Raw genomic sequence first — 55,483 nt, forward strand, 5'->3', positions numbered from 1 at the left:
GGTATTGGTTCCACGACTCCTGCAGGTCGGCGAGGAACTTCTCGGGCGTCGTCTTGCGGCTCAGCAGCCCCTGCACGCCGGCCGTCAGCCGGTCGATCATGTTGGGGGACGCGAAGTCCGGGAACGGGACGATGCCGTTGTCGTCGACGACCGTCTTGAAGCCGCCGGCGATGTCGGCGAGCACGCCGGTCGCCGTCGGCTGCACGGTGTTGTTGACCGGCATGAAGCCCGTGTCGAACTGGATCGTCGCCGCCTTCTCCGAGCGCATGAAGTCCAGGAAAGCGGCGGCTTCGTTCGGATGCTTGGTCTTTGCCGAAATGGAGTAGGCGACACTGGCCCCGGAGGCCACGGCCGACGCCCCGGGCAGCAGGAAGAAGCCCACCTTGTCGCCCATCTCCTTGGCGATCGCGCCGGCGGCCCAGTTGCCGGTGATGAGGTAGGCGCTCTTGCCCTGCACGAAGTTCGCCTGGGCGTCGCTGTCGGCCGTGGCGTTGGCCGACGCCGGCACGTACCCGGCGGCGGACCAGTCGGCGAGCTTCTGCGCGGCCTTCTTGGCGCCGTCCGTCACGATGGTCGCGCCGGGCTTGCCGTAGACCCAGTCGCGGTACTGCTGCTCGTCGCCGAGGACGTTGGTCAGGGCGTTCCACACCTGGAAGCCGCCCACCTGCAGGGCGCCGACGCTCAGCGGGGTGGTGCCGGCGCGCTTCGCCGCGGCCAGGCTCTGCTCGAACTGGCCGAGCGTGGTGGGCGGCTGGGCGACGAGAGACTTGTTGTAGTAGACGCCGAGCACCGAGAGGGCGCCGGGCACGGCGTACAGGCCGCCGGTGCCGTACTGCTTCGCCGACGCGTCGGATTTGAGCACCTCGAGGCTCGACGCCGGGAACCCGCTGCTCCAGCCATAGGCCTTCTCGTACGGGCTGAGGTCGTAGACGAGTCCGGCCGGCACCAGCGAGCGCATGGCGCCGGGGTTGTACTCGGCGATGTCGGGCGGGGTCGGAGAGGCCATCGACAGCTTGATCGACTTGACGTAGTCGGAGAACGGCGTCTGCTGGCCGGTGATGGTGATGTTGGGGTGCTCGGCGTGGAACGCGTCGATGAGCGCCTTGGTGGGCGGGTCGTCGGTGTAGGCCAGGGTCAGCGTCACCTGGTCGGCGGTCAGCGAGGTCGAGACGTCGGTCGGGGCGGCGGGCTTGCCGCCGCTGGTGTCGGCGCAGGCCGCGAGCGCCGCGATGGCGACCGCGGCGGTGAGCGGACGGAAAAACGTGCCTCTCATCTGTTCTCCTGTGACAGCAGGGATGGTGTTTCGAGTCGCTCGCGTTCGACCCACGACAGCGAGTGGTGGATCGCCCCGTGGACGATGGCGTCCGGGCCGAGGGCGGAGATCTCCAGGCGCGGCTGGCCGAGCCGCTCGGAGCGCAGCGCGCCGGCGAGCGCATCGAGCAGCGCCGCGCCGAGCACCGCCAGGTCGCCGCCGATGACGATGACCTCGGGATCGAGCAGCGCCCGGATGGCGGCGATGCCCTTGGCGAACCGGCCGCTGATCTCGTGGACCGCGGCCAGCGCCCAGGCGGCGCCGGCCTCCGTCGCGGCGGCCAGCTCGGGCAGCGTCGGCGGGCCGCTCAGCCCGCCCTCGCGCGCCGCGATCCGCAGCAGCTCGCGGCTGCCGACCCAGCGCTCGAACGGGCCGAGGTCCTCGTCGTCGGAGGGGGAGCCGGGCTCGGCAACCGCGCCCGGCCCGGCGACGTCGAGGTAGCCGAGGTCGCCGGCGTCGTTGGAGGCGCCGCGCCAGAGCTCGCCGCGCAGGACGATGCCGGCGCCGATCCGCTCGCCCCAGTCGACGAAGACCAGCGCCTGCTCGGCGTGCGGGGTGCCGCGCCACCGCTCACCCGTGGTGGCGAGCTTGATGTCGTTGTCCACGGCGACCGGGGCGTCGACCGCGGCCCGGACGCCGTCGAGGATCGCGTCGCCGACCGCCTCGGGCAGGCTCACGCTGAGGGTGACCCGGCCGGTGGCGTGGTCGACGATGCCCGGGGCGGCGGCGGTCGCGTGCCAGACGCCGTCGCGGCCGATGCCGGCCCGCTCGAGCAGGCCCGCCACGGCCGTGCCGATCGACTCGGCCAGCGCCGGGCCGCTCGAGCGCCGCAGCGGGCCGGTGGTCTCGGCGGTGACGTCGCCGGCGAGGTCGGCGAGAACCAGCCGGACCTGCCGGGGCTGCACGTCGACGGCCAGGACGTGGCCGGCCTCGGCGCGGAAGCGGACCATCTGCGGCGGGCGGCCGGCCGGGCTGGCGGCGCGGTCGGGCGCGGAGATCTCGACCAGGCCGGTCGACTCGAGCACCGCGAGCGAGCGGGTGACCGCCTGACGGGAGAGCCCGGTCTGCTTGGCGAGCTCGGAGACGCTCGCCCGGCGCGCGTCGCGCAGCCGCCGCAGGATCGCGGACGCGTTCACCTCCAGCATGAACTTCGTGCCGACGGCGACGTCCTTGTCCATACCCGTTCTCCTTTCCTGTGGCCGGTACCGTAACATACTTACGTACCGTACAGAAGTAATAGGATGTCGCCATGTCACCTCCGTGGAATTCGGCCGTTCAAGGCCTCTGGGCTCGGGTTACGGGCGGCGCGCGGCCCCTGCGGGTCGCCGGGCTCAAGGGCGTGCGGCGGTTCGCCGTCCACGCCGACGGTGGCGTGCTGCACGTCGCCGCGAGCGATGCGCTGTCGGCGTGCGTGGCCGTGCACCGCTATCTGATCGAGGCCTGCGGTGTCCGGGTCACCTGGGACACCGCGCTGCCGCTGGGCCTGACCGAGCTGCCCGGCTCACCGGTGATCACCGGGCAGGCGCGGGTGGCGGAGTTCTACTACCTCAACTTCTGCACGTTCGGCTACTCGACCCCGTACTGGGACTGGGCCGACTGGGAGCGGGAGATCGACTGGATGGCGCTGCACGGCGTGACGATGCCGCTGAGTCTGACCGGGCACGAGGCGGTGCTGACGAAGGCGTACGGGAGACTCGGTCTTTCCGATGGGGAGATCCGCGCGTTCCTGGGCGGTCCCGGGTATCTGCCGTGGCTCTACATGGGTTGCCTGGACAGCTTCGCCGGGCCGATGCCCGCCGCCTGGGCCGATCGTCAGCTCGACCTCGGCCGGCGGATCCTCGACCGGGAGCGCTCGTTCGGCATGACGCCCGTGCTGCCCGCGTTCACCGGGCACCTGCCCGCGGGACTGGCACCGGCCGGCGCCCGGACGCGGCAATGGCAGGGCCTGCCGACGACCGTGCTGGACCCCGGGGATCCGCTCTTCCGGCGCCTCACCACCGAGATCGTCACCGCGCAGCGGGAGCTGCTCGGCACCGACCACCTCTACGCAGCCGACCCGTTCATCGAGATGATCCCGGCCGACGCCGACTCCCCGGCCGCGGTGGCCGACGCGATCGTCGGCGGCCTGCGCGCGGCGGATCCGGCCGCCACCTGGGTCTTGCAGTCGTGGCCGTTCTCCTACCAGGAACACTACTGGAGCCGGGAACGGGCCGACCGGTTCCTGGCCGGCCTGCCGGACGACTCCGTGCTCATCCTCGACCTCTGGGCCGAGGCCGAGCCGCAATGGCCCCGGCTGGACGGCTACGCGGGCCGTCCCTGGATCTGGAACGGCCTGCTGAACTTCGGCGGCCGCACCGAGCCGGTCGCCGACCTGCCGTCGGCCGCCCGCAACATCGAACAGGCCCTGGCCGCCCACCGCCCGCCGGACGGCCTGGGCCTCACCATGGAGGCGATCCACACCAATCCCGCCTTCTTCGAGCTGATCGCCGACCGCGCGTGGACCACCTCGCCATCCGCCCTCTCGGATTGGCTGCAAACCTTCGGCCAGCAGAGGTACGCGACCACGAGCGCCACGGCCGCGGCGGCATGGCGTCACCTTGGCGCGTCGGTCCTGGCCGCCGACGCCCGAGCGATCTTCCCCGAGCGCTTCATCTCGATTCTGGTCGCGCGCCCCGGCTACGACGCTTCGCCTTCCGTGGCCGAGGCCCTCTTCTACGATCCGGCGGACCTGCTCGACGCCTGCCGCGCGCTGCTCGACCTGGACCTGCCCGGCCCGGCCGAGGACGACCTCGTGCTGTCCTGCGCGGCAATGCTGGTGCGGATCATCGATTTCCGGTACGCCGCCCTGGTCGCGGCCGCGTCGTCCACCGGCCGCGTCGACCCGGACCTTTCCGCCCGCTTCCTGACCGCCTTCGACGACATCGACGACCTGGTGGCGACCCGGCCCTCCCTGCGCCTGGACACCTGGGTCGACCGCGCGCGGCGCCGGGCCGACGACCCGGAGAGCCGCCGGGTGCTCGAGGACAACGCCCGCCGCATCCTGACCGTGTGGACGACGGCGGACGACCCGCACCTCGACAACTACGCCGCCCGGATCTGGAGCGGCCTGGTCGCCGGCTACTACAAGACCCGCTGGGAGAGCTGGCTCCGGCATCTGCCCCGGGCGCTCGCGCCGGGCGGCCGGGCCGCGGCGCAGGCGGCCCTCGACGCCGACCTCGTGCGGCTGGCCGACACCTTCATCACGGCCGGGCCACCCCCGGCTCAACCGGCCGGCGACGCCCGCCAGGTCGCCCGCCACGTGCTGGACCGCTACGGCGACGAGTTCCAGGCCATCGAGAGGAGCATCCCGCAGTGACCCACATCAGAGCGACCGAGCAGCGGAATCCCAGCACCGTCGACATCGACCGGTGGCCGAGCGACCGCGTCGTCGAGGCGCTGCTCGCCGCGGACACCGCCGCCCTCGCCGCCGCGACGGCCGCCGCGCCCCTGCTGGCCGCCGCCGTCGACCGGACGCTGGAACGCCTCGGCCGGGGCGGCCGGGTGCACTACTTCGGCGCGGGCGCCTCGGGCCGGCTCGCGGTGCTCGACGCCACCGAGGCGACCCCGACGTTCGGCACGCCACCGGGGTTCTTCACCGCGCACTTCCCCGGCGGGGCACCCGCCCTGATCGACTCCACTCTGGACTATGAGGACGCTCAGCCGGTCGGGTACGACGACGCCGGGGGAGTCCGGGCCGCCGACGTCGCGGTCGGCGTCACCGCTTCGGGGACCACGCGGTACGTCGCCGGCGCACTCGCCCGGGCACGCGAGGTGGGCGCCCTCACGGTGCTCATCACGTGCGTCCCGGACTCGCCGCTGGACGCGGACCTCACAGTCGTGGCGCGGACCGGGCCGGAGGCCATCACCGGGTCCACCCGGCTCGGCGCCGGAACGGCCACGAAGGCGCTGCTGAACGCGTTTTCCACGGCCCTGATGGTGCGGTCCGGCCGGACGTACTCGAACCTGATGGTCCACCTCGTGGCGACGAACGCGAAGCTGACCGACCGCGCGGCCGGCATCATCGCGATGGCCACCGGCCTGGAGGCCGAGCAAGCCGCCGCGGTCCTGGCCCGCAGCGGCGGCGACCTGCCGCTGGCCCTGGTGCACACCCTTTCCGGCCGTCCGCTCGACGAGTGCCGCCGGGCCCTCGGCGGAGGACGCGGCGTCCGCGCGGCGCTCGAGTCCCTGGCTGTCGTCGATGGGGCCTGACGGCGTGGCGTACGTCGGGATCGACGTCGGCGGCGGCGGTATCCGGATCCGGGCCCAGGTGCACGGCCAGCGGGTGGGCGTACACGATCAAGGTCCGGTGCCGCGCACGGGTGGCCGGATCGACGCGCCCGCCCTCGGCGCCCGGATCGGCGGGCTGGTCGCCGGCATGTACCCCGGCCTCACCGCCGATCGCGTCGCCGTCGGCCTCACCGGCATGCCCGGACTCCTCGAACATCCCGCCGAGCTGGCCGGTCACGTCCACCGGAGAATCGCGTCGAGGACCGTCATCATCGCCGGCGACAGCCTCACCACGCACCTCGGCGCGCTGCGGGGGCGGGCCGGCTGCGTGGTGGCCGCCGGCACCGGCGTGATCGTGCTGGGCACCGACCACGCGACGACGTGGAACCGCGTCGACGGCTGGGGCCACCTCCTCGGCGACGAGGGCAGCGGGGCGTGGATCGGCGCGCGAGGGCTGCGCGCCGCGCTGCGGCATCACGACGGCCGGGATGAGGCATCCGCTGCGCTGCACCACCGCCTCCGTCAGCGTTTCGGCACGGTCGACGACGCCCTGCACGCGATCTACGGATCGGCCTCCCCGGCTCACGAGCTCGCCGCGTTCGCTCCCGACGTGGCGGCCGCTGCCCACGACGGCGACCCCGCAGCCCGGCAGATCTGGCGCCGGGCCGGCGCGCACCTCGCGGCGGCCGCGCACGCCGCGGGACGCGGCCTGCCACCGGAGTACTCCTGGGGCGGGCGGCTGTTCGACGCCGGCGAGCTCTTGTTGGACGCCTTCCGCGACGACCTGGTCCGACGCGTGCCGGGCGCGCGCCTGTCGCCGCCGTCCGGCCAGGCCGCGGACGGCGCGCTGCTGCTGGCGCAACGCGGTCTGCCGCCGGACCGGCCCACCAGCGCCCCGTACGCGGTGGAGTTCCCCTCGTCCTCGTCGGCCGGATGACTGAAGCGACCGGACCGGATGTGCAGGTCGCGGCCGCCCGCCTTCCAATGTTACGAGACTCATATTGTACGAACCCCAGATCAACGATAGTTTGACTCTCGTATGATACGAGAGCGAGAGGGGTTCCATCATGATCCTGATCACCGGCGCCACCGGGGTCGTCGGCGAACGACCACAGCGCAGCCTTCACCGCCGGGGCGTCCCGATGAAGCGGATCGCCGGAGTCACCAGCCTCGTGTTCGCCGGACTGTTCGCCGGATTCCTCACTGCGGTCCTCGTCCTCGAGCTCTCGCTGCGACGGTTCGACGGCACCGTGTACACCCAAGTCCGGCTGGCCGAGCTCGACTCCCTCGACAAGCTCGCCGTCGCGACGCTCCTGCCGGCGTTGATCTCCACGGCGGTGCTGGCTTACCGCAGCTTCCGCACGCAGGCGCGTTGGCCGTCCGTGGCCGCGTTCGTCCTGCTGGTCTTCGTCTTCGGTCTCACCCTCGCGGTCAACCTGCCGATCAATGCCGACCAGGCGCATTGGACCGTCCAGTCCCCGCCACCCGACTGGGCCGGCCTGCGAGACCGTTGGCAGATAGCCCATGCCGTTCGCACAGCGGCCGCGGTCATCTCGTTCGTGGTCCTCGCCCTCGCCGTGCCGCCGCGCGCGCAAAGCTCCGCGGTGCCGCCGCGTGCGCGGAGCCAAGCGGAGCCGTCGCCTGCCCGGAGCCGATAGCAGGCACACGCCCAGCCCACCGCAAGAGCGGGCTGGGCGATGCCGGTTGACGCCGCTACTGGCTCTTGTCGCGGAGGAGTTCGAGCAGGCCGAGCGCGTGTGCGGTGGCCAGCGCCCCGGCCCGGTTCCTCGCGCCCAGCTTGCGGAACAACCTCGCCTGCGTGTTCTCCACCGTCTTCTCGGCGATGCCGAGCGACCGCGCCGTCTGCCGCACGGTGTCGCCGCGCGCGATGGACCGCAGGATGTCCGCCTCGCGGACCGTGAGTTCCGGCAGCGGCTCGGCGGTCGTCACCGGCGGCCGCGCGACGAGGCCGAGAGCGGCGGCCCGGGCAGCCAGGTGGCCCTGGCTGGAGACGGCCAGCTTCTGGTAGATCCGCCGTTTGTGGTTCTCCACCACCCGAGTGTCCAGGCCGAGCAGGCCCGCGATCCGGACGACCGGATGCCCGGCCGCGAGCAGGTCCACGATGTCCTGCTCGCGCTCGGTGAGCTCGGCGGCCGTGACGTGCTCCGGGCCGCCGGCGTGCTGCTGGCCGAGCACCCTCAGCAGCGCGTCGAGACCGTGCGTGCAGGGGATCACCGTGTCGACTCCGGCCTGCCGGGCGGTGGCCAGGTCGGCGCCGGAGAGCTCCCGGTAGATCAGCACGAGTCGGGCCCGGCTGCACTGCCGGCGTACGGCGGCGAGCGCCGAGACGCACTCTCCCAGCGCCTCGCCGGCGTAGCACAACACCAGCTCGGGCGCCCGCAGCCGGCACAGCGACGGCAGGTCGGCCGGGTCGCCGACGTCACCGACGACGGCGAACTCCGGGCGGGCGGACAGGGCGGCGACGAGCACGTCCCGGAACAGTCGGTGACCGCAGCAGATCGCGACGGGCACCCGCACGGTGGTCGACGTCTGCACGGCGACCTCCCAACCGGAAGCGCCTGGTTAACAAAGAATTTACATTGACACTTGTGATTGTTCGCGGTTCCGGCCGATTGACAAGCCACTAGGGGGTTTTACTGCCCCCGGCTCGCCGGGTCGACTCGTGCAAATCGCAGCAGATCGGTCATGTGGAAGGAGCCGGCGGTGGCGGCCGGGAGCGTCGGCCGCCAGCCGGGATTGACGCTCAGGTACGAACGAGGGTCCAGCTCGAGGAGGCCGTTGAAGACCTCGCCGACGATCCTTCCGCCGACCGGGCCGAGGTGCAGGCCGGAGGCGAGCAGCTCGGCCTCGGCCAGCACGTAGTACCAGAGGGGCGTCTGGTTCTCCAGTGCCACGCCGTACCCGGCCAGCTCCTGGAGGTGCAGCATCTCGGCACCGATCGTCTGGGCGATCCGCTGTCCGGCCGGCAGCGACCAGGTCACCTGCCGCAGGAGGTTCCGCTGGGGCAGCGAGATCGGCGGGGCGCCGTCGGGGATCGTGCCGAGCGGCAGCCGGAACAGCGGGGTGGAGATCTTGCGGTCGATGCGCTTGTTCGTACGTACGTTGCCGTCGCCGAAGTCGAAGAATGTCTGCCAGCCTATGAAGCGCCGCCGCGCCCGCCGCCCGCCGCGCAGGTCGACCGGGTCCGCCTGGCCCTCGCCGGCCGGGTCGAAGATCATGCCGAAGAACGGCGACCCGTCGGCGTTCCCGGCCAGGTTGGCCCGGTACGACGGCCGGACCTGGCTGTGCCCGAAGCGGTATGCCGCGCCCTGGAACTCGACCGGGATGTACGCCGGCCCCGGCTCCGGCTTGTACCACTTCCGGCCGTTGGTGAAGATGTCCTGCGTGGCGGCGGTGCCGATGGTCTGCGGCAGGAAGTCGTGCACGATGATCCACTGGTAGTGCCAGGTGACCAGCTGCCGGGCCTGCGCGAAACGTTGCGCGGCCGGTACGCCCTGGGCGGTGAGCTGGTCCACGACCCGGTTGTGGAACAGGATGAAGGCGGCCTGCAGGCCCGAGATCATCAGGTTCTCGTCGTTGCGCGGGTCCCCGATGATCGCCGTGCCGTTGGCGGACCTCGGCACGTCCTCGAAGAGCCCGCCGGACTCGATGCGCAGGTGGATCCGGTCCGACTCGTAGAGGTTCGGGTTCGTGGTCGGACCGCCGCCGTAGACCGTGTCGAGGTCGAGGGCGGGCGTACGGGCGTTCGGGGACTGCTCGGGCGGGGTCGGCACGCCGAGCCGCGACGTTCCGTCGAAGGTCATGTCGTGGTCGAGGAACTGGCCGAGGAACGTGACCCCGGCCGTCATCGTGGGGTTGTCCTGGTTGTTCGCGCTTAGCGCCGGATCGGTGATCAGCAGGATCGGGCCGGCGGCCAGGTCGTCCTTGGCGTCCAGCAGCCCGCCGGCCTTGCCGATGTCGAGCAGTGCGTCGTGCCGGCGCTGGTCGACCTCGGTCAGGAACGGCGGCAGGTTGGGAAAGATCCGGCCGAACCGGTCGGCGGGGACCGGCGCTGCCGCGTGCGCCGCCGTTGCGGGGCCGGCCATGGCGCACATCGGTCCCACCGCGAGTGCGCCCGCGGTGCCGGCTCCGACGCTGGTGAGGAATCTGCGGCGGCTGACAGTCGGGCGCTCGGTCTCGTTCTGCGGTGCCATCGTCCACCTCCGCGCTCGCCGGCGTCTGGGGTTGACGCCGTGCGGCGCGAGGGAAGTCTGGAACCTTTCAAGCAGGCGGGAATAGATCCCAAGGGGTTCCTGCATAGACATGTGCCAAATTAGAAGATCGTTTTCACGGCGACATCGGCCGGCGGTTTCCCTCGCCGGCCGTCACCGCCGGCGGTCGCCGCGAACGCGGATCCGGCGATCAGAACCTGTCGGCGTCTCATGAGGCGGCGTTGAACCGCGGTCCGAGTCCGATATTGACCGGAATTTACCTGCGGCCCGAAGTCACCTGGCGGCATCATCCGCCGCGGATGGCGCGTTTACAGCGGGCGGGCCGCACGATCGTGGGATGTCCCGACCGACTGGCTACGCCGCCGAACAGCCCTCCTCGGCGGACACCGAGCCGCCGATGACCGGCTGGGTCGGCGTCCTCGTGTTCGGCGGGTTGATGCTGTTCCTGCTGGGCGTCTTTCATCTGATCCAGGGCGTCGTGGCCCTCACCAAGGACACCTTCTACATCGCGCGCAAGGGCGACCTGGTGGTGAGCCTGGACTACACGGCCTGGGGCTGGCTGCACATCGTGCTCGGGGTGGTCGCCGTCGCCGCCGGCGCCGGGATCTTCGTGGGCGCGCTCTGGGCCCGGGTGGCCGGCGTGGCCGTCGCCCTGGTCAGCGCGCTGTCCAGCATGGTTTTCATGCCGGCCTACCCGGTCTGGGGAATCATCGCGATCACCTTCGACGTCGTGGTGATCTATGCGCTCGTGGCGCACGGGCGCGAGGTGCGCGGGGCGAAGCTGTAACTCGTGCCGCCGAGGCTGGAGGATCCGTCCGATGACCGGCAACCGCGCAAGGACCCTGCTGGCCGCCGGGACGGTGGCGCTCGTCGTCCTCACCGGATGCGGCGACGGGAACGACTCGCCGTCCACGGTGGCCACCCCGCTGGCGTCTCTTCCGCCGGCGGAGGTCGTGGATCGCGCGCTGAGCGACATCGAACGGTTCTGGACCGCCACCTATCCCTCGATCAGCGACGGCAAGGCGTTCCAGCCGTTGCAGGGCGGCTACCACCCGTACACGCAGGGCTCCCCGCCGCCGGCCTGCGGTGGCGAGGAGGGCGTCTACCAGCCCAACGCGTTCTACTGCCCGGTCGGCGACTTCATCGCCTGGGACGCCGAGCAGCTGATCCCGCAGCTGCAGAGCAACTTCGGCCAGCTGCTGGTCGCGCTGGTCATGGCTCACGAGTACGGGCACGCCGTACAGCACCGCCTGGGCGTGACCGACCAGCCCACGGTGGTCCTGGAGCAGCAGGCCGACTGCTTCGCCGGCGCCTGGCTCGCCGACGCGATGGCCGGCCACTCCGGCTCGTTCAACGGCATCACGCCGGCGCAGATCGACGCCGCGCTCGCCGGCATGCTCCAGCTGCGTGATCAACCGGGCACGTCAGCGACGAACGAAGGGGCCCACGGCAACGCCTTCGACCGGATCCGGGCTCTTCAGGACGGTGTGCAGAACGGGGCCACCAAATGCGCCGGCTACAGCGCGGAGAACCTGCCGATCACCGAAGTGCCGTTCACTCAGGAGCGGGACGCCGCGACCGGCGGCAACCTGCCGTACGACGAAGCGGTCGCCACGATCATCAAGGACGTCGAGGCGTACTGGGCGAAGGCGTACCCCGAGCTCACCGGCCAGCCGTGGAAGCAACTGAGCGTGCAGCCGTTCGATGCGGCCTCGCCGCCGGCGTGCCCGAACCCCGATGCCATCGCCGGCGGCGCCGCCTTCTACTGCCCGGACGGCGATTTCATCGCCTACGACGACCAGAAGCTCCAAGCGCTGTACGAGCAGCTCGGTGACAACGCCGTCGGGCTGCTCCTCGGCGACCTGTACGCGCGGGCCGTCCAGCACCGCCGTGGCCAGTCGACCCAGGGCAGTGCCGGTCAGCTGGCGGTCGACTGCCTGAACGGCTCCTGGACGTACGACCTTCTCCACCGGCCCAAGAAGAGTGACGTCACCACGTTGTCGCCCGGCGACCTCGACGAGGCCGTGGCCGCCCTGCTCGCCCTCGGCCGGGCCACCGGCGAATCCGGGGCGTCCGGGTTCGAGCGCATCGCCGCCTACCGCGACGGCGTGCTGAACGGGCTGTCCGCCTGCAAGTGATCCGGATCAGCCGGGCGCCGCCAGCCATCGTTGGGCGTCGTGATAGCCCTCGAGACTCGACTCGCCGACCACGTCGCTCGCTTCGAAGATCCGTACGCCGTCGACCTGCTCGACCGTCCGATTGCGGCGGAGCTGTTGCAGCACGGCCGGGTCGACGCCGGTGAGATAGAGCCGCCCGCCCGCGTCGGCCAGCCGCCCGGCGTAGTCGGACAGGACGGCGAAGGCGGTCGAGCCGAGCATGGCCCGTCCCCGCAGCCGCAGGACCACGACCGGCCGCTCGGCATCGCCCGGCTCGGGCAGGCGGGCCTGCAGGGTCCGGGCGCCGGCGTAGAACAGGCTTCCGTACACGTCGAGCAGCACCACCTGGCGGGACTCCAGCCGCCGCGGCGCCGGATGCTCGACGAAGGCGCCGTCATCGCGCGGCGTCAGCTGTACCACCCGCAGGTCGGCCGCCTCCCGGTTGAGCTGCATGAGCAGCGACAGGACAACGCCGATCCCGACGGCAGCGGCCACCGGCAGGAAGAGCGTGGCCAGGAAGGTCGCGCACACCGCGGTCCGCGAGATGGCGCCGGTGCGCAGGATCGCCCGCACATCGGCGGCCCGGAACGCGTTGATCGACGCGAAGATGAGCACCGCGGCCAGGGTCGACATCACCACCGCGCCGACCAGGCCGGAGAAGAGAAGGAGCAGTACGGCCATCCACAGGCCGGAGAAGATGGCGGCCCAGCGGTCCGCGGCGCCGGACGCGACGTTCAACGCGGTGCGGCCGACCGAGCCGCCGACCGGCTGACCGCGGAACAGCCCGGCGAGCAGGTTGCCCACGCCCTGCGCGAGGAAGTCGCGGTTCGGGTTCGATCTCGTCTTGTCGGGATTGGGCGCCGACTCGCTGACCCCGGCGCCCTGCACCAGGACGACGGCCGCGACCGCGAACGCTCCGGCGAGCAGGCTGAGCGAGAAGTCCGCGAGGTGCGGCAGGGCGGGCGCCGGCAGGCCGCTCGGGATGCCGCCGGCGTCGCCGGCCACCGGTACGGAGCCGGCCTGGGCGATGGCGACGACGACGCTGGGCACGATCAGCGCGACGAGCGTCGAGTACGCCGCGAACCGGGTGGGACGCAGCGCCGCCAGCACTCCGAGGGCGAACAGCCCGGCCAGCAGCGCGCCGACGTTCACCCGGCCGAGGTGCAGCAGCAGGTCCCACGCCTTGGCCAGGGGGAACGGGCCGCTCGCCGAGGCGCCCGCGAGATCCGGGAGCTGGCCGAGGACGATGTTGACCGCCACGCCGGACAGAAATCCGATCATGACGGAGTGCGGCACGAACCGGATGTAGCGGCCGAGCTTGGCCAGCCCGGCCAGGACCATCAGCGCCCCGGCCATCAGGGTCAGCAGGAACAGCGCCCGCGGGCGATCCGCGGCCGGGACATCCGCCACCGCCGAACCGGCGGCGACGGCCGCGGCGCTGGTCGTCGTGATGACCATCAGCCGGGTGCTGGCCGTGAGCCCGCCGCCGACCGGGCCGAAGATGCTGGCGTAGAGCCCGTACACCGGGTTCACACCGGCCAGCACGCTCGCCGCCATGCCGTCGGGCACGCCGCTGATCGCTCCCGGCAGCCCGGCCACGAGGTCCTTGCGGACGGTCTTTCGTTCGGGCGCGATCCGGCGCAGCCAGCGCCCGGCCCGGCCGGCGATCACCACGCCGTGATTGTCGGCGTGGCGGCGCACGAGCGGCATCATGCGCCGCGGATGAGCGGCAGGTCGCCGGGGCCGACCGGGTTCAGCGCGCCGGGGCGACGCAGCGGAATCCGATGTGGCTCATGCCGGTGTCGACCATGTGCGGCCGGCGCGCGGCCGGTCGGTAGCGCAGGCAGTAGGTGTCCGCGCACAGGAACGAGCCACCCTTGATGACCCTGCGGGGAATCCGGATCTGCGGCTGCGCCGGGTCGTAGCTCTCCTCGGGCCGCCCGCCACGCGGGTCACGGGGCAGGCAACAGGCGGAGAGACCGGCCCAGCGACGCTCGGCGTACCAGTCCTGCGTCCACTCCCAGACATTGCCGGCCATGTCTGCCAGCCCGTACCCGTTGGGCGGGAACGAGCCGACCGGCGCGGTGCGGCCGTAGCCCTTCTCGGCGCGCCAGGGGAAGTCGCCGTGCCAGTAATTCGCGAGCCGCCGGCCTGGTGTCTCGGGATCGTTCCCCCAGGCGTAGGTGGCCCCGTCGAGGCCACCCCGGGCCGCGTGCTCCCACTGCGCCTCGGTGGGCAGCGCCAGTCCGGCCCAGGCCGCGTAGGCCTCGGCGTCCTCGTACGCGACGTGCACCACCGGGTGGTCGGCGCGGCCGTCGAGGTCGCTGCCCGGCCCTTCCGGGTGACGCCAGGACGCGCCCGGCGCCCACACCCACCACTGGCTCAGGTGGCGCAGGTCCACGGGCCCCGGGGTGCCGACGAACACCATGGACCCGGGCGCCAGGTTCTCGGCCGGGGCGCCGGGGAAGTCGGCCGGATCCAGCGGTCGCTCGGCGACCGTCCGGTAGCCGGTCGCGGCGACGAACGCGGCGAAGGCGGCGTTCGTCACCGTGGTCCGGCCCACCCAGAGGCCGTCGACCTCGACGTCCCGGGCCGGCGCCTCCTCGGGATAGTGGCCGTCGGAGCCCATCCGGAACGTGCCCCCGGGCACCCAGAGAAGGTCGTCGACGGTTGGGGCCGCTTTCACGTGCTGGTGATTCCGGACTGCAGCTTGGCCAGCACCTGTTCGAGGCTGAAGCTGGCGGGCTTCTGCCGGCGGGGGAACTCGGCGAAGCTCTGCAGCATGTTGAACACGTACGCCTGCATCGGCACGACGATCCACGCGTGGTCGAGGACCCAGTCGTAGTAGGTGTTCGAGGTGATGTCGGCTCGTTCGTACGGATCGGTGCGCAGGTTGAAGATCTTGGGTACGCGCAGCTCGGTGAAGGGTTCGGCCCACACCCGCAGGGTGCCGGTGGCCCGCTGCTCGAGGAAGACCAGCTTCCAGTTGCCGAACCGCACGGCGGTCAGGTCCCCGTCGTCGGAGACGTAGAAGAAGTGCTGGCGGGCGCTGACCTCGGACTGACCGGTGAGGTAGTCGACCTGGTCGTGGCCGTCGAGGTGGACGTGGTACCGGGTGCCGTCGAGGTCGGCGCCGGCCCGGAGCTGCGCGGCGATGTCCGGGACGCCGGCCGCGGCGAGCAGCGTCGGGAACCAGTCGGTGTGGCTCACGATGTCGTTGAAGACGGTGCCGGGGGCGATCCGGCCGGGCCACCGCACGACCGCCGGCACCCGGAAGGCGCCTTCCCAGTTCGAGTTCTTCTCGCCGCGGAACGGGGTCATGCCGGCGTCCGGCCAGGTGTTCATGTGCGGCCCGTTGTCGGTCGAGTACACGACGATGGTGTTGTCGGCGATGCCGATCTCGTCGAGCAGCCCCAGCAGGTCACCGACCAATTTGTCGTGGTCGACCATGGCGTCGTGGTAGTCGGACTGCCATCGCCCGGCCTGGCCTCGGCTCTCCGGCTTGACGTGGGTGCGGAAGTGCATGTGGGTGGAGTTGAACCACACGAAGAACGGTTGCTCGGCGGTGGTCTTGTCGCGGATGAAGGTGGACGCGGCGGCGAAGAACTCCTCGTCGACGGTCTCCATGCGCTTCTTGGTCAGCGGGCCGGTGTCCTCGATCCGCTGGGTGGCGTCCTTGCCCGCCCAGGAGTGGATGACGCCGCGCGGGCCGAAGCGCTTGCGGAACTCGGGCATCTCCTCGGGACGCGGGTAGTCCTCTAGCTCGGGCTCCTCCTCCGCGTTGAGGTGGTAGAGGTTGCCGAAGAACTCGTCGAAGCCGTGCACCGTGGGCAGGTGCTCGTCGCGGTCGCCGAGGTGGTTCTTGCCGAACTGGCCGGTCGCGTATCCGTGCGCCTTGAGCGCCGTCGCGATGGTCGGGTCCTCCGCCTGCAGGCCCACGGTCGCGCCCGGCATACCCACCTTGGTCAGTCCGGTACGGATCGGGTTCTGCCCGCAGATGAAGGCGGCCCGCCCGGCCGTGCAGCTCTGCTCGCCGTAGTAGTCGGTGAACCGCGCGCCCTCGTCCGCGATCCGGTCGATGTTGGGCGTCCGGTAGCCCATCAGGCCGTCGCTGTAACAGCTGAGGTTCGAGATTCCGATGTCATCGCCCCAGATGACCAGGATGTTCGGCCGGTCCGTCGGCATCGTGACCTCCGCGTCGATCGAGTGCGTCCAGGGCCGAGTCAATCGGGGTCGCCGCCCGGTTGCCTCATCCCGCCCGGGTGAGGCACGGACCGGCCCAGTGACCGATGGTCGGTGGATGACGAACACGACCACGGAGAACACGGCGCTGGCCAGCTGGCGGGACGGGGCCGCGAAACGGGCGGTCCTGGAGTTCGTCCGGCGTGCGTCGGTGGAGGTGCCGGCCGAGGAGCGGGTGGCGGTCTTCGACAACGACGGGACGCTGTGGTGCGAGAAGCCGATGCCCATCCAGCTGGATTTCATCCTGCGCCGGCTGACCGCGATGGCCTCGGCCGACCCGGCCCTGCGGGTCCGCCAGCCGTGGCAGGCCGCCTACGACCGGGACTACGCCTGGCTCTCCGCCGTCCTGGACGAGCATTACGCCGGAGACGACCGTAATGTCCGAGTGCTCGCCGCCGGCATCCTCGCGGCGTACGACGGGATCACGGTCGAGGACTTCGAGGCGCAGTCCGAGCAGTTCCTGCGCGAGGTCAAGCACCCGACGCTCGGCCGCGAATACCTCCGTTGCACCTACGCGCCGATGATCGACCTGCTCGATCACCTCGCCGCCAACGGCTTCACCAACTACATCGCCTCCGGCGGCGGCCGGGACTTCATGCGGCCGATCAGCCAGGAGGTGTACGGCATCCCGCGCGAGCGGGTGATCGGCAGCACCGTGGCGCTCGAGTATCGAAGCGACGAGCGGGGTGGCACGATCATCCACCGGGCCGAGGCCGACTACCTGGACGACGGCCCGGAGAAGCCGGTCCGGATCTGGAGTCGCACCGGCCGCCGGCCGCTGCTCGCCGCGGGCAACTCCAACGGCGACATCGCCATGCTCAACTTCGCCCAGCACCCCGGCAAGCCGTCCCTGCGGCTGCTCGTCAAGCACGACGACGCCGAACGGGAGTTCGACTACATCGCGGGCTCCGAGCAGGCGCTGAAGGAGGCGGAGCGTCAGGGCTGGACGGTCGTCAGCGTCCGCGACGACTGGTCGACGGTGTTCTGATCAAGCCCAGTGGATCAGGCCCGATGATGATCAGGCCCAGCCTTTGCGCGCCGCGTGCCAGCCGAGCTGCACCCGGGTGCCCACGCCCGCATTCGAGCAGCCCGCTCGGATGAATGGGCACCGACGCGGGCGCGGTGTGCTGGTTGTGCCGCAGCGGCAGCAGACACCATCCCTGCGAGGCGAAATCCGGCCGGCGTCACCGGTTGTTAGGACCCGTCCGTTATGGTGAGCGAAGGTGTGCCGGGAAGCCTGGTCGGCGATGGGGTACGACGCCGTCCGCAGGGGAGCGCACCATGGTCGTCGATGTCGCCGGCGCGATTGCCGGCCTGGTTCTGCTGACCTTCGCGGCCGATCATCTCGTGCTCGGCGCCTCGCGGTTGGCGCGGCGGCTGCGGATCTCTCCGGTCGTCGTCGGTGTCGTGGTCATCGGCCTCGGAACCTCGGCTCCGGAGTTCCTGGTCTCCGGTCTCGCCGCCGCCCGCGGCGACACCGGCCTCGCCGTGGGGAACATCGTCGGCTCGAACATCCTGAACCTGACGTTGCTGCTCGGTCTCGCGGCGATCATCGCCCCGATTCCGGTGGCCTCGCGGGTGATCCGGCGGGAGGTGCCGCTCGCCTTCGCGGCGGTCGCCCTGTTCGGGTTGCTCGCCGTCGTCGCCGGTCTGGACGTGCTGACCGGTGTGGTCCTGGCCGTGGCGGGCGTGGCGGCTCTGTGGCTGCTGGTGCGGTGGGCGCGGGCCGGCCGCGCCGAGGCCGGGCTGGTGGACGAGGTCGAGGAGTTCGTCGCTCGTCCGGACGAGCCGGGGCGGCGTACATGGACCGAAGCGGTACGGGCGGTGCTGGGTCTTCTCGGCGTGCTGGCCGGTGCGCAGCTGCTGGTGGACGGCGCGTCGGCGGTGGCGGAGAGCCTCGGCGTGTCGCAGCTCGTCATCGGTTTCACGCTGGTGGCGCTCGGAACGTCGCTGCCCGAGCTGGTCACCTCGGTGCAGGCGCAGCGCCGGGGCGAGTCGGATCTGGTGGTCGGGAACCTGTTCGGCAGCAACCTCTTCAACAGCCTCATCGGCGGCGCGGTCATCGGTTTCGCGGACGGCGCGACCGCGTACGCCGGGGTCGTCCTGGTCGTCACGATGATCCTCAGCGCCGGCCTCGCCTGGCTACTGCTGATGCGCGGCCTCCGGCTCACCCGCCTCGACGGCGTGGTGCTGACCGTGGGGTACGCGATGGTGGCGCCGTTGTTGTTGTCGGCCTGACGGACCTTCCGCGAGTGGGTCGCGATCCCGCGGTCGGCCCACGACCGGTGGGCTGAGTTGCCGGCCGAGGCGAAACCCACGCCGCGGGTGCAGGCTGAGCCGCGTGGACGTCGATGTGGTCACCGAGCGCGGCGTAGGGTCAGATCATGCGCGCAGGTGATGTGGCGATCCCGATGACCACCGTGCGCGAAGACATGCCGGCGCGGCGCGGCACGGGTGCTGGCGGCACAGGATCTGCCCGGCCTGGTGGTGGTCGACGCGAAGGGCCGGCCGTCCACCGTGCTGGCGGGCACGCAGGTGCTGCGGATGGCGCTGCCGTCCTACTGCCAGGACGATCCGGCGCTCGCCCGGGGTGATCGACGAGCAGGCTGCCGACGTCATCTTCGACGGCATCGGTGACCGGACGGTGGCCGGCACACCTGCGATCAACCTAGCAGCTGACCGATGGCCCGGCGGCCACCTGCGGTGCTTGACTATTTCGGGTTGATCCGAAATAGTCGGCCGGTGACAGTGCTCGCCGACGAGGAAGCCGACGAGCTGCTGCGGGCCCTGGCCCACCCCGCCCGCCGGGAGATCCTCCGGCGGTGCTGGGAGCAGCCCATGCCGGCGGGAACGCTGGCCGACGCGCTGGACCTGGCGCCGGCCAGCGTTTCCGAGCACCTCAAGGTCCTGCGTAAGACCGGGCTGGCGGTGCTGACCCGGGAGGGCACCTACCGGTGGTACCGGGCCGACCCGCACCGGGTCGCCGCGCTCGCCGCGTGGCTGACCTCGTTCCCGACCTCGTTCCCGACCGAAACGCCCTGAGGAGCGGTCCCATGCAGAGTCCCGTCGTGCACTTCGACATCACCGGCCCGAACGAGAAGGAGCAGCACCTCTTCTACGCCGGCCTGCTCGGCTGGCGCGTCGACGCCAAGGGCCCCGGCTACGCCCTGGTGCAGACACCGGACGGCGGCCCGGACGGCGCGCTGATCGACGCCGACACGGCCTCGGTCACCATCGGCGTCGCGGTCGCCGACCTGGACGCAGCGCTCACTCACGCCGTCGAGCTCGGCGGCACCGTGGTCATGCCCCGCACCGACAACGGCTGGGTGGTCAAGGCTCAGGTGACCGATCCGGCCGGCAATGTGCTGACGCTGATCCAGCAGTAACGGGAGAGCGGCCGGGCGAAATGGGCCCCGCCTCAGGGGCGGAGCCCACCACTCGCCGCGGTCAGTCGCCGGCCGAGGCGGCCTGCTTGATGAGGTCGGCCGTGGCCTGCGGCTGGGACACGTAGACCGAGTGGCTGGCGGCGACCTCGCTCACCGTGGCGCCGGCGCGCTCGGCCATCGTGCGCTGCGCCGCGGGCGGGATCATGCGGTCGTCGCCGGCCGCGAGGTACCAGGTGGGCCTGTTGCGCCAGGCCGGGTCGAGGCCGCGATCGCGATTCTCCGGGGGACGAAGCGGTCGACCAGCAGCGTGAGGCGATCGGCGGCCCGGTCGGCCGGCAGGCGTCCGGCGCGGGTGAGGGTGACCAGTCCGTGCAGGGCCGACCAGAAGGTCTCGACGAACAATCCCGGCTCATCGGGGTGCGCGTGGCCGGCAAGAGGGTCGAGCAGGGCTTGGAACGCCTCCCGCAGCGGCGCGGGCGTTGCCTCGTCGGCGAAGGGGAGGCCGTTGTCGAGGATGAACATCGCGTCGTACAGGGCGGGGTTGCGCGCGGCGAAGTCGATGTAGGCGCTCGCCAATGCCGTCACCACCGGCCGGCCGGCGGGCCCTTGCGGCACCGCGGCGCGCAATGCCTCCGCCAGCTCGGCGAATCCCTCCAGCGCGACCGCTCCGACGATCTCGTTCTTGCCCCGGAAGTGGCTGTACAGCACGGGCTGGCTGTACTCGATCTGGTCGGCGAGCCGGCGGGTGGTGACGGCGTCCCACCCTTGGGTCTCGGCGAGTTCGCGCGCGGTGGAGACGATCAGCCTGTGGCGGTTGGCCCGCTCGCGTTCCTTGCGTTCGTGTGCCGGCATGTGCCAACTCTAGCACCGCTAGACAATCGAGCGGCGATAGGTCTAGCATCGACTTGAAATCTAGCGATGCTAGAAAGTGCCTTGGGAGGGGACATGCAAGACGTGCTGGCCGTGGTCACGGTCGTTGTGGTCGGAATGATGGTGGGCGTCGAGTTCGCGGTGGCGGTGTTCGTCAACCCGATATTCGACCGGCTTCCGAACAATGGCGGGCTCGACGCACGCAGTGACGGGGCACGCGTGCTCGGCCGGGTCATGCCGTTCTGGTACATCGGCTCGCTCGTCCTCGCGGCGGCGTGGGCCGTATCGGCGTGGGGGGACGCCGGCGCGACGCTCATCGCGGTGGGCGCCGCCCTGCTCGTGCTGAGCGTCGTGATGTCGATCCTGCTGCTCGTGCCGATCAACTCACGTGTGGCGACCTGGTCGCACAGCGGCGCGCCCGCGGACTGGAAACTGCAGATGCATCGGTGGGACCGGTTCCACTACGTGCGCGTGGCCGTCATCGTGCTCGCCTTCGCCCTGTTCGCTGTCGCCCTCGTCTGACGGCCGGTCCCATGTGTCGTGTCACAGTGCGCCCGCGGTGGCGGCAGGGTGTGCGAGCGCCGACGTACGGTCTAGGTGTCGCTCCAGACCCCGGTGGCTGACGCCTCGCCGCCCGGCGGACGTGTCCTCCCGATGAGGCCGGCCCGTTCCGCGCCGCCTCGAGCATCGGCATCCGGCTACGTCCGGGGTCAGGAAATCCGTCATGTCAGTTGTTTGGATCGTCGTCATCGTCGCTCTGGTGGCGTTGCTCCTCCTCGCCCTCGCCTTGAAGATCGTCAAGCAGTACGAGCAGGGAGTCCTGTTCCGGCTCGGCCGCGTCATCGGCGTCCGGGAAGCCGGCCTCACCGTGATCATCCCGTTCGTCGACGTGCTGAACCGGGTGAGCTTGCGGATCGTCACTATGCCGATCCAGTCGCAGGGCATCATCACCCGCGACAACGTCAGCGTCGATGTGTCCGCCGTCGCCTATTTCCGGGTGGTCGACGCGGTGAAGTCGGTGGTCGCGATCGAGAACGTCGGCGCGGCGATCAATCAGATCGCTCAGACCACCCTGCGCAAGGTCGTCGGCCAGCACACCCTCGACGAAACCCTGTCCGAGACCGACCGCATCAACGTCAACATCCGGGAGATCCTCGATGTCGCCACCGCCGAGTGGGGCGTGGTCGTCACCCTGGTCGAGCTCAAGGACATTCAGCTGCCGGAGACCATGAAACGCGCGATGGCCCGGCAGGCCGAGGCCGAACGGGAGAAGCGCGCGAAGATCATCGCCGCGGAAGGCGAGGCGCTCGCCGCGGACGCCCTGGGCTCCGCCGCGGACATCATGATGGCGCACCCGCTCGCGCTGCAGTTGCGTAACCTGCAGAGCCTGGTCGACCTCGGCGTCGACAAGAACACCACGGTTGTCTTCCCCGCCCCGCTGATGAGCACGATCGGCGAGCTCGGCACATTCATCGCCCGTGAGAACGCCGCGGCGGCGGCCGTCGCGCCCACAGCGGCGGTGCTGGCGGTCAAGCCGGCCCCGCCCAACGGCAAACCGAGTTCCACGATGGATTGAGCCGGGCCCTTTCAGGAGCGACCGCTGGGGCCGGCGATGGTCGCCGGGCCGGCCGGGTCGGTGACGATGGCGTGCGCGATGTCGCCGAGCCGCTGGTTGTTGCGCCGGGCGTAGCCGCGGATGAGCGTGAACGCCTCGTCGAGGCTGATTCCGCGAGCCTGCGCGACGGCGCCTTTGGCCTGCTCGATGACGATCCGGCTGTTCAGCGCGCCTTGGAGCTGTTCGGTGAGGACCTCACCGCGGCTGATGGCCCGTTCCTGCAGCAGCCCGATCGCGGCGACGTCGGCGAGCGCTTGGATGATCTGGACGTCGCCGTCGTCGAAGCCGCCGCCCACCTCGGCGCCGAAGACGTTCAGCGCGCCGATCACCTCCTTGCGGAGCCTGAGCGGGAAGGCGTGCACCGCGCGAAACCCGGCCGCCGCGGCGCGGGGGGCGAAACGCGGCCATCGGGCTTCGGCCTGGCGCAGGTCCGCGTTGATCACCGACCGGGCGGTGTTGAAGGCGTCCAGGCAGGGGCCCTCGTGGTATTGGACCTGGAACAGTTCGAGGAGCTTGGTGTTCTCGTCGGACGCTGCCATGAACTGCAGCCGGCCATGCTCGTCGGCCAGCAACAGCCCGACCGTCGACGCTCCGACGAGGGTCGCGATGCGGTCGGTGAGCATGTGCAGGAAGTCGATCAGGTCGAACTCGTCGACGAGAGTGTCGGCGACCTCGACGAAGACGTTCGCGAGCCGATGCGCGGAAATGGTGGTCATGTGTGCTCCTGGCCTTACTGACATGGGCGTGGCGGGTGCTCACGAATGGTCGGGTTCGACCGCTCCGACCTGCAGCGGGAACGAGAAGACCGCGTGCACATCCTCATCGTGCGCCGCGGAGGCGGAGATCGCAGGTTGTGCTTTCCGGGGATGGGTGCTGCACTGTTGTTAGCACTCGCCTGGCGCGAGTGCCAACCGAATGGGATGGCACCCCCGGAGGGGGACCGTAGCAGCGGTCATCGCAGGTCGGCCCGAGCAGGTGCTGCACGTGGGCACGACGATGTTGAGGATTCCGCAGATGGCTAAATTGATCGCATTCGGCGAAGAGGCCCGTCGTGGCCTGGAGCGGGGCATGAATGTCCTCGCCGACACGGTGAAGGTGACGCTGGGCCCGAGGGGTCGCAACGTCGTGCTGGGCACGCAGTGGGGGGCACCCACGATCACCAACGACGGGGTGAGCATCGCCCGGGAGATCGAGCTCGACGGCCCGTACGAGAAGCTCGGCGCCGAGTTGGTCAAGGAGGTCGCGAAGAAGACCGACGAGATAGCCGGGGACGGCACGACGACGGCAACCGTGCTGGCCCAGGCACTCGTACGCGAAGGATTGCGCAACGTCGCCGCCGGGGCGAGCCCGATCGCGCTCAAGCGCGGCATCGAGCAGGCCGTCGCCGTGGTGATCGAGGCCTTGGGCAATCAGGCCCGGGACGTCGAGACCAGGGAGCAGATAGCCGCCACCGCCTCGATCTCCGCCGCCGACCCGGCCGTCGGCGAAATGATCGCCGAGGCGATGGACAAGGTCGGCAAGGAAGGCGTCATCACGGTCGAGGAGGGCAACACCTTCGGCCTCGAGCTCGAGCTCACCGAGGGCATGCGCTTCGACAAGGGATACATCTCCCCCTACTTCATCACCGACGCCGAGCGTTTGGAGGCGGTCCTCGACGACGCCTACCTGCTGATCGTCGACGGCAGGATCTCTCAACTCGACGACCTGCTGCCCATGGTGGAGAAGGTCGCGCAGGCGGGCAAGCCGCTGGCGATCGTCGCGGAGGACGTCGAGGGACAGGCCCTGGCGACCCTGGTCGTCAACAACATCCGTGGCACGTTCAGGTCGGTGGCGGTCAAGGCGCCCGGGTTCGGTGACCGGCGCAAAGCCATGCTGGCCGACCTCGCCGTGCTCACCGGGGGTCAGGTCGTCAGTGAGACGGTCGGTATCACCCTGGACAACGCCGGGCTCGACGTTCTGGGCCGGGCCCGCAGAATCGTGGTCACCAAGGACGAGACCACCATCGTGGACGGCGGTGGCGAGGCCGGCGAGATCAGCGGGCGGGTTGCCCAGCTCCGGGCCGAGATCGACAGAACCGATTCCGAGTACGACCGGGAGAAGCTCTACGAGCGACTGGCGAAATTGGCCGGCGGGGTCGCAGTGATCAAGGTCGGAGCGGCCACCGAGGTCGAGCTCAAGGAGCGCAAACACCGCATCGAGGACGCCGTGCGCAACGCCAAGGCCGCCATCGAGGAAGGCCTGCTGCCCGGGGGCGGGGTCGCGCTGGCCAACGCCGCCGACACCGCGTTCGACAAGCTCGACCTGACCGGCGACGAGGCCACCGGCGCGAACATCGTGCGGGTCGCGCTCACCGCGCCGCTGCGCCAGATCGCCGAGAACGCCGGCCTCGAAGGCGGCGTCGTCGCCGGCAAGGTCAGCTCTCTCCCGGCGGGGCACGGTCTCAACGCCGCCACCGGCGAGTACGTCGACATGGTCGAGGACGGCATCGTCGAGCCGGCCAAGGTGACCCGATCCGCGCTGCAGAACGCCGCGTCGATCGCCGCGCTGTTCCTCACCACCGAGGTGCTCGTCGCGGAGAAGCCGTCATGACCATCACCACGAACAGGCCGGCACAGTCCGCCGTACGGCTCAAGCTGGACGGCGGGCAAACCCGCAAGGCCGCCCTCGACGGGGCCTGGTGGCCCCGCACGACCGACGCCGCGGCCGAACTCCCGTCGCTGGTCGAGGCGCTCGGCGGCCTCCGCGGCGAGATCACCCACGTGCTGCTCGGCGCCACCGAATGGGATATGCCTCATCGACGCCGGCTGGGGGCCGGCTCGGCCGCGGTCCGGCTCGGCTGGTTCACCTCACAGCCGGCTGGGCTCGTCACCGTCATGACCGAGTTCGGCCGGGACCGTTTCGACCTGTTGGTGGTGCCGCCCGACGCGACGCCGGACGCGGCCGAAGCGGCACTGTCGGCAGCGGCAGACTCCGGCGACCAAAACCGCGCTCCCGAGATCCTGGCCAGGATCGAGCGGGCCGGCTGACGAGGGGTGTCACGCCCACGGCGACCTGGAGCTCGCCGGCTACTCGGCCGTGCGCTCGACTGCCTGCCGACGGTTGATCGATGATCGGACCGCAAACGGGTCACGGTGCCGGCGCATCGCCTCGGCTCCGTCGTCGACGGTCGACTGCGGTCGGCCGTCGGCCTCGGCGCCGTGCGGCGCGGGCGGCGCCACGAACAAGCTCGCATGGTCGTGATTCGGTGTCATTCACGGTCCTTCTGTACGGTCGGTGAGCGGAGCTGGCAGGGGCGATCGAGGCGGCAGCCCGGGCGGCACGGTCGATCACGGATTGCTGGGCCGTGATCGCGTCGACCGCCTACTTCAGCGCCGAGGGATGAGCCGGGTTGCGCGGCGCCTTCTTCCGCATGTCGTTCATGCGGGCGCCCAACTCCTGCAACGGGCTACGTCCGAGGGCCTCGCGAACTTGCCAACCTCAGCCTACATGCGTCGCCCTCCTGCTGCCCCGGCGCCGGGGGCTGGCCGGGGTTTCCTTTTCCCGGTCTCCGCTCTCATCGGCACCTTCGCCGCCCGAGCTGAGGCGCGCGAGTGTCGCCTTCAGGGCCGCGCTCACGGTGATGGCCGGCAGCGTCGCGTCGTCCCAGCCCGGGCCCGCGGCGATCACGGCATCGGTATCGAGATTCGCCGCCGCGCGTACGAGGCCGCCGATGGTCGTGGCCGACATGATCACCGATCCGCCGGCCGTTTCGGTTGACCGCATTGCCGCTCCGCTCGACGTCGTCGGGTACGAAACGCCGCCAGGGTCTCGGGCGAGCAGACTTCGACATTACCCGCCTTCGGATCGTCAACACCTCGAGCCGGCCGCGTTTCGGTGGACACCGGACCCCGAGGGCAACTCGGGGTATATACGCGAGGTATACCCTCGGTGTAGGGTCGGCCCATGAGTGTTCCGCTGACACTGCTGGGGCTGCTTGAGCGTGAGCCGAGCCATGGCTATGACCTCAAGCGCGACTACGACACGTTCTTCGGCCGGGGGAAGCCGCTGCCGTTCGGGCAGGTGTATTCGACGCTGGGCCGCCTCGCCCGCGACGGCAAGATCGTCATGAACGAGGCCGAGCCGGGCGACGGTCCCGACCGTAAGCGCTACGTCATCACCGAGCAGGGCGCCACCGAAGTGAACGCCTGGCTGGCCGAGCCGGTCGCCCCCGAGCCCAGCCTGCAGAGCATCCTGTTCTCCAAGGTCGTCCTGGCCCTGATGCTCGAGCGGCCCGCCGAGCAGTATCTGGACGCCCAGCGTGCCGCCCACCTGCAGCGGATGCGGGAGCTGACCGAGATCAAGCGCGGTGGCGGGCTGATCGATGGGCTGCTCGCCGACCACGGCCTGTTCCACCTGGAGGCCGACCTGCGGTGGATCGACACCACCGCCGCCCGGCTGGACGCGCTGCGCCGCGAGGTCCGGCGATGACGATCATCGAGGCGCGCGGCGTCGAGCTCTCGTTCGGCCGGACGCCGGCGCTGCGCGGCGCCGACCTCGCGGTGGCGGCCGGCGAGATCCTGGCGGTGATGGGGCCGAGCGGCTCCGGCAAGTCGACGCTGCTGCATTGTCTGGCCGGCATCCTGGTGCCGCAGGCGGGCGAGGTCCAGTTCGACGGCCGGCGGATCGACAGGCTGGGCGAGAACGAGCGCAGCGCATTGCGCCGCGACCAGTTCGGGTTCGTCTTCCAGTTCGGTCAGCTCGTCCCCGAGCTGACCGCCGAGGAAAACGTGGCGCTCCCGCTGCTGCTGGCCGGCACCCGCCGCGAACCGGCACTGCGCGCGGCCCGGGCGTGGTTCGAGCGGCTCGCGCTCGACGGTCTCGAACGCCGCCGGTCCGGCGAGCTGTCGGGCGGCCAGGCCCAGCGCATCGCGCTGGCCCGGGGGCTGGTGGCCCGGCCGCGGATCCTGTTCGCCGACGAGCCCACCGGCTCGCTCGACTCGCTGACCGGCGAGCACGTCATGGACCTGCTGGTCGGCTCGGCCCGGGCCGAGGGCACCACCGTTGTCTTGGTCACCCACGAGGCACGCGTGGCGGCGTACGCGGACCGCGAAGTGATCGTCCGCGACGGCAAGGTGACGTCGCTGGCGCCGGCGCCGGTGCACCCGTGATCCGGCTGGGGCTCCGCCTCGCCCTGGCCGGCGGGCGCGAGGCCATCGTCCGGCTCGCCATCATCATGGTCGCCGTCGCCATCGGAACCGGCCTGCTGCTGAGCACCCTGGCCGGGCTCAACGCGGTGCAGAACCAGAACGAGCGGTACGCGTGGCTCAACACCGGCGCGGCCAAGACCGACGTGGTGGGCACGGCCGACCCGGCCTGGTGGCTCCTGGGTGGCGACTACTTCCACGGCGACCGGATCGCCCGCATCGACGTCGCCGCCACCGGCCCGGACGCGCCCGTGCCGCCGGGCATCCCGCGCCTGCCGGGCCCGGGGGAGTACTACGTCTCACCCGCGCTCGCCCGCGAGCTGAAGGCCACGCCGGCCGACCAGCTCGCCGACCGGTTCCCGGGGCGCCAGATCGGCACCATCGCCGACGCCGGCCTGCCCGGTCCGGACATCCTGCTCGCCCTGGTCGGCGACACCCCGCAACATCTGTCCCGGCTGCCCTACGCCAAACAGGTGACCCGGATCGAGTCGGTCGATCCGAGCGACTGCTCAGGCTGCCAGGTCGGCACCGACGCCGACGGCATGGCGCTGGTGCTGTCCGTGGTGGCCGCCGCGCTGATCTTCCCGCTGCTGATGTTCATCGGCACGGCGACCCGCCTGTCCGCCGCCCGCCGCGAGCAGCGCTTCGCGGCGATGCGGCTGATCGGCGCCACCCCGCCGCAGGTCTCGCGGATCGCCACGGTGGAGGCGACCCTCGCGACCGTGGTCGGCCTGCTGGCCGGGTTCGGGGTCTTCTTCGCGTTGCGGCCCGCGATGGCCACGATCACGTTCACCGAGACGGCGTTCTTCACCGGTGACCTGTCGCTCAGCCTGCGCGACGTCCTGGCCGTGGCGATCGGCATTCCCCTCGCCGCGGCGGTGGCCGCCCGCGTCGCCCTGCGCCGGGTCCAGATCTCGCCGCTCGGCGTCACCCGCCGGGTCACCCCGAAGCCGCCAGGGATCTGGCGGCTGACGCCGGCGGCGCTGGGCGTGGCCGAGCTGGCCTACTTCGTCGGCCGGCGGCCGGAGACCACGAACGGGCAGATCGCCGCATACCTGACCGGGATCTTCACCGTGATGATCGGCATGGTCGTCGCCGGGCCGTGGCTGACCATGGTCGGGGCGCGGCTGCTGGCCGGACGGGCTCGCCGGCCGGCCGCGCTGATCGCCGGGCGCCGGCTGGCCGACAATCCGCAGGCCGGTTTCCGGGCCGTGAGCGGGCTGATGCTCGCGCTGTTCGTGACCGCGGTGGCCAGCGGCGTCATCACCACCATCGTCGACAACCGGGGCACACCGATCGATCCCGGCTCGGCCGCCAATGTGGCGCTGGTCCAGAACTTCTGGCCGAACATGGGCCAGAAGGTCACGCTGCCGACCGACCCGGCCGCGATCCCGCCCGCGTTGAGCTCCGCGCCCGGTGTCCGCGGCGTGCTGGTCACCCACCTCAATCCGCGGTTCCGGACGGACATACCCAGCGACGTCCTCCCGGGGGTGATCGCGTGCTCGGAGCTCGCGTCCCGTCCCGTGCTCGGCCAGTGCCAGCCCGGCGCCCAGGTGGCTGCCGTGACGCAAGACCTCCAGGCCGACCTGTTCGATCGAACCAAGGCGAAGGTGTTGGTGTGGCCCGCGGACCCACTGTCCCCGGCCGAGCTGGCCGCACAGCCGATGTTGTCGATCGTGGTCCAGACCGACGGCAGCGCCGCCACCATCGAGCACGCCCGGACCGTCCTGGAGAACGCCTACCCCGGCAGCGACCTGCCCGCCACCAACGGCGAGCACCAGGGCGACTTCGGCAGACAGCTGGTCCAATGGCAGCAACTGGCCAATGTGATCATCCTGACCAGCCTGCCGATCGCCGGCTGCAGCCTCGCGGTCAGCGTCGCCGGTGGCCTCACCGAACGAAAACGGCCATTCAGCATGCTGCGGCTGACCGGGGCCCGGCTGGCGACCCTGCGGCAGGTCGTTGCCCTGGAGAGCGCGGTGCCGCTGCTGCTGGTCGCCGTGCTGGCCACCGGCATGGGCTTCCTCACCGCCCACCTTTTCCTACGGGCCCAGCTGGACTACTCGCTGCACTCGCCCGGCCCCGCCTACTACCTGCTGGTGATCGGCGGCTTGGTCGCGTCCCTCGGCATCATCGCCTCGACCCTGCCCCTGCTGCGGCGGATAACCGGCCCCGAAACTGCCCGCAACGAGTAGGACCTGGGGAACGGTCACGTCAGCGTGGCCCACACCACCTTGCCGCCGCGCGTGGGCATGACGCCCCACGCGGCGGCGATCGCGTGCACGAGCAGCAAACCGCGTCCTCGAGGGTCGAGTGTCGCGGGCGGGCTGACGACCTCCGGCCGATGCGGACGCGGAAATTCGGGGGCGCCGTCCTGCACCGCCACGTGCAGCCGGGTGGCATGGCGGGACATGGTGACGACGAAGTCGGTGCCGGCGTGCTGCACCGCGTTGCTGGCCAACTCGGACGCTATCAGCGAGGTGTCGTGCAGCAGGTGGGGCAGGCGCCAGGCGTGGCACGCATGATCTGCCAGCTCGCGGGCGTGCCGTACGCAATCCGGCCGTGGCGACAGCCGAGCCTGCAGCCGGTCCGCATGGGAGTTTCGTGCCGCGATCGCGATGCGCGCCTCGGGCGCGGTGGCGAAAACCTGCGGTCGCGTTCCCTCGGCATTCCGCAACCGCTGGCTCAGCGTGGTCATGCCGGGCAGGCAGAACACCACGCGGACGGGCGACGGCGCGAGCCGTGCCTGGCGCCACGCCGCCATCCAGAACGGCATGCTGAGCCCGCGCGGATCGTCCAGATGATGCAGATCGATGATGATGGAGGCGGACGGGCCGGCCAGGCAGAGGCGCAGGCCGGCGGAGAACTGCTCTCCGAAGTGTTGCGACCACTGGCCGTGAGCCGTCATTTCGACCACGGCGGTGGTCGCCTCGCCGGTGACCACCACCGCCACTCCCCGATGATCGGTCATCGTGGTGAGCAGGAACGGTGGCTCCAGCGGCCGAACATCTACAAGCACAACTGCTCCCGAGCCCGTTGTCGCAGCGGGTGCACTGCCGGGGTCCGGGGCAGTTGGCGAGGAGGAACGCCCTCTTCGCGCAAACCTGAGGATATACCACGGCCATGGTGCTGGCAGGCTTCAGGTACAGCCTGCTACACCCGAAGTGGGTAGCTGGCGGGATAGATCGCGATCGCTGCCGAAAATAGCGTTCCCGGCATGACGACGAAGATGAACTACCGCAACCTGACGGCCGGGCTCATCGCCACGATCGCCCTTCTCGCCGCCGGCATCGGTGTCGCCCACGCCGCCGAGAGCGCCCCCGCCGGCCGCGAGCGGTCCGGCTGGGAAGGCATCACCCGCGAGCTGGTGCGGATCGACTTCGGCAAGGGCTGGGTCACCCAGGCCGAGCTCACCTATCCGAGCGGCGCCGAGGGTCGGCTGCCGCTGGTCGTCTTCCTGCACGGCAGCGGGCACAACGACATGAATCAGACGCTGCCGGACGGCAAGGGCACAACCTTCGTTCCGCTCGCGCAGGCGGCCGGCCGGGATGGCTTCGCGACCCTGCGCTTCAACAAGCGTGGCGTGACCGGCATCGGGCCGGTGGAGAGCACCGACCCGGCCCAGCTGATGCCGAAGAACCCGTACGACCAGATCCAGCGGGACGCCGCTTCGGTGGTGCGGTTCGCCGCCAAATCGCCGAAGGTGGACCCGTCGAAGATCTTCCTCCTCGGGCACAGCGAGGGCACCAACGTGGCCGCCAACCTCGCCGCCGAGCCGAAGAAGTTCGGCATCCCGAAACCGGCCGGCGTGGTCGAGATGGGAGTCGTCGGCCTGCCCATCGAACAGTTGCTGACCTTCCAGATCTACGGCCGGCTGCTGGCGGAGTTGCACGAGGAGTTCGACGTCAACGGCGACGGCCAGTTGACGGCCGTCGAGGCGGCCGACGGCCTGGTGGGTCAGCCGCAAGAGGTAGCCGGCCAGTTCCGCTCCATCCTGATCGACGACAGGGCCGGCACCGACAAGAACCACGACGGCCGGATCGCGATCGACGCCGAGGCCGGCGCCGTGCTGCGCGAGGTCACCCATATCGGCGACTACCCGAACCTGCCGGACCTGGACCCGTACACGATCAGCTATGCGAAGGACATCGCCCGCTTCCCGACCGTGTCGCGGGCGCTGCCCAAGTTCGCGGGCCCGACGCTGTTGCTCAACGGTGAGAACGACATCCAGACCCCGGCCCGCGCCGCGATCGTCGCCGACGCCGCCGTCGCCGCGGCCGGCAACAAGGACCACAAGATCGTCATCTACCCGGGCATGGCGCACACCATGAACATCACGCCGAAGTTCCACCCGGAGTTCGGCGAGCCCGACCGGCAGGTCATCGCCGAGATCCAGAGCTGGCTCGAGTCCCACCGCTGATCTTCGCTCGCAGTGAAAGCCTCCCCGTGTTGATCGCGCGGCTCATCCGGCTCGGCGCGCGGGCGGCTGATCCGGCTGCTCCGGCGCCGGGTCCCGGTCTGGCCGCTCCGGTGTCGCCGCTGCGCTCCGGCGTCGTCTCTGGTCAGGCGGGCGTGCCGGCCAGCGCGTCGATGGCCGTCATCGCTTCGTGGTCCAGCCCGATCCGGGCGACCGCGACGTTGTCGGTCAGGTGCGCGAGGTCGCGGGTGCCGGGGATCAGCAGGGTGGCGGGGCTGTGCCCGAGCAGCCACGCCAGCCCGGCCTGAGCCGCGGTGATGCCGAGCCGGCGCGCGTGCGCGATGACCACCGGGTTGTCGGTGACGCTGGGAATCCGGTCGAAGGCCGATCCGAGCGGGAAGTACGGCACCCAGGCGATGCCCTGCTCGGCGCACTCGGTCAGCACGTCCTCGTGGTCGCGGGTGAGGACGTTGTACAGGTTCTGGACGCAGGCGATGCCGGCCGGGAGCGCCTGCCGCAGCTGCGCGAGGCTGACGTGGCTCAGGCCGATGCCGCCGATCTTGCCCTCGTCGCGCAGGGCGATCAGCTCGGCCAGCTGGCTGTCGAGGTCGACCACCTGGTCGCCGGTGGCGGTGATGCCCGGCGGCATGTCGGCCCGGCGAAGATTGACCACCGCGAGGTGGTCGGTGTCGAGGGCGCGCAGGTTCGCCTCGACCGACGCGCGCAGTTCCGCCGGTTTCTGGGCGGCGGCCAGTCGCTCGGCCGGATGGGTCACCGCGCCGACCTTGGTGACGATCCGCAGGGTGCCGGCGTACGGATGCAAGGCGGTCCTGATCAGGTCGTTGACCGTTCCCGGGCCGTAGAACTGGGCCGTGTCGAGGTGGTCGACGCCGAGCTCGACCGCGCGGCGCAGAACCCTGACGGCATCGGCCGGGCCGGCGTGCTCCAGTTGCATGGCCCCGAAGCCGACCCGCAGGACATCGTGATCGCCGAGCTTCCCGTACGCGTACGCGTGCTTTGTGGTCATGGCCCTGGCCTCCCGATATCATGACCGTAAGCGGAACCGATTCCGCTTGGCTCGAACCCACGGTAACAGAAGCGGAGGCGATTCCGTTTTCCGAGATCGAGCGGCGGCCCGGCGCGCGCCGCGACGCCCAGCGCAACCGGCAGCGCATCATCGACGCCGCCACCCGTGTCCTGGCCGCCCGCCCGGAATCCGTCAAGATCGAGACCATCGCCCATGAGGCCGGGGTCGGCGTCGGTACGCTCTACCGCAACTTCCCGTCGCGCGAAGCCCTGGTCGAGGAGGTCTACCGCAGCGAGCTCACCCGCCTCTGCGCGATGGCGGCGCAACTGGTGGCCGACCACTCGCCGGCCGACGCCATGCGGGAGTGGATGCGCCGATACCAGGACTTCGTCGCCACCAAACACGGCATGGCCGAAGCCCTGCGCGCGGTGATCGCGAGCGGCGCGATCAGCTCGGGCAACACCCGCGAACATCTCAACGGCGCCATTGCCACCATCCTCGACGCCGGCCGGGCCGACGGCAGCCTGCGTGCGGACGTCCAACCGGCCGACGTCTCGGCCAGCATGGCCGGCATCATGCTGGCCGCCGCCGACATCGACCAGGCCACCCGGATGCTGCAACTGCTCGTCGACGGCCTGCTCGGCCGCGACCAATGAGACCACCTGCACGGTCACGGCCGCCTGATGCGGTAGCGGACGTGCGTTGCCTCCGGGGTGTCGATCACTCGCACGACCTGCATCTCGACGCGCGGCGAGGGGCCGTCGAACAGCCGGCGCCCGGCGCCGAGGAGCACCGGGACCAGGTGGATCTGGACCTCGTCTTCGTACCGGACCCGGTACGAACCAACGGCGTCCTGCCCACGCGCGCCCTGCACCCGACAGCTCCGCCGGACTAACTTCCAGGTATGGCAAACACGGTGCTACGCGTCCGGCTCATCGGCGGCGACCGCATGGACATCACGTACGACAGATCCGACATCGCCGACGAGGACGAGGTCATGGAACACGTGATCTCGACACTGGCACAGGATTCGGGAATGCTGCGCACCCAGCACGGTGATCGGCTGGTCGTACTCTACGGCCGGGGCGTCGCTGCGATCGAATTCGCGCCTCGCGGCGCTGTGCTGTAGCCCCGGACTCAAACGTGACGTGTTCCATCCCGGATGGGAGACTCGGCCGGTGAACCAACCCGTGCTCCCGGCTATCGATCGCGCCGGCACCTAGTGAGGCCGCTGGGCCGACGGCTCCTCCGGAGGGAAGGGCCGATGGACCGGCCGGCGCCGGGGAACGCCGCGTTCCCGGCGCTGGTGGAGGACGATCTGGACGACCTTTATGACAATGCGCCGTGCGGCTTCGTCTCCACGCTGTCGGACGGCACGATCGCGAAGGTCAACGCCACTCTCCTCACCTGGCTGGGCTACACCGGCGCCGAGCTGGTCGGCCGTCGGCACTTCGTCGATCTGCTCGCACCCGGCAGCCGCCTCCTCTACGAGACGCGCTTCGCACCGCTCCTGCGACTGGAGGGCGAGGCCAAGGGCGTCGCACTGGAAATGCATGTCAGCGGCGGCCGCGTGCTGCCGGTCCTGATCACATCCACGGTCAAGACCGGCCGCGACGGGGCGCCGCTGTTGATCCGTACCACCGTGTTCGACGCCCGCGAGCGACGCGCGTACGAGAACCAGCTGCTGCAAGCGCGCAAGGCCGCCGACCGGGAACGGGACCGGCTCCGCCTGCTCGTCGGCGGCCTCCAGCGCAGTCTGCTGCCCGCCTCACTGGCGGTTCCGCCCGGCATGACCACGGCATCCCACTACCACATGGCCTCTCCCGACGAGGTCGGCGGCGACTTCTACGACCTCTTCGCGCTGTCCGGCGACAGGTGGGGTTTCTTCCTCGGCGACGTACGCGGAAAGGGAGTGGCCGCCGCCGCGGTGACCGCCGCCGCCCGATACACGTTGCGCTCGGCCGCCGTCTACGATCCCGAACCGGTCGCCGTGCTGCGGAATCTCAACACCGTTCTCTATCAGGAGTACGCCGCGCCGGAACACCGGCACTGCACCGTCATCTTCGGCATCCTCGAGCGGCGGGGCAGCGGCTACACCGCCACCGTCGCCTCCGGTGGTCACCCGCCGGCCCTGGTGATCCGCGCCGACGGCACTGCCGCGTACCACGCCACGGCGGGCGGCACGCTGATCGGCATCCTGGCCGAGCCGCGTCTGGCCACCCGGACGATCTCCCTGCGGCCGGGCGACACGTTGATCCTGTACAGCGACGGGCTGACGGAGGCGAAGACCCGGGCCGGCGGGCGTTACGGCGACGAGGCACTGCGGGAGTTCGCCGAGAATCTGGGCCCGACCAGCGCCGCCGCGGTCGTCGACGCGCTGGCCGGCCTGCTCACCTCGTTCGCCGAGGTCGACGACGACGTCGCGGTGATAGCGCTCACCGTGGGCCGGGCGACCGGCGCGGACGAGCGCCCGGGTGAGGCGGAAGGCGATCTTAAGTAAAATCGTGGTCGGCGTAGGCGGCCCGCAGGGCCTTCTTGTCCGGCTTGCCGAGCCCGGTCAGCGGGAGGTGGTCGGCCACGATCACGTGCTTGGGCGCGTGGACCGGCCCCTTGCGGTCGCGGACCAGGGCCTTGAGCTCGTCGGCCAGGTTGTCGGCGGCGGCGCCCGCGCGCAGCACCACGATCGCGGTGACCGCCTCGCCCCAGGTCGCGTCGGGCACGCCGATGACGCCCACCTGGGCCACCGCGGGGTGGGTCGCGATCGCGTCCTCGACCTCGCGCGGGAACACGTTGAAGCCGCCCGTGACGATCATGTCCTTGACCCGGTCGACGATGTGCCAGTAGCCGTCCGGGTCCTCGCGGGCCACGTCGCCCGTACGCAGCCAGCCGCCGTTGAATGCCGCTGCCGTCGCCTCGGGGTTGTTCCAGTAGCCGGCGGCCAGCAGCGGCCCCGCCACGCAGATCTCGCCCGGCTCGCCGGGTGCCACCCGGTTGCCGTGCTCGTCGAGCAGCGCCGTGCGCAGGAACGCGGATGGCCGCCCGCACGAGGTCAGCCGGGCGTCGTCGTGCTCGCCGCGGGGCAGGTAGCTGATCGCCATGGGCGCCTCGGACTGGCCGTAGAACTGGGCGAAGATCGGCCCGAACCGGTCGATCGCCTCGCGCAGCCGCACGGGGTTGATCGGCGCCGCGCCGTAGTAGACGGTCTGCAGGCTGGACAGGTCGCGGGTGCGCGAGTCGGGGTGGTCGAGCAGCGCGTACAGCATGGTCGGCACCAGCATGGTGGCGGTGATCCGCTGCTCCTCGATGGTGCGCAGCACCTCGGCCGGGTCGAAGCGGGGGAGCACGACCAGTGACCCGCCCTTGAGCAGGGTGGGTACGAAGAACGCGGCGCCGGCGTGCGACAGCGGCGTGCACACCAGGAACCGGGGGGCGTCCGGCCATTCCCACTCGGCCAGCATCACCTGTGTCATGGTCAGCATCGACTGGGCGGTGCCCAGCACGCCCTTGGGCTTGCCGGTGGTGCCGCCGGTGTAGGTGATCGACACGACATGGCCGGGATCCAGCGAAGCCGGCTGCAGCGCGCCGGGGCGGTAGCGTCCGGCGGCGGCTACCAGGTCGACGGCGCCGGCGCCGGCCAAGGACGAGGGCACCGGGCCGATGGTGAGCACCTGCTTGAGCCCGGGCGCCTTCTCGAGCAAGCCCCGGGCGCGCTCGGCGAAGGCCGGCTGCGGGTCGACGATGAGCGTCCCGATGTCGGCGTCGTTGATCGCGTACGCGTGGTCGTCGAGCGAGCCCAGTGGATGCAGCGCCGTCCGCCGTGAGCCCAGCACCTGACCCGCCGCGACGATCAGCAGCACCTCCGGGCGGTTGCTGGACAGCAGCGCCGCGGTCTCCACCCCCAGGGCCTGCAGCGCCTGCACGTAGCGGCTGACCGCGGCGGCGGTCTCGCCGCCGGTCAGGGTGGTGTCGCCGAGCTCCATCACCGGCTTGTCGCGGTGCCGGCGCAGCGCCGCGACGACCAGGTGGCCCCCGTGGTTCGGCTGCCGCATCGCCTGATCGGTCATCGTCTCAGCCCAGTGGGAGCGCGATGGATTTGAGCTCGACGTAGCCGTCGATGCCCTCCGGCCCGAACTCGCGGCCGATGCCGCTGGCCTTGAAACCGCCGAACGGCGAGTTGAAGTCCAGCAGGTACTGGTTGATGCCGAGGGTGCCGGTGCGTACCCGGCGGGCCACGTCGACGCCGTGCTCGACGTCGGCCGTCCACACCGTGCCGGCCAGGCCGTACTCGGAGTCGTTCGCGATCCGTACGGCCTCGTCCTCGCCGTCGTAGGGGATCACGCACAACACCGGGCCGAAGATCTCCTCCCGGGCGATGCGCATCCCGTTGTCCACGTCGGCGAACACGGTCGGCCGCACGTACCAGCCCGTGTCGAGGCCGTCCGGCATGCCCGGGCCGCCCACCACGCGGCGCGCGCCCTCCTGCTGGCCGAGGTCGATGTACGAGCCCACCCGCTCCTGCTGGCGGCGGGCCACCATCGGGCCGATGTAGTTGGCCATGTCCAGCGGATCGCCCACGGTCAGCCCGTCCACCATCGCGGCGATCGCGTCGACCACCTCGGCATAACGGGCCCGCGGCGCCAGGATGCGGCTCTGCGCGATGCACGCCTGCCCGCTGTTCATCAGCGACGCCATCTGCAGGCCCTGCGCGACCTCGCCGGGGTCGGCGTCGTCCAGCACGATCGCGGCCGACTTGCCGCCCAGTTCCAGCGTCACCCGGCGCAGGTCGTTGCCGCACAGCGCGGCGATCCGCCGCCCGGCCGCGGTCGACCCGGTGAAGGCGACCTTGTCGACGCCCGGATGCGTGACCAGATGCTCGCCGACCTCGCGCCCGGCCGGCAGCACGCTGACCACCCCCTCCGGCAACCCGGCCTGGTCGAGAATCTCACCCAGGACGAGACCCGAAGCGGGCGCCTCGGGCGCCGGCTTGAGCACGACGGCGCAGCCGGCCAGCAGCGCCGGCACCAGCTTGGCGAGCGTCACGAAATGCGGCACGTTCCACGGCGTGATCACCCCGACCACCCCGGCCGGCTCCCGCCGTACCAGGACCGGGCTGCCGAACGTGCCGACCCGTCGCTCCTCCCAGGGATAGGCTTCGGCCGCGCTGACGAACGCCTCCAGCGCCATGGCGGTGGCGCCGATCTGCCCGACGTGCGAGAACCAGAGCGGCGCACCCATCTCGGTGCTGATCAGCTCGGCCAGCTCCTCCTGCCGGGCCAGGTAGGCGGCCGCGAACCGCTGCACCGCGGCGAGGCGCTCGGCCGGTTCGGCCCGCGACCAGGGTCCGTCGTCGAACGCCCGGCGGGCCGCCTCGACGGCGCGGTCGACATCTTGCTCGGTCGCCTCGGGCGTGCTGCCCACGGGCTGCTCGGAGTGCGGCGAGACCACCGAGATCCGCCGGTCGGAAGCCGGCGCCGCCCACCGGCCGCCGACGTAGAGCTCCTTGTACTCCAGCATCGTTGCTCCTCACCGGACGGGCGCAGAACTAGAACGCGTTCTCGTTACCCTATACTGCCCGCCGGGCCGGGAAAAAGGCCGGGAGCCCGCCTCGATGAAACAAGTTCCAGCTGTTGTACGTCCTGGCTCAGCGGGGATTGCCCGCGCGCCATGCGACGTAGTCGGCGACCGCCGTAGCGACGTCGAAGGTGGGCGCGAATCCGGCGTCCTCGATGAGCCGGGTGATGTCGAGGTAGGGGTTGTCGCCGGGGCCGGCCTGCCGCCCGGGCAGCAGGTCGAGCCGCGGGCCCGGCGCGACGGCCCGCAGGGCGGTCGCGAGCTCGCGGTTGGTGAACGGGCGGCCGCTCGAGACGTTGTAGGTGTCGTGGCGCAGGGCGGGCGCGGTCATCAGCAGGGCGATCGCACGACCGGCGTCGGGCGCGTAACAGAAGTCGCCGCCGTCGTCGGCGTACCAGGGCTGTGGTTGCTCGCCGCGGAGCACGGCGCTGATGTACGGCGGGATCGGGTTGAACGGTGATTCCGGGTCCATGAGCGGGCCCCACGTGCTGCCGATCCGCAGCACGATCGGCCGGACGCCGCTGCCCTCGAGGCCGTGCGTGGTGAGCGGCTCGGCGGCCTTCTTGAACGCGACGATCGGGTGCGGCAGGCGCGCCGTGGGCAGTTCGAGCTCCTCCCGCCAGGGGATCTCGCTCCGGCCGGCGTAGACGCCGAGGCTGCTGGCGACCGCGAACCTGCGCACGCCCCAGGCGCGTGCGGCGTCGAGCGCGTTGAGCAGGCCGGTCAGGTCGGTACGGAAGAAGCCGGCCGGGTCCTCGCCGGGGACGGAGCCGGCGAGATGGACGATGTCGCCGATGTCGTGGCGAACCGCGAGCGCGAGGAAGGCGTCCCGGTCGGTGACGTCGAGGGACTCCACGGCGACCCGGCCGGCGAGGAACGACGGGACCTCGGCCCGGCGGTGGGTGGTGACGACGACCCGGTGCCCGAGGTCGGCGAGGGCGCGGGCGGTGTGCGCGCCGATCATGCCCAGCCCGCCGGTAATCAAGATCATCGGACGATTATCTCGCGGGCATCGCGTACCTTCGGTCGGCGTGAGCACTCTCCCGGCACCCGACGAGCGGACCCGCTACTCCTCCCGGCGGATCGACGAGATCGACATACAGTCCTGGCCGGCGTTCGGCGAGGACGAGCGCAAGCTGCTGGAATCGGCCGGAGAGGTGATCCGGCCGGAGCCGGGCGAGGTGCTGTGGGAGGGCGGCGAATCGTACGACTTCTATCTCGTACGCGCCGGCGGGATCTGCCTCATCGACCGGCGCGACGATCGGACCGTGTTCGTGGTGGAGCCCGGCGACTTCCTCGGCGAGCTCGGGATGCTGATGGGGCAGCCGGCCTTCCTCGCGGGCGCGGCGATGCCCGGGAGCACCTTGCTACGCGTACGTGTCGACGACTTGCGCCGTCTCATCGCCACCTCCGTGGAGCTCGGGGACCTGTTGCTCTCCGCGTTCGACGCCCGGCGGCGCATGCTGACCCAGTGGGGCGAGGGCGGTCTCGTCCTCGCCGGCGACGACGATCGCCGCCTGCATCGGTTGCAGGAGTTCGCCGAGCGCAACCACCTGCCGTACCGGACGGTGCTGCGCTCGGACGGGCCGGCGTGGGCCGGCCTCGCGGCGACGACCGCGCTCCCCGCGATGGGGGCGGCCGTGGTGACCGGCCAGGGCCGGGTCATCGCCGACCCGACGACCCGCGATCTGGCCACCGCCACGGGTCTGGACCTTTCCGGAGTCGCCGACCGGGCGCGCTGCGACCTGCTGATCGTCGGCGCCGGACCGGCGGGTCTGGCGGCCGCCGTCTACGGGGCCTCCGAAGGGCTGGACGTCGTGCTCGTCGAGGACGTGGCGCCGGGCGGACAGGCCGGCACCTCGTCCCGGATCGAGAACTACCTGGGCTTTCCCCGCGGCATCGCCGGCAATGAGCTGGCCCGGTCGGCGATGCTGCAGGCGGTCAAGTTCGGGGCACGGTTCGTCTCTCCGCGCTCCGTCACCGGGTTGTCGCGCGCGGCGGACGGCTTCCGGGTCCGGCTCGACGACCAGAACGACGTCGCCGCCCGCGCCGTGGTCGTCGCCAGCGGCGTCCGGTACCGGCGACTGCCGATCCCGGGCATCGCCGACTTCGAGGGGCGTGGCGTCTACTACGCCGCCACCGAGATCGAGGCGCGCGCCTGCCTCGGCCAGGAGGTGGTCGTGGTGGGCGGCGCCAACTCGGCCGGCCAGGCGGCCCTGTTCCTGACCCGGCACGCCCGCCGGGTCCACGTCCTGATCCGCCGCGACGACCTCACCGAGACCATGTCGAGTTACCTCGCCCAGCGCTTGCTCAACCACGAGCGGATCACGGTCCACCCGCGGTCGGAGCTGACCGCCGTGCGGGGCGAGGACCGGCTCACCCACCTGACGTGGCGGGACGGGCGCCGGCAGGAGTACGTCGACCTGGCGGCCGGCGGCCTGTTCTCGATGATCGGCGCGCAGCCGCGCACCACGTGGCTGCACGGCGTCGGCGTCGACCTCGACGACAAGGGTTTCGTACGGGCCCCCGCGGGGTTCGAGACCTCGGTGCCGGGCCTGTTCGCCGTGGGCGACGTGCGCGCCGGCTCGGTCAAGCGGGTGGCCTCCGCGGTCGGCGAAGGCTCGGTGGTGATCTCCGCGGTGCACGCCTATCTGCGAGACCACTGACCTCTTCGTCAGGGCCGGGCGAGTCTAGGCTGACCAGGACGAGCGGGGCTACCGGACGGAGGAATCGATGTCTTCCATGATTGAGTTCGACCCGGAGATGTCCCGTCGGGTCGAGGCCGTCTACACCACCCCGGACGTGGTCGGCCAGCGCCGCGTGGTGCGCCAGTCGCTGGCCCTGCGGGCCGGCGAGCGTGTGCTGGACATCGGGGTCGGCCCCGGCTTTCTTGCCGCTGAGATGGCGGCCGAGGTCGGCGCGGGTGGTCTGGTGTGCGGGATCGACCCGAGCGAGAGCATGCTCGCCATCGCGCGGACCCGGGCCGGGCAGGCCGGTGGCGCCCCGATCGAGTTGAAACCGGGTGGCGCGAACACCATCCCCTATCCGGACGCGAGCTTCGACGTGGCCACGGCGACCCAGGTCCTCGAGTACGTGGCGGACCTTCCCGGCGCGCTCCTCGAGATCCGGCGGGTGCTGCGCCCCGGCGGGCGCGTCCTCGTGCTCGACACCGACTGGGACTCGATCGTCTGGCACACGACCGATCTCGCGCGGATGCGGCGGGTGCTGGCCGCGTTCGAGGCGCATCTGTCCGACCCGCACCTGCCGCGTACCCTGCAACGCTCGCTGGAACGTGCCGGCTTCGACGCCTCCGAACCGCAGATCGTGCCGCTGCTCAACGTCGGCTACCGGCCGGCCACCTTCAGCGCGGGCCTCATGGGGTTGGTCGCCGGGTTCGTCACCGGCCGGGACGGGGTGACCGCGGCGGAGGCCGCGGCGTGGGCGGACGACCTGCGCGCGCTGGGGCCCGACTACTTCTTCAGCCTGAACCGCTACCTCTTCAGCGCCGAAAGCCGCGCCTGATCTCAGGCTGCGCGAGTCTGGAGATAGCGGTGTGAGTTGGTGCGCAGGTGCTTCGTGGCGGCGTGCGCCGGGAGCGGACGCGCGAAGTGATAGCCCTGGCCGAGGTCGCAGCCCAGACGGCGGAGCTCGGCCAGTTGGCTCGCGTCCTCGATGCCTTCCGCGACGGTCTGCAGCCGCAGTGCCCGGCCGAGCTCGATCACCATGCGTACCACCGCGAGGTCTTCGGTGTTCTCGTGCATGGAACCGACGAAGGACCGATCGATCTTCAGTTCGTCCACGGGGAATCGCCGTAGGTAGGACAGCGACGAGTAGCCGGTGCCGAAGTCGTCCACCGACAGGTTGACGCCGAGATCCTTGAGCTGCCGCATCTGGTGGGCCGCGGTGTCCGGGTCCTTCATCATCGCGGTCTCGGTGAGCTCGAGGGTCAGGGCGCCGGCGGGGACGCCTTCGGTGTGGAGCACATCGGCGACGTGCGCGACGAAGTCCCGGTCGAGCAGCTGCCGTGGGGCGATGTTCAGGTTCAGCCGCAGCGCCGGGAACTGGGGCATCCACCGCGCCAGCCGGCGGGCGCCCTCGCGAAGCGCCCACCGCCCCAGCTCCACGATCAGGTTGCTCTCCTCGGCAAGCGGGATGAACTCCGCCGGGGCTACGACGCCGCGGCGGGGGCAGGTCCATCGCATGAGCCCCTCCATGCCGATCGGCCGGAGGCTGTCGAGGTCGACGAGCGGCTGGTAGTGCAGTTCGAGGTCGCCGGAATGCAACGCGCGTTGCAGGTCGGCGAGCATGTCGAGCCCGGCGACCGTCTCGGTGAGCATTCGCGGCTCGAAGACCACGACCTGCGAGGCGCCGCGCTTCTTGGCGGCATACATCGCCACGTCGGCGTTGCTGAGCAGGTCATCGGCATTGTCGACGTCGGCGCCGCGGTCGGCGACGCCGACGCTGGCGCCGATCAGCACGTCCCGGGAGGCGATCCGGAACGGCTGGCGGAGCGAGTCGATCAGGCGCTCGGCGGCCGCCACGGCCGTCTCCAGCGAGGCGTCGCGAAGGAGAACGGCGAACTCGTCGCCGCCGATGCGTGCCGCCATGTCGCTGGGCCGCAGCCGTTCCGAGATGCGGCGGGACACGGCGGCCAGCAGCTCGTCGCCGGCCGCGTGGCCGAGGCTGTCGTTCACCGCCTTGAACCGGTCGAGGTCGATGAACAGCACGATGTCGTCGCGGCGCTCGGCCAGCGCGCCGCGAAGCCGCTCGAGGAACAGCGTCCGGTTGGGCAGGCCGGTCACCGGATCGTGGTGGGCCTGTCGCACCGCCGCGACGGTGCGCGCGTCGGTGAGGGCGAGGCTGGCCTGCTGGGCGAACGCCACGAGAAGGTCCACCGCCTCGTCGCCCACACGGCCGTCCAGCACGGCGACCAGGCTGCCGGCGATCTGTCCGCCGACGGAAACCGGCGCCCCGGTGATCACGTCGCGCGAGACATGGGATCCCGTGCTGATCGTCTCGCGGGCGACGTCCAGGACCGCCTCGCCGGCGCCCTTGTCGCCGGACGCCACGGTCAGCTCGTGCGCGGCGGCGCCGGCGAGAACGAGCACCACCGGGCAGCCGTTCAACAGCTCGGCCGCACCGGTCGTCACGGCGTCGAGAACGTCGGCGAGCGGCCGGCGCGCCGACACCGCCTGCTGGATGGTGAGCAACTGCTCCAGCAGACGCTGCCGGGCGCGCAGCTCCGCCACGAGGCGAAGTTCGTGTTCGCGCATCTTCCGCTCGGCGGTCAGGGCGCGGACATTGCGCAGGACCAAGCTCAGCAGCTGCGCCATGGCCTGCACGGTCTGGCGCTCGGCGCCCTCCAGAGCCGTCTCCCGGCGGCCGACCACGAGGAAGTCCGGCGTGCCCCGGCCGAGACGCGCGGCGAAGGTATGCATCACGCCCACCCCGGGCAGCTCGACCGACCGGGCGAAGTCGATGTTGCTCAGCAGCTCACTGCCCGGCGTGCCCGCGCCGAGACCCCAGGCGGCCCGCATCGTGCCGTCGACGACCACGGCGGCGATCTCGGCGTCGAGGGCCTCCGCGGCCCGCTCGACGGCCAGCTGCACGACGGCGTTCTCCTCGTCGCTGCCGCTGATGGTCGCGAAGTACTCGGTTAGCTGCAACGCCGACCAGTGGTGCGTCATCAGATCCCCATCAGGCGAAAGCGAGCGAAACCATCGTGAGGTGATGCATGCCGGACGCGCCGCGGTAGCGGGCGATTTCGCCGTACGAGTAGAAGCCGCCGAACGGTACGCCGGGGAAGGCCCGTCCGATCTCGGCGATCTCCCGGTGCACGCCCGCGGGCCCCAGTTCCCGGCGGCGCACGGCACAGTCGAAGGTGAGCAGGCCGATCGGGGTGGCGTCGCCGAGCGTACGCACCGCGTCCTCGCACGAAGCCGTGGCGCCCGCCACCAGCGACTCGACGTCGCCCTCCATGACCCACGCCAGCCCGCCCTGCGGGATACCGGCGGAGACCAGCACCGAGCCGTCCGACGGGTCCAGCCCCTGGATGACGCGGATCTCGTCGCCGGAGCGGGTCGCCACGCCCAGCGGGCACTCCAGCGCCCGGAGCCGGAACGAGTCCGACCCCTCGAGCACGGAACGATCAAGGCCCATCCGACTGAGGAAGACGTCCAGAGCGGGCTCGTTGTCGAACTCGAAGACCTTCAAGCCCTCGCTGTCGGTGACGACCATGGGATCCCCGGATCGACGCCACCCGTGCGCCACGCCCAGCCCGACCGGCGCCGGCGAGCCGATGGCGACGCCGACCACCGTCCCGCTGAGGATCTCCACCCCGTCGCTGTCGCCGGCGAACTGATAGGTCCGGGCGAACTGCCAGTTGTCACTGGCCACGCCGCCGACCAGGGGAACGGCCGCGCCGGCGGTGCCGTAGGCGCCACGAACGATCTCCACGTTGTCGTCGAGCAGCGCGTCGACGAACAGCAACAGCACCTTGTGCGGCTGATCCAGCAGCGCCAGACCCGATGCGGCCTGGCCGCCCGCGGCCCGCTCGTTGCCCGGAACGTCACGGCCGACGGCGATCTCGTAGCCGAAGCCGTCGCCGCCGAACGCCACGACCGACACCGAGAAATCCGCCGGCTCGCCCGACGCCGCCAGCGGTTCGAGCAGCCCGCGATCTTCGCCGCCGCGCCCGCATGGGCCCGGACACCCTCGATGAGCGCCGGCATGTCCATGTACTCGCGGGCGAAGACGAGGATCAGGCCCGCGTCCGGCCGGTCGGCCACCGCGGCCGCGGTGGCCCCGGCTCCGGCGGCGAAGCCATCGGGATCCGTGCTGGAGCCGACGCCGAACCATCGACCTTCCACGCGGTCGGCGCCGGGGTGGTCGAGGTTCCGGTGGTCCTGCATGAGATCGGCCATGTTGCGCCTATCGGCACAGCCCATCGAGACATGAGCGGACAGCCTGGCGAAGTCCACGGGGACGTCGCCAGGCGTCCGGTCTACAGCTCGCGCAGGTCGATGGTTTGCGCCATGACGCGCATGCCGGCGTCGTTCGGGTGCAAACCGTCGCCGCCGTCGTACGCCGGGTTCAACCTGTCCGGGTCGGCGGGATCGGCGAGCGCCCGATCGAAGTCGGCCACCGCGTCGTACTCGCCGCTGGTTCGGATCCAGTTGTTCACGGCGTCGCGGACCTGCTCGCCGTGCTCCGTGTAGTAGCCGGGGTAGATCACTCCCGCGAACGGGAGGATGGTGGCGCCGATCATCTTGACCCCGTGTGCGTGCGCGGCCCGGATCAGCTTCCGGTACCCGTCGATCAACTGCGGCGCGGTCACCGGCACGGCCTCCGGCCCCTCACCCAGGCCGATGTCGTTGATGCCTTCGAGCACGATGACCGTACGGACACCGGACTGGCCGAGCGCGTCGCGGCCGAACCGTGTGATGGCCGCGTCGCCGAAGCCGGGGTTGTTGTCGGTGAGGACCTTGTTGCCGCCGATGCCCGCGTTGACGACGGCCTTGCGGCTGCCCGCCGCCACCAGCCGTTCGGCCAGCTCATCGGGGTAGCGGTTGTTCGCGTCCGGCGTCGAGAACGCCCCATCGGTGATGGAGTCGCCGAACGCGACGACGGCCTCGCCGGGCCGGCCGGACACATCCAGGCCGGTCAGGAAGTACCAGGATTGCGACGTTTCGGTGTACGCACCGGCGGACCTGTCGGCCAGATGGTTGCCCGCGGCCCGGTAGGCCGTCGCGAGCGCGAACGGGTGGAAGGTGGCCGGTCCGGTGCGCTCGGCGAAGTACAGCGTCACGGTCAGTTCTTCCAGCGCCGTGACACGCAGGGACACCGCGTCCGAGCTGGCCTGCCGGCCGGCCGGGACCACGGTCGAACGCCGCCCGTCGAACGTCACCGGGCGCAATGTGCCCGGCTGGATCGCGGCGCCGTCGGCGGCCCGGCCGATCGACGCGCCGGTCAGCCGGAGCGATCGTTCGCCGTACACGTTGGAGATGCGGATCCGGACCTCGGAGCCGCCGCGGCTGACCCGGACCGGCTGGCGAAGCGACTGGTTGTCGAAGCCATCCGCCCAGTTCGTGCCCCCGAAGGGGTCCGGCGCGGCCGGGATGTTCGCGGTCGACCAGGTCGCGGTCCAGTGGCGTACGGAATGTGCTTGGGCCGGCGCGGCGGCCGTGGACGCCGTCACCAGCGACACGAGCAGCGCGATGAACCCCGCACGCAGAGCTCTGATGCTCATTCTTACCTCTCTCCGCCGTCTCGATCGATCTGTCTGGATAGGTAGACAGTCTGGCCCCTCCCGACTCATCGGTATCAGGGTTTTCTCGGGGTATGGCCGGATGGTTCGGCGCGGGGAGATCAACCAGGCTGAGCAGGTGATCGCAGACCTGGTGAGCGCGGCAACCGCCTTCGTCGGCCAACTGTCCACGTACGACGAGTGGACGGTCCTGGTGGTCACGTTCCTGTCGACCGGGATCGAGATGACGTTCCTGCTCGGGCTGCTGGTGCCGGGCGAGTCCGTGGTCATGCTGGCGGGGTCGCTGCCGCACGGGCCGGCCGGCATCGCCGCCGCGGTCGTGGTCGGCACCGCGGGCGGGCTGACCGGCCAGATCTGCGGGTACGCCGTGGGCCGCGCTTTCGGACCGCGACTGCGCGGCACCCGGCTGGGCCGCCGGATCGGCGCCGAGCGTTTCGACCGGGCCGAGGCGTATCTGCGTGAGCGCGGCGCCCCGGCGCTGGTGGCGGTCCGTTTCGTGGCCGTCATCCACGCCGTCGTGCCGATCGTCGCCGGCATCGTCCGGATGCCGTTCGGCCGCTTTCTCGGCTGGTCGGCGCTGGGCACAGCCCTGTGGGTCGGCGCCTTCGCCGGTCTCGGCGCGCTGACCGCGGGAGCCGACTCGACCGGCGGCGTGACGGTGGTGCTCACCGCGATCGGCGCGACCTGCCTCGGCGTGGTGCCGCTGGGCGCCCGCCTGATCCGACGGGCCTTCACCGCCGCGCAGCCACCACCGGCCGGCGCCTGCCCTGGCGGGCGGTCACCTCACGCCCCGGTCTCCGGCTCCACGGTGCCTCTGGCGGCCGGGCCTCGCCGCACGATGATCCCGCCGAGCACCGCCAGGCCGGCGCCGGCGGCGCCGAAGAACGCCGCGAGTCCGACGCTGCCGGCGGCGAGACCCAGATTCACGTACGCCCGCACCGCCTTCGATGTTTCTTCAGCGCCTTCAGGACCGGGAGACCGTCGCCTGAGAGCCCGGGTTACGACGATGACCGGGCGAACCGGGTGATCGTGGTACCGCGGTACCACGGCCGGGTCTGAAGATCGGACCGCGGTACGACGGATCGTCGCGCGCCCGGAAGCGGGCTGAATGAGGCGGGTAAATCCGGGCGGTCGTCTTGGTAATTCCTTATTCGATTTCCTCAACCTGCGCCATTTCTCGATGTGGAGTACCCGCGATTCGGGTTGCCGTTGTCTCGGCGGGGAGCCGGCTGACAAGTGCGGCGGTGGCGCTGCCGAAGACGGCGGCGAGCACGAGGCCGGCGAGCAGGTGGAAGAAGCCCGCGCCCCAGAAGTCCTGGAGCACGAAGGCGGGCAGGTCGCTCATGCCGCTGCGGGCGAAGTCGTCGTAGATGCCCTCGGCTCGCCAGACTCGCACGACCGTGCCACCGGCCGTTGCCGCGTCGACGATGCGGAACAGGTAGTAGCAGGCGAGCATTGCCGGGAACCACGTTGATCACCGCCGCGGTGAGCCCGTCGCGGAAATCGTGGCGGCGCCACGTGGCGATCGCGGCGGCGACAATGTTCGACGCGACCAGCCCGGCGACGATGAGGTAGCCGATGATGACGCTGGAGCCGGTCACGGCCGGACTCAGATACTCGGCCAGGCCCTCGGCGGCGTAGAGGCCGCCGGCGACGGCGCCGACGAGAAGCCCGGTGCGTACGGCCTCAGGGCGGAAGGGCCGGCGCCGGACCAGGAAGACCCAGGCGAGCAGGACGCAGGCTGCCTGGGCCATCGCGACGCCGGCCAGGCCCAGCCAGCCGCCGCCCGCGAGCGCACCCGGCGCGGTGGCCAGCCCGGCCGCGGCCAGCGTGACCTCCACGACCGCGATGGCCGGCGGCCACCTCAAGTCCCGGTCTCCGGCTCGGTGGCCGGCGCGGCCCGGCGGCGCTGGGCGATGATCCCGCCAAGAACTGCCAGGCCGGCGCCGGCGGCGCCGAAGAACGCCGCGAGCCCGACGGCGCCGACGGCGAGACCCAGATTCACGTATGCCCGCATCGAGGTCATGCCGCTGTGTGCCAGGCCGTCGATCTTCGCTTGCTGGCGGCTGATCGTGTCGAGGAAGACGTTGTCGACCACGGCGAACGTGGCGATGGTGGCGACCGCGATCAGGGCGCCCGCGACGGCCCCGGCCAGCGCGTGGGTGCGGCGCGACGACGTGGCCCGCCCGGCCTGCATTCCGGTCAGCAGCAGCGCGGCGAGGACCGCCGTGTAGGCGACCAGCACGGAGACCCCGTCGTCGTCCTCGACGCTCGGGAACACCACGTTGGTCAGCACCACCTCGGTGCTCAGACCGGCCCAGACCACCACCGCGATCACCACGGCCCGGCGCAGGGCCGTCCGCGTCTGCGGGCTCATGACCATCCCCTTTGTCAGATGGGCGTCCATCGCGCCGTGCATCAGGTCGGCGCCGGTGCGCAGGCGGGCCCCGGCCGACATCGGGCCGAGATCGTCGAGCAGTTGCGCCATCTCGTCGCCGTAGCGGCGTCGCCACGCCGCGGGGTAGAGGCGAAGAAGCCGCTTCATGCGAACGCCCGCAGTCGCTTCAGGCCGGCCGTGCTGACCCGCTGGGCCTGCTCCAGATACGCCCGTAAGGCCTCGGCGCCGGCCGCGGTGAGCTGGTACGGCCGGCGCCGATCCTCTTCGGGCAGCGCCTCGATCAGCCCGCGCCGCTCGAGACGGCCGAGCGCCGCATACAGCGTGCCGGGCCCGAGCGTCGCCCCGGCGAGCTGCTCGATGTCCTTGATCAGCGCGTAGCCGTGCTTCGCCCCACCGGCGAGGCTGGTGAGGATCAGCACCGCGGGGTCGGCGAAACTGCCCAGCTCGGCCATGCTCAGCATCTCCGGTCTCTAGTACGCGCCGCGCTATATCGTCGAACGATATAACGAATCAACCCGGGAGGGAAGCTGTCCGCCGGACTAAGGCAGGAACTTCACTTCCGGGAACGTTCGGCTGGGCCCGTCCAGCAGGTACCCGTTCCGGTGCCGCAGGTGCAGGTCGAAGAAGGCCAGGGGATAGGCCTGCTGAATTTTCACCGACCGGCCCGGGTCGAGCGTGCCGATCCAGCTCTGCAGATCCTCTGTGCTCAGCCCGACAATGGGCGCGATCTGCGCTATGAGCACCTGGTAGTCGCTGTACGACGGGTGGAGCGCGCCGTCGGCCTGGATGTTGAGCCGCCAGCCATGCAGGTGTTCCCAGAATGCGGCGACCGGCGGTGCGTCGGCTCTCGTGAACACGGCGGTCATCAGCATGACGGGCCGATCCAGATCGGTGAGCGGCGGCGGCGCGGACTCCATCGGCCCGTCCATGATCAGCCCCGCCCGGACCCGGCGGTCCTCGGCCATGAGCAGCGCGGTCGCCGTCCCGCCCTTCGAGTGACCGAACATGCCGATGTGCCGCAGATCCAGCGCCGCTCCCAGGCCGGCCGGCAGCGGCCGGCGGTCGACATCGGGGTTGTGCCCAGCGGCCATGACCTCGAGCTGGTCGATGATGAACTTGATGTCGCGGGCGAAGTCGGGCGGCAGCATCACCGGGTCCTCGACCGGCGCGATGACCCGTCCATCGGGAAATTCACTGAATGCGTCGTACGTGTGGTCGACGGTGACGACCACGTATCCGTGGCTGGCGAGTTCCTGTACGACGACGGTGTTCTCCGAACGGTGATCATGTGCCGCGTGTGAGAAGACAACCACGGGCATTCGTTCGCGGGTACGGCGCACCGGCGCACCGATGTGGCCCGTGGTGAAAGGCGCCAGCGCGGCGTCGGGCTCGAAGTCGGCGGACTCGAGCAACAAGCGGAACGGAGCGGCCTCCATCCACGGCGCCGGCGGGTACCGCCAGGTGTCGTGCGCGGGATACCAGACGCTGGCCATCAATTCCCTGGCCTGTCCCTGATACGAGCGCGAACGGTCGACCAGGTGAAGTTGCACCGTGCCCACCGCATATGGCCCGGTCGGTCCCGGCAATCTCAGGCGCGGCGCGGCCGATATAGCAGTGGATGCCGATGCGGGCGTCGCTGCACCGAATGGCACCGTGATTCCGGCCGCGAGCGCAGCCCCGAGCAACCTCCTGCGTGACAACGAAATGCTCATCGGTTCCTCCCCATCTAGGATTATCCTCTCAGTGTATACGCTCAGTGCTTACCGAGGGGACCCGCAGCGCTCCGGTTTCAGCTGGTGAACGGTGACCCGGCCGTCGCCGCTTCTCGGCCAGCATCGGCGCCGGTCATGACGGATATGCCGCGGAGATCGCGCGACACTTGCGTATCGCCGGGGTCCCTGTCCGGCGCGCCGACTATCTCGACCTGTGCCCACTCGTTCCGGCTGGGCAGATTCAGCGCCCCTTCAGGTGCCTGGTCGCATCGTGAGCGCTGTGGTGGACCGAGGACAACAATGGCAGCACCGCTCTGGTTACCGGAGCCAACCGCGGCCTCGGCCGTGCCCTGGTCGAGTCGCTGCTGAGCGAGGACGCCGCCAAGGTGTACGCCGCGGCACGTCACCCCGAGACGCTCGCTGACCTGGCCGCGCGGGACAGCCGCGTCGTGCCTCTCGCCCTCGACCTGACCGACCTGGAGCAGATCAGCCGAGCGGCCGCGCTCGCGGCCGACACGACGTTGCTGATCAACAACGGCGGCTCGCTCGCCTTCACCGATCCGTTGGACGGCGACCTCGCGGCGGTCGACCTCGACCTGCGGACGAACTTCATCGGCACGCTGGCCACCTCACGGGCGTTCGCGCCGGTGATCGAACGCAACGGCGGCGGCGCGATCGTGAACCTGCTCAGCCTGGTGGTGTTCGGGCCGGTGCCCGCCATGGCCGGGTACAGCGCCTCCAAGGCCGCCGCTTCGATGACCCAGGCGCTGCGTGCACAGCCGGCCGCCAAGAAGATCACCGTCCACGGTGTCTTCCCGGGCGCCGTGGACACCGACATGATCCGGGCCTTCCCGATCCCCAAGACCAGCGCCGCGGACGTGGCCGCCGCGATCCTCGACGGGCTCGAGAACGGCCAGGACAACATCTTCCCCGACCCGATGGCACGCGATGGTCACCAGGCTTGGCGTGACGACCCGGCCGCGTTCGAACGTCGGATGGCATCCATGTGATGCCATCCGCCGAGAAATAGCCGTTCGTTCCGGCTCGGCGACACGGGGAGGGCGTAGCGTCAAGTTTGCTCGGTTCGTCCGTTTCTGCGACGGGCGACGCATCTCCGACACGCTGCCCTAGACCTCGGCGGCCGTTCACGGCACGGCCAGGCTGGGGATCCGAGCGATCGCCCCGGCCAGCACGGTGAGCAGAAAGTTTCCTCCCGAGGAGGCAAGCGATCATGACCGTTGCGCCCATCTATCCCGTACGCGTCGATGCCCGTCTGGACCCGAACCTGTCGCGCTGGCTGTGGCTGGTGAAGTGGGTTCTGGCCATTCCGCACTACGTAGTGCTGCTCTTCCTATGGATCGCGTTCGCCGTTATGTCGGTGGTCGCGTTCTTCGCGATCCTGTTCACCGGGCGGTATCCGCGCCCGATCTTCGAGTTCAACCTCGGTGTGATGCGGTGGGGCTGGCGGGTCAGCTACTACTCCTACAGCGCGCTGGGCACGGACCGGTATCCGCCGTTCACCCTGCAGGAGGTTCCGGACTATCCGGCCCAGCTGCACGTGGGCTATCCCGAGCACCTGTCCCGAGGCCTGGTCCTGGTGAAGTGGTGGCTGCTGGCTCTGCCGCACCTGCTGATCGTCGGTGTCCTCGTCGGCGGCGGCGCCTGGTTCGCTCTCGGCTCCGAGACCGACAACTACAGCTGGAGCGGTGGCGGCCTCATCGGGCTCCTGGTGCTCATCGCCGCGATCGTCCTCGCTGTGACCGGGCGCTACCCCCGCGGCCTGTACGACTTCATCCTCGGCCTCAACCGGTGGGTGCTGCGGGTTGCCGCCTACACCGCGCTGATGACCGACGCGTACCCGCCGTTCCGGCTGGACACCGGCGGCGCGGACCCCGCGACGGCCACCATCGCGCCGACGCCCTGAAACACGACGTGATCACCCGCGTACGAGCGGCAATGACGAGTTGCGTCGCCGGCGTCCTGATAGTGACTGCCGGGGGAGTGGCGCCGGCTGATGCCGCGGCTCCCTCGGCCGGGCTCGTGGTTCACCTGCGCCGGGCGCTCAACGACGTCGTTGCCGCCGGCGCGCCGGGAGCGATCGTCCTGCTCCGCGACGGTGGGCGGACGATCCGGCTCGCCGCCGGCAGCAGCAGGCTCGCACCGGTCGAACCCATGCGCCCGGGCCTGCCCACCCGCGTCGGCAGCGTGACCAAGGCCTTCACCGCGACCGTCGTCCTGCAACTGGTCGGTGAGCGCCGGCTCGCCCTCGACGACACCCTCGAGCGGTGGCTGCCCGGAGTCATCTCGAACGGTTCGGCCATCACCGTCCGGCAACTGCTCAATCACACCAGCGGCATCTACGACTACGTGCAGGACCCCCGGACGCTGGCCCCCTACTACGCCGGGGACTTCACCCTGGTCTTCGACGTGCGCGACGGCGTCCGGTACGCGGCCGAACACGGGCCCCTGTTCGCTCCCGGAACCGCGCTGGCCTACTCGAACACCAACTACGTCCTGCTGGGCATGATCGTCGAGTCGATCACCGGACGGTCGATCGGCGACGAGCTTCGCCGGCGGCTGTTCGTGCCGCTCGGCCTGCACCACACCAGCTATCCGACGTCCTCGGACATCGCCGGGCCGCACGTGCACGGCTACGGGGTCGAGGAACCGCCGCCGGTCGAGTTCACCGCGCTCAGCCCGACCCTGTTCGGCGCGGCCGGCGCTGTGCTGTCCAATGCCGACGACCTTGCCCGGTTCTACCGCGCCCTGTTACGCGGCGAGTTGCTGCCGGCCCGGCTGCTGGTGGAGATGAAGAAGATCGATCCGGTGGCTACCGGCGGTATCCCGGACGCCGGGATCCTCGGCGGCGGTTGGGGTCTGGGCCTGCTGCGGGAACAGTTCCCGTGCGGTCCGGCGTGGGGGAACGACGCCGAGAACCCGGGCTACACCACCGCCGCCTGGAACAGTCCCGACTCCCGGCGTCAGGTCACCGTGATCGTCAACAGCTTCTTCGGGCACGATGCGCCGGTCAACCAGGCCGTCCGCAAGCTGCTGATCACCGCCTACTGCGACCGTTGAGGAGAAGCGCCATGCGTGGACAACTCGTCGTCTCGCTGTTCGCCAGCGGGCTCCTGGTGTTCGGCTCGGCCACGGAATCGATCCGCGGATCAGCCCGCGAACCGGATCGGAACCCTGTTCTACCACCCGGGCGGGCCGGGCGACGGCGGCGCCCGGTATGTCATGGACGCCGAGCGCATCTTCTCCGCGACGCTGCGGGCACGGTTCGACATCGTCGCCCTGGATCCGCGGGGCATGGGCGGCGGCGTCCAGGTCCATTGCGGATTGAATCCGATCCTGCCGGAAACGACCCTGTTCCCGCGGACCGAGCAGCAGTTCAACCAGCTCCGCCGGCACAACCGTGACGTCGGCCTGAGTTGCCTGCAGGGCACCGGCGCGCTGCTCGGCCACATGGACACCATCACGGTCGCCCGCGATCACGATGCGCTGCGGCAGGCCCTCGGCGTCAAACAGGTGAGCTGGCTGGGTATCTCGTACGGAACGCAGGTCGCCGCCAACTATGCCGAGATGTTCTCCCGGCAGACGCGCGCGATGGTGCTCGACGCGGCTCTGGAGCACAACCAGGCGGAAGGCGTGCAGGTGGCCGACGAGATCGTCTCCGAGGAGAACTCGTTCAACCGGTTCACCCGCTGGTGCGACACGGCACCGTCCTGCGTGCTGCGCGGACAGGACGTCGCGAAGGTCTTCGACCATTTGGTGGCCGACGCCGACCGGCGCCCGACCCCGGTGGCCCGAGCGCTGCGTGCGGTCACGGGCGAGGACATCCGGATGGGGACCGTCGGCATGCTGACCTTCAAGGAACCGTCGATCTACGGGCCGGAGCTGTCCTGGGCCGCCCTGTCGCGGGCCATCGCGGCCGCGCTGGCCGGAAACGCCGACCGGTTCGCGGTTGCGCCCGACGCCAGCGCGCCTCAGGAAGCGCTGTTCGGTGTACTCGGCAACGCCTGCGGCGACTACGTGCCGCAGGTCGGCAGCTGGGCCGAGATGCAGCAGCGCCTGCAACTGGGGCGGCAACTCGCGCCGCACCTGCAGGGCGCGTCGGAGACCTGGCGGGTGAACTTCTGCATCGGCTGGCCGGTGCCGCCGGCCAACCCGCCCCGCACCCTCGCGGTCCACGGCGTGCCGACCCTGATGGTGCACGCGGTGCACGATTCCTCCGACCCGTACGGGTGGGCGCACAGCCTCAACGCCCAGATCGACGGCAGCGACCTGCTGACCCGCACTGGCGACGGCCACACCTCGTACTACACCTCGCCGTGCGCCCGCGCGGCGATGGACCGCTACCTCGTCCACCCTCAGGCGCCACCGGATCGGGTCTGCGACGAGTGACGGCCGGGCGCGTCGTCCGCCTTCAGTAGGGTTGCGGCCGTGACTTCTTCGACCCCTCGCTTCTCGGCCGTGCTCTTCGACTGCGACGGCGTGCTCGTCGATTCCGAGCCGATCACGAACGGCGTCCTGCGGACGATGCTGATCGGGCTCGGCTGGGGCATCTCCGAGCGGGACTGCATCGACCTGTTCGTCGGCCGGGCGCTCCGGGACGAGTGGGCGGTGATCCAGGAGCACACCGGATTCCGGATCGACGACGCCTGGCTGGCGAGCTTCCGCGGCCGGCGGGACGCGGCCCTGCGGTCGGGCCTCGTCCCGATCCCCGGCGCCGAGGAGGCTGTCCGGGCGGTGGCCACCCTGATGGGGGACCGGTTCGCCTGCGTGACCGGGGCCGACCGCGGCAAGGTCGAGATGCAGCTGAAGATC

The 55,483-nt window shown here is 70.9% G+C and carries 54 protein-coding genes and 1 pseudogene (2 of these 55 only partly in view); 30 read left to right on the plus strand and 25 right to left on the minus strand.

Features of this window, described 5'->3' with window-relative positions; translation table 11 throughout:
- Positions 1–1,273 carry the 5' portion of an ABC transporter substrate-binding protein gene (locus tag ACIA5D_RS39150; protein WP_396035558.1) on the minus strand. 8 nt of this gene lie to the left of the window's left edge, so 1,273 of the gene's 1,281 nt are visible here — the first part of the coding sequence; its start codon is at positions 1,271–1,273; its stop codon lies off the left edge, out of view.
- Positions 1,270–2,490, minus strand: coding sequence for an ROK family transcriptional regulator (locus ACIA5D_RS39155; protein ID WP_396035559.1), 1,221 nt, complete (start codon positions 2,488–2,490; stop codon positions 1,270–1,272). Before ACIA5D_RS39155 ends, ACIA5D_RS39150 begins: the two co-directional genes overlap by 4 nt.
- Before the next feature lie 71 nt (positions 2,491–2,561).
- Between ACIA5D_RS39155 and ACIA5D_RS39160 the strand changes: the two genes are divergently transcribed.
- The 4 genes from ACIA5D_RS39160 (at position 2,562) to ACIA5D_RS39175 (ending at position 7,236) form a co-directional block, all read left to right on the plus strand.
- Positions 2,562–4,667, plus strand: coding sequence for an alpha-N-acetylglucosaminidase TIM-barrel domain-containing protein (locus tag ACIA5D_RS39160; RefSeq protein WP_396035560.1), 2,106 nt, complete (start codon positions 2,562–2,564; stop codon positions 4,665–4,667).
- The gene (locus ACIA5D_RS39165; protein WP_396035561.1) at positions 4,664–5,560 is read left to right on the plus strand and encodes an N-acetylmuramic acid 6-phosphate etherase; all 897 of its coding nucleotides are present in this window, start codon (positions 4,664–4,666) and stop codon (positions 5,558–5,560) included. The genes ACIA5D_RS39160 and ACIA5D_RS39165 overlap by 4 nt, the downstream gene beginning before the upstream one ends.
- Positions 5,550–6,515 (plus strand): N-acetylglucosamine kinase, encoded by a 966-nt coding sequence (locus ACIA5D_RS39170; RefSeq protein ID WP_396035562.1) that lies wholly within the window; start codon positions 5,550–5,552, stop codon positions 6,513–6,515. Before ACIA5D_RS39165 ends, ACIA5D_RS39170 begins: the two co-directional genes overlap by 11 nt.
- Before the next feature lie 130 nt (positions 6,516–6,645).
- A complete protein-coding gene (locus ACIA5D_RS39175; protein WP_396035563.1) occupies positions 6,646–7,236 on the plus strand; it encodes an anthrone oxygenase family protein in 591 nt (196 codons plus the stop codon).
- A gap of 55 nt (positions 7,237–7,291) precedes the next feature.
- Here ACIA5D_RS39175 and ACIA5D_RS39180 read toward each other — a convergent pair whose 3' ends face one another.
- Both ACIA5D_RS39180 and ACIA5D_RS39185 read right to left on the minus strand, forming a co-directional pair.
- On the minus strand, positions 7,292–8,134 hold the full coding sequence (locus ACIA5D_RS39180) for a LuxR family transcriptional regulator (protein ID WP_396035564.1): 843 nt from the start codon (positions 8,132–8,134) through the stop codon (positions 7,292–7,294).
- A gap of 98 nt (positions 8,135–8,232) precedes the next feature.
- A complete protein-coding gene (locus tag ACIA5D_RS39185; protein WP_396035565.1) occupies positions 8,233–9,792 on the minus strand; it encodes a heme peroxidase family protein in 1,560 nt (519 codons plus the stop codon).
- 355 nt (positions 9,793–10,147) lie between these two features.
- Between ACIA5D_RS39185 and ACIA5D_RS39190 the strand changes: the two genes are divergently transcribed.
- Together ACIA5D_RS39190 and ACIA5D_RS39195 are read left to right on the plus strand one after the other, a co-directional pair.
- On the plus strand, positions 10,148–10,597 hold the full coding sequence (locus ACIA5D_RS39190) for a hypothetical protein (RefSeq protein ID WP_396035566.1): 450 nt from the start codon (positions 10,148–10,150) through the stop codon (positions 10,595–10,597).
- A 31-nt stretch (positions 10,598–10,628) separates the two neighbouring features.
- A complete protein-coding gene (locus ACIA5D_RS39195) occupies positions 10,629–11,948 on the plus strand; it encodes a neutral zinc metallopeptidase (protein ID WP_396035567.1) in 1,320 nt (439 codons plus the stop codon).
- Positions 11,949–11,954: 6 nt separating this feature from the next.
- Here ACIA5D_RS39195 and ACIA5D_RS39200 read toward each other — a convergent pair whose 3' ends face one another.
- From ACIA5D_RS39200 to ACIA5D_RS39210, 3 genes are read right to left on the minus strand one after another with little or no spacing between them, the layout of a single operon-like run.
- On the minus strand, positions 11,955–13,679 hold the full coding sequence (locus ACIA5D_RS39200) for a SulP family inorganic anion transporter (protein ID WP_396035568.1): 1,725 nt from the start codon (positions 13,677–13,679) through the stop codon (positions 11,955–11,957).
- A 40-nt stretch (positions 13,680–13,719) separates the two neighbouring features.
- Complete coding sequence (locus ACIA5D_RS39205; protein WP_396035653.1) at positions 13,720–14,595, minus strand: SUMF1/EgtB/PvdO family nonheme iron enzyme; 876 nt, start codon at positions 14,593–14,595, stop codon at positions 13,720–13,722.
- Between the two features lie 53 nt (positions 14,596–14,648).
- On the minus strand, positions 14,649–16,151 hold the full coding sequence (locus ACIA5D_RS39210; RefSeq protein ID WP_396035569.1) for an arylsulfatase: 1,503 nt from the start codon (positions 16,149–16,151) through the stop codon (positions 14,649–14,651).
- Positions 16,152–16,266: 115 nt separating this feature from the next.
- Between ACIA5D_RS39210 and ACIA5D_RS39215 the strand changes: the two genes are divergently transcribed.
- From ACIA5D_RS39215 to ACIA5D_RS39235, 5 genes are all read left to right on the plus strand, one after another.
- Positions 16,267–17,196 carry an HAD family hydrolase gene (locus ACIA5D_RS39215; RefSeq protein ID WP_396035570.1) on the plus strand — a complete coding sequence of 310 codons (930 nt, stop codon included), beginning with the start codon at positions 16,267–16,269 and terminating at the stop codon, positions 17,194–17,196.
- Between the two features lie 293 nt (positions 17,197–17,489).
- Positions 17,490–18,446 carry a calcium/sodium antiporter gene (locus ACIA5D_RS39220; RefSeq protein WP_396035571.1) on the plus strand — a complete coding sequence of 319 codons (957 nt, stop codon included), beginning with the start codon at positions 17,490–17,492 and terminating at the stop codon, positions 18,444–18,446.
- 216 nt (positions 18,447–18,662) lie between these two features.
- Positions 18,663–18,845, plus strand: coding sequence for a hypothetical protein (locus ACIA5D_RS39225; protein ID WP_396035572.1), 183 nt, complete (start codon positions 18,663–18,665; stop codon positions 18,843–18,845).
- 105 nt (positions 18,846–18,950) lie between these two features.
- The gene (locus tag ACIA5D_RS39230; RefSeq protein ID WP_396035573.1) at positions 18,951–19,250 is read left to right on the plus strand and encodes an ArsR/SmtB family transcription factor; all 300 of its coding nucleotides are present in this window, start codon (positions 18,951–18,953) and stop codon (positions 19,248–19,250) included.
- 11 nt (positions 19,251–19,261) lie between these two features.
- Entirely contained in the window at positions 19,262–19,594 is a 333-nt protein-coding gene (locus ACIA5D_RS39235; protein WP_396035574.1) for a VOC family protein, read from the plus strand.
- A gap of 61 nt (positions 19,595–19,655) precedes the next feature.
- On the opposite strand, the pseudogene ACIA5D_RS39240 reads toward ACIA5D_RS39235, so the two are convergent.
- Positions 19,656–19,853, minus strand: a pseudogene (locus tag ACIA5D_RS39240) (alpha/beta fold hydrolase); the annotation flags it as partial.
- Positions 19,796–20,446, minus strand: coding sequence for a TetR/AcrR family transcriptional regulator (locus tag ACIA5D_RS39245; protein ID WP_396035576.1), 651 nt, complete (start codon positions 20,444–20,446; stop codon positions 19,796–19,798). The gene ACIA5D_RS39245 and the pseudogene ACIA5D_RS39240, both read right to left, overlap by 58 nt.
- A 93-nt stretch (positions 20,447–20,539) precedes the next feature.
- Here ACIA5D_RS39245 and ACIA5D_RS39250 point away from each other — a divergent pair, with 93 nt between their 5' ends.
- A complete protein-coding gene (locus ACIA5D_RS39250; protein WP_396035577.1) occupies positions 20,540–20,986 on the plus strand; it encodes an anthrone oxygenase family protein in 447 nt (148 codons plus the stop codon).
- Positions 20,987–21,188: 202 nt separating this feature from the next.
- On the plus strand, positions 21,189–22,040 hold the full coding sequence (locus ACIA5D_RS39255; protein ID WP_396035579.1) for a slipin family protein: 852 nt from the start codon (positions 21,189–21,191) through the stop codon (positions 22,038–22,040).
- Positions 22,041–22,051: 11 nt separating this feature from the next.
- Here ACIA5D_RS39255 and ACIA5D_RS39260 read toward each other — a convergent pair whose 3' ends face one another.
- Complete coding sequence (locus ACIA5D_RS39260) at positions 22,052–22,795, minus strand: GAF domain-containing protein (RefSeq protein ID WP_396035580.1); 744 nt, start codon at positions 22,793–22,795, stop codon at positions 22,052–22,054.
- 298 nt (positions 22,796–23,093) lie between these two features.
- Between ACIA5D_RS39260 and groL the strand changes: the two genes are divergently transcribed.
- Complete coding sequence (gene groL, locus ACIA5D_RS39265; RefSeq protein WP_396035581.1) at positions 23,094–24,668, plus strand: chaperonin GroEL; 1,575 nt, start codon at positions 23,094–23,096, stop codon at positions 24,666–24,668.
- Entirely contained in the window at positions 24,665–25,105 is a 441-nt protein-coding gene (locus ACIA5D_RS39270) for a DUF5994 family protein (RefSeq protein WP_396035582.1), read from the plus strand. The genes groL and ACIA5D_RS39270 overlap by 4 nt, the downstream gene beginning before the upstream one ends.
- A 39-nt stretch (positions 25,106–25,144) precedes the next feature.
- Here ACIA5D_RS39270 and ACIA5D_RS39275 read toward each other — a convergent pair whose 3' ends face one another.
- The gene (locus ACIA5D_RS39275) at positions 25,145–25,330 is read right to left on the minus strand and encodes a hypothetical protein (RefSeq protein ID WP_396035583.1); all 186 of its coding nucleotides are present in this window, start codon (positions 25,328–25,330) and stop codon (positions 25,145–25,147) included.
- Positions 25,331–25,556: 226 nt separating this feature from the next.
- Entirely contained in the window at positions 25,557–25,805 is a 249-nt protein-coding gene (locus ACIA5D_RS39280) for a hypothetical protein (RefSeq protein ID WP_396035584.1), read from the minus strand.
- Between the two features lie 216 nt (positions 25,806–26,021).
- Between ACIA5D_RS39280 and ACIA5D_RS39285 the strand changes: the two genes are divergently transcribed.
- The 3 genes from ACIA5D_RS39285 to ACIA5D_RS39295 are packed head-to-tail and all read left to right on the plus strand — an operon-like array spanning position 26,022 to position 29,457.
- The gene (locus ACIA5D_RS39285; protein ID WP_396035585.1) at positions 26,022–26,546 is read left to right on the plus strand and encodes a PadR family transcriptional regulator; all 525 of its coding nucleotides are present in this window, start codon (positions 26,022–26,024) and stop codon (positions 26,544–26,546) included.
- Entirely contained in the window at positions 26,543–27,226 is a 684-nt protein-coding gene (locus tag ACIA5D_RS39290; protein ID WP_396035586.1) for an ABC transporter ATP-binding protein, read from the plus strand. The genes ACIA5D_RS39285 and ACIA5D_RS39290 overlap by 4 nt, the downstream gene beginning before the upstream one ends.
- Complete coding sequence (locus ACIA5D_RS39295; protein WP_396035587.1) at positions 27,223–29,457, plus strand: FtsX-like permease family protein; 2,235 nt, start codon at positions 27,223–27,225, stop codon at positions 29,455–29,457. The genes ACIA5D_RS39290 and ACIA5D_RS39295 overlap by 4 nt, the downstream gene beginning before the upstream one ends.
- 14 nt (positions 29,458–29,471) lie before the next feature.
- Here ACIA5D_RS39295 and ACIA5D_RS39300 read toward each other — a convergent pair whose 3' ends face one another.
- Positions 29,472–30,215 (minus strand): ATP-binding protein, encoded by a 744-nt coding sequence (locus ACIA5D_RS39300; RefSeq protein ID WP_396035588.1) that lies wholly within the window; start codon positions 30,213–30,215, stop codon positions 29,472–29,474.
- Between the two features lie 264 nt (positions 30,216–30,479).
- Here ACIA5D_RS39300 and ACIA5D_RS39305 point away from each other — a divergent pair, with 264 nt between their 5' ends.
- Positions 30,480–31,682, plus strand: a complete 1,203-nt coding sequence (locus ACIA5D_RS39305) for an alpha/beta fold hydrolase (protein ID WP_396035589.1) — start codon at positions 30,480–30,482, stop codon at positions 31,680–31,682.
- Between the two features lie 142 nt (positions 31,683–31,824).
- Here the strand turns inward: ACIA5D_RS39305 and ACIA5D_RS39310 are convergent, their stop codons facing one another.
- Positions 31,825–32,706: an aldo/keto reductase gene (locus ACIA5D_RS39310; protein WP_396035590.1), complete on the minus strand. Its 882-nt coding sequence runs from the start codon at positions 32,704–32,706 to the stop codon at positions 31,825–31,827.
- A 20-nt stretch (positions 32,707–32,726) separates the two neighbouring features.
- Between ACIA5D_RS39310 and ACIA5D_RS39315 the strand changes: the two genes are divergently transcribed.
- Complete coding sequence (locus ACIA5D_RS39315; RefSeq protein WP_396035591.1) at positions 32,727–33,362, plus strand: TetR/AcrR family transcriptional regulator; 636 nt, start codon at positions 32,727–32,729, stop codon at positions 33,360–33,362.
- A 14-nt stretch (positions 33,363–33,376) separates the two neighbouring features.
- Here ACIA5D_RS39315 and ACIA5D_RS39320 read toward each other — a convergent pair whose 3' ends face one another.
- Complete coding sequence (locus tag ACIA5D_RS39320) at positions 33,377–33,580, minus strand: hypothetical protein (RefSeq protein ID WP_396035592.1); 204 nt, start codon at positions 33,578–33,580, stop codon at positions 33,377–33,379.
- A gap of 30 nt (positions 33,581–33,610) precedes the next feature.
- Here ACIA5D_RS39320 and ACIA5D_RS39325 point away from each other — a divergent pair, with 30 nt between their 5' ends.
- Positions 33,611–33,835 (plus strand): hypothetical protein, encoded by a 225-nt coding sequence (locus ACIA5D_RS39325; RefSeq protein ID WP_396035593.1) that lies wholly within the window; start codon positions 33,611–33,613, stop codon positions 33,833–33,835.
- Positions 33,836–33,970: 135 nt separating this feature from the next.
- Positions 33,971–35,206, plus strand: coding sequence for a PP2C family protein-serine/threonine phosphatase (locus tag ACIA5D_RS39330; RefSeq protein ID WP_396035594.1), 1,236 nt, complete (start codon positions 33,971–33,973; stop codon positions 35,204–35,206).
- Here ACIA5D_RS39330 and fadD8 read toward each other — a convergent pair.
- From fadD8 to ACIA5D_RS39345, 3 genes are all read right to left on the minus strand, one after another.
- A complete protein-coding gene (fadD8, locus tag ACIA5D_RS39335; protein ID WP_396035595.1) occupies positions 35,199–36,770 on the minus strand; it encodes a fatty-acid--CoA ligase FadD8 in 1,572 nt (523 codons plus the stop codon). The two genes, ACIA5D_RS39330 and fadD8, sit on opposite strands and share 8 nt — an antisense overlap.
- A gap of 4 nt (positions 36,771–36,774) precedes the next feature.
- Positions 36,775–38,220, minus strand: a complete 1,446-nt coding sequence (locus ACIA5D_RS39340) for an aldehyde dehydrogenase (protein WP_396035596.1) — start codon at positions 38,218–38,220, stop codon at positions 36,775–36,777.
- Positions 38,221–38,347: 127 nt separating this feature from the next.
- Positions 38,348–39,268, minus strand: coding sequence for an NAD-dependent epimerase/dehydratase family protein (locus ACIA5D_RS39345; RefSeq protein WP_396035598.1), 921 nt, complete (start codon positions 39,266–39,268; stop codon positions 38,348–38,350).
- 40 nt (positions 39,269–39,308) lie between these two features.
- Between ACIA5D_RS39345 and ACIA5D_RS39350 the strand changes: the two genes are divergently transcribed.
- Entirely contained in the window at positions 39,309–40,943 is a 1,635-nt protein-coding gene (locus tag ACIA5D_RS39350) for an FAD-dependent oxidoreductase (protein WP_396035599.1), read from the plus strand.
- Positions 40,944–41,010: 67 nt separating this feature from the next.
- Positions 41,011–41,799, plus strand: a complete 789-nt coding sequence (locus ACIA5D_RS39355) for a methyltransferase domain-containing protein (RefSeq protein ID WP_396035600.1) — start codon at positions 41,011–41,013, stop codon at positions 41,797–41,799.
- Positions 41,800–41,801: 2 nt separating this feature from the next.
- Here the strand turns inward: ACIA5D_RS39355 and ACIA5D_RS39360 are convergent, their stop codons facing one another.
- From ACIA5D_RS39360 to ACIA5D_RS39370, 3 genes are all read right to left on the minus strand, one after another.
- A complete protein-coding gene (locus ACIA5D_RS39360; RefSeq protein WP_396035601.1) occupies positions 41,802–43,964 on the minus strand; it encodes a putative bifunctional diguanylate cyclase/phosphodiesterase in 2,163 nt (720 codons plus the stop codon).
- A gap of 10 nt (positions 43,965–43,974) precedes the next feature.
- The gene (locus tag ACIA5D_RS39365; RefSeq protein ID WP_396035602.1) at positions 43,975–44,904 is read right to left on the minus strand and encodes an FIST signal transduction protein; all 930 of its coding nucleotides are present in this window, start codon (positions 44,902–44,904) and stop codon (positions 43,975–43,977) included.
- Between the two features lie 376 nt (positions 44,905–45,280).
- A complete protein-coding gene (locus ACIA5D_RS39370; protein WP_396035603.1) occupies positions 45,281–46,525 on the minus strand; it encodes an SGNH/GDSL hydrolase family protein in 1,245 nt (414 codons plus the stop codon).
- A 136-nt stretch (positions 46,526–46,661) separates the two neighbouring features.
- Here ACIA5D_RS39370 and ACIA5D_RS39375 point away from each other — a divergent pair, with 136 nt between their 5' ends.
- On the plus strand, positions 46,662–47,570 hold the full coding sequence (locus ACIA5D_RS39375) for a DedA family protein (protein ID WP_396035604.1): 909 nt from the start codon (positions 46,662–46,664) through the stop codon (positions 47,568–47,570).
- 120 nt (positions 47,571–47,690) lie between these two features.
- Here the strand turns inward: ACIA5D_RS39375 and ACIA5D_RS39380 are convergent, their stop codons facing one another.
- The 4 genes from ACIA5D_RS39380 to ACIA5D_RS39395 all read right to left on the minus strand — a co-directional run bounded on the left by ACIA5D_RS39380 (position 47,691) and on the right by ACIA5D_RS39395 (position 50,491).
- Positions 47,691–47,999, minus strand: coding sequence for a hypothetical protein (locus ACIA5D_RS39380; RefSeq protein WP_396035605.1), 309 nt, complete (start codon positions 47,997–47,999; stop codon positions 47,691–47,693).
- 408 nt (positions 48,000–48,407) lie between these two features.
- Positions 48,408–49,088 carry a hypothetical protein gene (locus ACIA5D_RS39385; RefSeq protein WP_396035606.1) on the minus strand — a complete coding sequence of 227 codons (681 nt, stop codon included), beginning with the start codon at positions 49,086–49,088 and terminating at the stop codon, positions 48,408–48,410.
- Positions 49,085–49,402: a PadR family transcriptional regulator gene (locus ACIA5D_RS39390; RefSeq protein ID WP_396035607.1), complete on the minus strand. Its 318-nt coding sequence runs from the start codon at positions 49,400–49,402 to the stop codon at positions 49,085–49,087. Before ACIA5D_RS39390 ends, ACIA5D_RS39385 begins: the two co-directional genes overlap by 4 nt.
- Before the next feature lie 78 nt (positions 49,403–49,480).
- Positions 49,481–50,491: an alpha/beta hydrolase family protein gene (locus tag ACIA5D_RS39395; protein ID WP_396035608.1), complete on the minus strand. Its 1,011-nt coding sequence runs from the start codon at positions 50,489–50,491 to the stop codon at positions 49,481–49,483.
- 476 nt (positions 50,492–50,967) lie between these two features.
- Between ACIA5D_RS39395 and ACIA5D_RS39400 the strand changes: the two genes are divergently transcribed.
- From ACIA5D_RS39400 to ACIA5D_RS39420, 5 genes are all read left to right on the plus strand, one after another.
- Positions 50,968–51,663 (plus strand): SDR family NAD(P)-dependent oxidoreductase, encoded by a 696-nt coding sequence (locus ACIA5D_RS39400; RefSeq protein ID WP_396035654.1) that lies wholly within the window; start codon positions 50,968–50,970, stop codon positions 51,661–51,663.
- Positions 51,664–51,884: 221 nt separating this feature from the next.
- Positions 51,885–52,577 carry a DUF4389 domain-containing protein gene (locus tag ACIA5D_RS39405; RefSeq protein WP_396035609.1) on the plus strand — a complete coding sequence of 231 codons (693 nt, stop codon included), beginning with the start codon at positions 51,885–51,887 and terminating at the stop codon, positions 52,575–52,577.
- A 77-nt stretch (positions 52,578–52,654) separates the two neighbouring features.
- Positions 52,655–53,731, plus strand: a complete 1,077-nt coding sequence (locus ACIA5D_RS39410) for a serine hydrolase domain-containing protein (RefSeq protein WP_396035610.1) — start codon at positions 52,655–52,657, stop codon at positions 53,729–53,731.
- Positions 53,732–53,746: 15 nt separating this feature from the next.
- Positions 53,747–55,060, plus strand: a complete 1,314-nt coding sequence (locus ACIA5D_RS39415; RefSeq protein ID WP_396035611.1) for an alpha/beta hydrolase — start codon at positions 53,747–53,749, stop codon at positions 55,058–55,060.
- A 39-nt stretch (positions 55,061–55,099) separates the two neighbouring features.
- Positions 55,100–55,483 carry the 5' portion of an HAD family hydrolase gene (locus ACIA5D_RS39420; protein WP_396035612.1) on the plus strand. The gene runs 312 nt beyond the window's last position, so the window shows 384 of its 696 coding nt (coding positions 1–384); the start codon lies at positions 55,100–55,102; the stop codon falls past the right edge of the window.

Source organism: Actinoplanes sp. NPDC051513 (genome assembly GCF_044454685.1).
Taxonomy (GTDB): Bacteria; Actinomycetota; Actinomycetes; order Mycobacteriales; family Micromonosporaceae; genus Actinoplanes.

Coding starts and splice junctions, on each gene's coding strand:
- ACIA5D_RS39155 (WP_396035559.1), bottom strand. CDS start 2,490: ATGGACAAGGACGTCGCCGTCGGCACGAAGTTCATGCTGGAGGTGAAC.
- ACIA5D_RS39160 (WP_396035560.1), top strand. CDS start 2,562: ATGTCACCTCCGTGGAATTCGGCCGTTCAAGGCCTCTGGGCTCGGGTT.
- ACIA5D_RS39170 (WP_396035562.1), top strand. CDS start 5,550: ATGGGGCCTGACGGCGTGGCGTACGTCGGGATCGACGTCGGCGGCGGC.
- ACIA5D_RS39175 (WP_396035563.1), top strand. CDS start 6,646: ATGATCCTGATCACCGGCGCCACCGGGGTCGTCGGCGAACGACCACAG.
- ACIA5D_RS39185 (WP_396035565.1), bottom strand. CDS start 9,792: ATGGCACCGCAGAACGAGACCGAGCGCCCGACTGTCAGCCGCCGCAGA.
- ACIA5D_RS39190 (WP_396035566.1), top strand. CDS start 10,148: ATGTCCCGACCGACTGGCTACGCCGCCGAACAGCCCTCCTCGGCGGAC.
- ACIA5D_RS39195 (WP_396035567.1), top strand. CDS start 10,629: ATGACCGGCAACCGCGCAAGGACCCTGCTGGCCGCCGGGACGGTGGCG.
- ACIA5D_RS39200 (WP_396035568.1), bottom strand. CDS start 13,679: ATGATGCCGCTCGTGCGCCGCCACGCCGACAATCACGGCGTGGTGATC.
- ACIA5D_RS39205 (WP_396035653.1), bottom strand. CDS start 14,595: ATGGGCTCCGACGGCCACTATCCCGAGGAGGCGCCGGCCCGGGACGTC.
- ACIA5D_RS39210 (WP_396035569.1), bottom strand. CDS start 16,151: ATGCCGACGGACCGGCCGAACATCCTGGTCATCTGGGGCGATGACATC.
- ACIA5D_RS39215 (WP_396035570.1), top strand. CDS start 16,267: ATGACGAACACGACCACGGAGAACACGGCGCTGGCCAGCTGGCGGGAC.
- ACIA5D_RS39220 (WP_396035571.1), top strand. CDS start 17,490: ATGGTCGTCGATGTCGCCGGCGCGATTGCCGGCCTGGTTCTGCTGACC.
- ACIA5D_RS39235 (WP_396035574.1), top strand. CDS start 19,262: ATGCAGAGTCCCGTCGTGCACTTCGACATCACCGGCCCGAACGAGAAG.
- ACIA5D_RS39245 (WP_396035576.1), bottom strand. CDS start 20,446: ATGCCGGCACACGAACGCAAGGAACGCGAGCGGGCCAACCGCCACAGG.
- ACIA5D_RS39250 (WP_396035577.1), top strand. CDS start 20,540: ATGCAAGACGTGCTGGCCGTGGTCACGGTCGTTGTGGTCGGAATGATG.
- ACIA5D_RS39255 (WP_396035579.1), top strand. CDS start 21,189: ATGTCAGTTGTTTGGATCGTCGTCATCGTCGCTCTGGTGGCGTTGCTC.
- ACIA5D_RS39260 (WP_396035580.1), bottom strand. CDS start 22,795: ATGACCACCATTTCCGCGCATCGGCTCGCGAACGTCTTCGTCGAGGTC.
- groL (WP_396035581.1), top strand. CDS start 23,094: ATGGCTAAATTGATCGCATTCGGCGAAGAGGCCCGTCGTGGCCTGGAG.
- ACIA5D_RS39270 (WP_396035582.1), top strand. CDS start 24,665: ATGACCATCACCACGAACAGGCCGGCACAGTCCGCCGTACGGCTCAAG.
- ACIA5D_RS39275 (WP_396035583.1), bottom strand. CDS start 25,330: ATGACACCGAATCACGACCATGCGAGCTTGTTCGTGGCGCCGCCCGCG.
- ACIA5D_RS39280 (WP_396035584.1), bottom strand. CDS start 25,805: ATGTCGGCCACGACCATCGGCGGCCTCGTACGCGCGGCGGCGAATCTC.
- ACIA5D_RS39285 (WP_396035585.1), top strand. CDS start 26,022: ATGAGTGTTCCGCTGACACTGCTGGGGCTGCTTGAGCGTGAGCCGAGC.
- ACIA5D_RS39290 (WP_396035586.1), top strand. CDS start 26,543: ATGACGATCATCGAGGCGCGCGGCGTCGAGCTCTCGTTCGGCCGGACG.
- ACIA5D_RS39305 (WP_396035589.1), top strand. CDS start 30,480: ATGACGACGAAGATGAACTACCGCAACCTGACGGCCGGGCTCATCGCC.
- ACIA5D_RS39310 (WP_396035590.1), bottom strand. CDS start 32,706: ATGACCACAAAGCACGCGTACGCGTACGGGAAGCTCGGCGATCACGAT.
- ACIA5D_RS39315 (WP_396035591.1), top strand. CDS start 32,727: ATGACCGTAAGCGGAACCGATTCCGCTTGGCTCGAACCCACGGTAACA.
- ACIA5D_RS39325 (WP_396035593.1), top strand. CDS start 33,611: ATGGCAAACACGGTGCTACGCGTCCGGCTCATCGGCGGCGACCGCATG.
- ACIA5D_RS39330 (WP_396035594.1), top strand. CDS start 33,971: ATGGACCGGCCGGCGCCGGGGAACGCCGCGTTCCCGGCGCTGGTGGAG.
- fadD8 (WP_396035595.1), bottom strand. CDS start 36,770: ATGACCGATCAGGCGATGCGGCAGCCGAACCACGGGGGCCACCTGGTC.
- ACIA5D_RS39340 (WP_396035596.1), bottom strand. CDS start 38,220: ATGCTGGAGTACAAGGAGCTCTACGTCGGCGGCCGGTGGGCGGCGCCG.
- ACIA5D_RS39345 (WP_396035598.1), bottom strand. CDS start 39,268: ATGATCTTGATTACCGGCGGGCTGGGCATGATCGGCGCGCACACCGCC.
- ACIA5D_RS39355 (WP_396035600.1), top strand. CDS start 41,011: ATGTCTTCCATGATTGAGTTCGACCCGGAGATGTCCCGTCGGGTCGAG.
- ACIA5D_RS39360 (WP_396035601.1), bottom strand. CDS start 43,964: ATGACGCACCACTGGTCGGCGTTGCAGCTAACCGAGTACTTCGCGACC.
- ACIA5D_RS39370 (WP_396035603.1), bottom strand. CDS start 46,525: ATGAGCATCAGAGCTCTGCGTGCGGGGTTCATCGCGCTGCTCGTGTCG.
- ACIA5D_RS39380 (WP_396035605.1), bottom strand. CDS start 47,999: ATGCTCGCCTGCTACTACCTGTTCCGCATCGTCGACGCGGCAACGGCC.
- ACIA5D_RS39385 (WP_396035606.1), bottom strand. CDS start 49,088: ATGAAGCGGCTTCTTCGCCTCTACCCCGCGGCGTGGCGACGCCGCTAC.
- ACIA5D_RS39390 (WP_396035607.1), bottom strand. CDS start 49,402: ATGCTGAGCATGGCCGAGCTGGGCAGTTTCGCCGACCCCGCGGTGCTG.
- ACIA5D_RS39405 (WP_396035609.1), top strand. CDS start 51,885: ATGACCGTTGCGCCCATCTATCCCGTACGCGTCGATGCCCGTCTGGAC.